Origin of the sequence: Actinomadura sp. 9N215, assembly GCF_044326345.1 — a bacterium.
In the GTDB taxonomy this organism is placed as follows: Bacteria; Actinomycetota; Actinomycetes; order Streptosporangiales; family Streptosporangiaceae; genus Spirillospora.
Map to the genome: position 1 here is coordinate 113,224 of NZ_JBIRBA010000010.1, position 54,449 is coordinate 167,672.

The following is a 54,449-nucleotide window of genomic DNA, read 5'->3' on the forward strand; positions in this document are numbered from 1 at the left end:
GGACTGGTATTCGGTGGAGGTCTGGCCCTCGCCTTTGCAAATGCGGTCGCGGAGCCTACGGAGCGCCGCGGAGGTCTTGACCGCGGCCTGGACGACCTGTTCGGACGCGATGAGCACCAGATGCTCCTGGGCCTGATTCACCCCGGCACTCCGAAAGGCCGCCCTTGCCGCGAGGTCCCGGGTCGTGTCGGGAGGAAAGTCGCCGAGCGAGACCGCTCGCATCGCCTGGTTCGCCTCGTGCAGCGCGTTCAGATAGCCCACATAGATCTCACGCCGGACGCCGAGCCATTGGCTGCTTTGCTCCCGCCGCCAGCGGACGCGGTCGCCGACAAGCGCCGAACCCAGACCGATAACGGCTCCGAGAACAGTGGACAGCACGGGGATCCACGACACAACGCGAAGTCTAGAGAAAGGTGTGGACGGCCCGGTGGGGTGTTGTCAGGTACACCCTGGGTTCGGGTTCTGGGCCCAATGCCGCCGATCCGGGCTGCCGGAAGAGTTGATCACGTCAGCGAACGATCTTCCGAGGAGGAATCTCATGGCCCGCACCCGCGCAGCAGCCGCGCTCTCCGCCGTCACCGCCGTCATCGCCGGGACGGCCCTGGTCACGACCGTCGCCGCCGGTGCGTCCAGCGCGAGCGCCGCCGCCGAACCGTCCCACGGCGGGCATGGCAGGCACGGCGGGCACGGCGGGCATGGCGGGCATGGCGGGCGCGGGCTCGACCAGAAGGTGCAGGAAGCGGCGGACCGGCTCGTCGCCGACGGCGCGCCCGGCGTGCTGGTGATGACCCGTCGCGGCGGCCGCGTTTCGCATGTGACGGCGGGCGTGTCCGACAAGGCGACGGGCGCGCCGATGGACCACCGGCTGCTGTTCCGGATCGCGAGCGTGACCAAGTCGTTCACCTCGACGGTCGTCCTGCAGCTGGACGCCGAGCGCCGGCTCTCCCTGGACGACACGGTGGAGAAATGGCTGCCCGGCGTCGTCCAGGGCAACGGCAACGACGGCTCGAAGATCACCATCCGGCAGCTGCTGGCGCAGACCAGCGGGCTGAACGAGTACGTCCAGGACCCGCGGATCATGGGCGACCCGGCCCGCGTCTGGACGCCCGCCGAACTCGTCGCGATCGCGATGGAGAAGCCGCCCGCGTACACCCCAGGCCAGGGGTGGAACTACTCCAACACCAACTACGTCCTCGCCGGGATGATCATCGAGAAGGCGACGGGGCGGACGGCCGGTACCGAGTTCCAGCGCCGGATCTTCTCGCCGCTGCGGCTCCGGCACACGTACTTCCCGACCACTTCCACCAGCTTCCCCGGCCCGTACGTGCACGGCTACTACGCCGAATATGGGGACGTCAGCACGCGGATCAGCCCGTCCAGCGCCCGGACCGCCGGAGGCATCGTGTCGATCGTGGACGACGTCGCGAGGTTCCACCGGGCCCTGTTCACGGGCCGGCTGCTGCCCGCCAAGCAGATGCGCGAGCTGCGGACCGTCCGTCCGGTGAACGACGCGGGCGTCGTGGAGGACTACGGCCTCGGCGTCGCGCGGATCAAGTTCTCCTGCGGGTACGCGTGGGGCCACGACGGCGGCTTCCCCGGCTACCGCACCTGGACGTACACCAGCGCGAACGGGCACCGCCAGGCCGTGATCACCTACAACGCGTCCGGGCTGGAGAGCGGCGAGAAGTTCCGCGCGGACCTCGGCAAGACGGCCGAGGCGGCCTTCTGCGGCTGAGACGACGCCCTTCTGCGGCTGAGGCGACGCCCTTCTGCCGCTGAGGCCACGCCCTTCTGCGGCTGTGGCGATGCCCTTCTGCGGCTGAATCGGCCATCCGAGCGAGCGCCGGGCGAGCACCCGAGGAGTCCCGGCCCCCCGCGTCAGCGCGGCGGGGCCGGGATTTTGCCTATGCCGAGGGTGTTCTGGGCGGGCATCAGGCCGGTCTCCAGGACCTTGACCAGGATCGGCATCGTGAGCTCCGCCAGGCGTTCGGACTTCGCGGCGCCGAGCGTCCGCCACGGCCCGTAGGCGAGGTCGTCGGTGGTCCGCTCGACGGAGTCGCGCAGCTCACGACCCTGGTCGGTGGCGGTGCCGTCCGCGTGGACGAGCCCGCGGGACGCGAGGCGGTCACGGGCGGCGGACCATTCGGCGCCCGTCCAGCCGCGGCTCGCGAACGTCTCCACGGACGCGGCGCCGACCGCGGCGAACGAGACGAGCGCCTCGACCGGGTCGAGTCCGGCGGTGAGCAGGGCGGCCACGTGTCCGTCGCCGCGCTGCTCGCGCAGGATGCCGACGGCGTGCCAGAGGACGAGGTGCGGCTCGTCCGGCCAGGGCAGGTCGGTGTTGGCGGCGGTGAGCGGACGTCCGGCGGTGCTCGCGGCCTCGGCGGCGGCGCGGGCCAGGTCGGCGGCCTCGGCGAGTCCGGGCGCGCGGACGCCGTCGTCGCCGAGCAGCGTCCGGTACATGCGGTCGACGGCGCGGGTGCGCGCCTCGACGACGCGGTCGGGCGCAGCGACGGTCCAGGCCGCGGGGACGTGCTCGGCGACCATCCGCGGGCTGAAGCTGTAGAAGGCGGACGCGACCCGCTCGGGCCCCGCCGGGCCGAGCGGTGCGGCACGCCAGGCGAAATAGCTCGGCCAGCGGTCGTCGACCTTGTAGCCGAGGGCCTCGGCTTCGGCGAACACTTCGGGCGAGTACCAGAACAGGGCGTGCACGGCTTCGAGCTGGTGCCACATCCGCCGCGCCAGGCCGGGATCGTCCGTCATCCGCTTCTCCATCCATCCGAATTCAATCTTGGCACTGTCAAGATTACACGATGAGGCAAGTTTTCCCGCCGGGCAGCATTTGAAGCCCGGGTATCCTGGTCCGACCATGGCGACGACCGGCGGACTCCGCGAGCGCAAGAAGGAGGCGACGCGACGCGCCCTGCACGACGCCGCGATGCGCCTGGCCGCCGAGCACGGCCTGGACGACGTCACCGTCGAGGCCATCGCCGACGCCGCGGGCGTCTCCCGCCGCACCTTCTCCAACTACTTCGGCGGCAAGGAGGAGGCGCTCCTCTACGGCGCCGAACGGCGGATGCGCGCCCTCCTGGAAGCCTTCGAGTCACGCCCGCGCGACGAACCGACCTGGACCGCCCTCCGCGCAGCCCTCACCGAGCAGGGCCACGACGCGCAATGCGCGACGCAGGCTCGTCTGGCGTGCGAGCATCCGTCCGTCATGGCCCAGTTGCTCGCCCACTACGCCGGGTTCGAGCGCGACTTCGCCGACCTGATCGCCGCCCGCGAGGGCCTGCCGCCCGGCGGCGTCCGTCCCCGCGTTCTCGCGGGCGCCTTCCTGACCGCCCTCCGGATCACCACGCTCGCCGAGATCGACGAGCTGCCCGTCCGTCCGCTGGCCGAGGCCGCCGACGAAACCCTCACGGAAATGGCCCGTCCCTTCGACTAGGCGGACAAGCCTGACGCTGGACCCGGACCGATTTCCGAATACCGCGAACCCGGACGGCATGATCACATCCCCGGACTGACCGCCGCGAGCTCGTTAGCGATCCTGTCGAGGGTTCCGGTCACGTCGGACGCGGGCGCGATGGCGCGGCCGTCGGACGCCCAGCAGAACCACCACCCGCCGTCGCGGAAGTCGCAGCCGATCTCGACCCTCCGGCGCGGGCCGCCGTACCGCACGACGCTCACCCAGCTCACACCACGCCGCTCGACCAGCCCGCCCGCCAACTCCCTGTGCGCCCGCACGCCCACATCCAGCGCGGACAGATACGCGCGCCGCTCGTTACGCGGCAGCGCGTCCACGGTCGCCGCATGCCGTCCCTTGTCGATGCTCATCGGTCACCTCACTTGTGTTCGGGTCCTGGTGTCGGTGGAAGGGGCGCGGGCGGTGCACCCGGGGGACGGATGTGCACCGACCGCGCCGCCTTCCACCTCCCCCCTCCGGGACCGCCGGGCCACCCCCACCAGCGGTCCCGCAACCGGCGACCAACGCGGAGCCTCCCTGGCCCTCCGCGCGCCACCGGAACCTCTAACGCCTGCGCTCGGCGCGCTCGGCCTCCTTGACCAGCGCCGCGCGCAATTCCCCGGCCGTCGGACACATGACGGTCGGATCGACACCCGCCGCCGGGTCATGCAGGCTCGCCACCCACTCCCCCAGCAACCCGTCCGACCGAACCGCACGCCAGATCCGATGCCCGGAGAAATCCGAGCGAAGTCGGGCAATTGCCCGATCGTCGAAATGCGTGAGCGGTGCGTTGCGGGCAATGTCGAGCGCGCTTCCCTCAGCGCGAATGGCGGCCATGTTGATCACCGTCCTTGCGGAATCGGATTTCGTCCTTCCGCCTACAAGAGTGGACGCTGAGCGATAGCTTCGCTACGTTCCGGAATGAACGGCAACATTCGAAGGGATTCGCGATCATGATTGACGACCTCAACCCGGACCGTTCACTGTGGCATCTCATAGCCGTTGAGGTGCGAAGGCAACGCGAACTGCACCATATGTCCGGAAATCAGCTCGCGGACCGGTTGGAGGTTGATCGTTCCACAGTTTCCAGGTGGGAGAACGGGCTCCGCAGGCTCGGTGACACCTACGCGAAGAAGCTCGACGCGCTGTGGCACACGAACGGTCTGTTCGAGCGCCTCGTGGGCTTCGCGACCGCCATCGACGTCGGGGACTGGATGACGGACCTCTCGGACTACCAGGCGCGGGCAACGCGGCACAGGATGTGGGAGACCGTCCTCGTACCGGGGTTGTTCCAGACTCCTGACTACGCACGCGCCGCCCTACGGGTCGGACTCACCAACGACTCCGAACGAGCCTTGGAGCAACGACTGACCCGACAGGCGGCGGTCCTCGACCAGCCGAAGATCCCGCACATGTCCGTTATCCTCAACTGGGTCGTGCTCGCCCAGCCCGTGGGCAACGCCGAGGTGATGCGCGGACAACTCGTCCGCCTCCTCGAAATCGCCGACCTCCCCAACGTCAGCGTGCGAGTGCTGGAGCGCGAGGCCAAAGAGCACTGCGGGCTCGACGGCCCGTTCCACCTCCTGACGGTGGATGATAAGGACATCGCCTTCGACGACGCTTCGATGCGTGGCCGACTCATGCTCGACCCGGCGGAAGTTCAGTACTTTGCAGTAAAGTACGACCGCATAAGCGATCTTGCTACCCCCGTCGGCCCGTCGCGGGCATTGATCGAACAAGCGATGGAGACCTACCAATGACCCAGTGGCGCAAGTCCAGCCACAGCAACACGAGCGGCGGCAACTGCGTGGAGGTCGCGGACCTCGCTGGAAACATCGGCGTCCGCGATTCCAAGGACCCGAACGGCCCCCAACTGACCCTCGACGCCACCACGTGGCGCACACTCACACACCGCATCAAGAACGGCGACCACAACCTGCTCTGATCGAAAGAGCGATGGTGACCTACCAATGACGAAGTGGCGCAAGTCCAGCCGTAGCACTTCCGCGCAGGACTCGAACTGCGTCGAAGTTGCGAGGCTGCAACGCAACATCGGCGTGCGGGACTCCAAAGACCCGAACGGCCCCAAGCTCACCCTCGACGCCGCCACATGGCGCACACTCACACACCGGATCAAGAACGGTGACCACAACCTGATCTGACCCCCTGCCAGCCCTGTCGAGCCCCTGCCCCACGTGGACAGGGGCTCTTTCTATGACGGTGTTGGCGATCACGGAACGGCGTATGTAGAGTACGAGCCATGGGCTATGTAGAGTTCGAGCGTCGCCGGAACGGATCGGGGCGATCCGGGGTGTTCATCGCCTGGGAGTTGCTGGCGTGGCTGGGGATCGGGGTGGCCGCGACCTTGGCCGCCGTGTTGGCGGTGCTGATGCCGGAGGTGGCGGGGCCGGTCGGGGTGGCGGCGGCCGTGGCCGGTCTGCTGCTGGCCGCGACGCGGGGAAGGGGGCCGCAGTGAGCCGGGGACCGCGAATGACGTTGCAGACCCAGATGGTGCTGCGCCAGGCGCTGCTGGAGCCGTGCCGTGAGTGGTACGGGCTGGAGATGGTCCAGGTCACCGAGCTGCCGACCGGGACGGTGTATCCGATCATCACGCGGTTGGAACAGGCGGGGTGGATCACCTCCCGCTGGGAAGAGCCCGCCGAGCAGCGCGACGCCGACGCCCTGGGCCGCCCGCGCCGCCGCTACTACCAGCTCACCCAAGAGGGCGCCGAGAACGCCCGGCTCGCCCTGGCCAAGGCCCACGCCAACCGCGCCACCACCCCCAAACCTTGGGAAACCCTCCGCCCGCACGCCCCGGGAGCCACCCCGTGAGCCGCCCCAAACCCTTCAACTACCGAGCCTGCCCCTTCTGCGGCGTTGAGATCAGCCCCAGCGAAACCCGCTGCGAATCCTGCGCGGCGGACCGGACATGGCCTCAACAACAGTCCATCGAAGGACAGGCGCTCCAGGCCGCATGCACCTACCTCGCCACACTCGTACTTCCCGCCGTCAATGCGGCAATGGACGCGGTGAATGCAGCGCGCGCAACAGCGGGTGTGGTGAACGCGGCAGCACGTGCAGCCGACGCGGCGAAGGCGTTATCAGGTGCAGCGGAAGCGACGAAAGCGGCGGCGCGTGCGGCGAACGCGGCGGACACAACGCACGCGGTGTGGGCGGCGGCGAACGCGGCGGCGGACGCAGCGAATACGGCGTACGCGGCGAATACGGCGGCGGACCTCTCGGCGATTGCGGCGGCGAAAGCGGCGCTGCGTGCCGCGAACGCGGTGCATGCAGCCGCGTACCCGGCGGACGCGGTGCGGGCGGCGGCGGACGCGGCGGAGCGGGCCCTGCGGGAAGCCGAGTGGGCTTTCACGCTGTTGGCCCGTGATCAACCCCAGTCTCGCGCGGTTGCCGGTGTGGCGCGGCCGCCGGGAGTGTTGACGCGGCGGGTGTTGGCGGTTGCGTGTGCGCTGCTGCCCGTCAGGGACCGGGGTCGTTACGCCGAGGAATGGCACAGCCTGCTCAGCGAGTTGCCCACCCGCCGGGCGCGGGCGCGTCAGGTGTTGTCCATCCTGCGCGGGGCGCCGCGGCAGGCGTGGACGTTGCGCCGTCCGCTCAAGGCCGTCCCTCCGGCCTGACCAGGCGTCTGCGAGCCCAGGCCGAGCAATTCCTCACCCGCCTTATCTACGAGGGGCGGTCAGTTGGTCGCCGAGGGGGGTTCGGCGGTAGAGGACGCGGCGTCCTTGGCGGGCGCTGGTGATCAGGCCCGCCGCGTGCAGGACGCGTAGGTGCTGGGATACGGCGCTTGGGGTCACCCTCAGGCGGTGGGCTAGTTCCACCGTTGCCAGTGGCTCTTCCAAGAGGCGGAGGAGTTTGGCCTTGGGTTCGCCGACCAGGGCGGCGAGAGCGGTCGCGTCGGGGGCGGGTGGTCGGGCCCATAGGGTCGCCACCGCGCGGCAGGGGTAGGCGAGTAGCGGCGGCTCGTCCGGGCTGACCGGGGTGCCGGTTGGTGCGCGAATACCGACGGGATCAGCAACAGACCCCGTCCGGACGATGCGACGCGGTGTTCGCCGATCGTCTTGTCGATGGTGAGCACTCCGTCCTGCCAGCGCAGGTTGGGGTGCATGTCGGAGAAGAGCAGGCGTGCGCCGCCCATGGCCAGGCGTCGTGCGCGGTACGTCATGTCCGCCTCCAGCACCAGCCGCATCTGCGGCCAGACCGGTTCGACGGCGGCCCGCCAGTAGCGGAGCAGCTGGTCGCAGAGCGCTTCGGCGAGCCGGGCCGCCGACGCGTCATCGCCGGTGGCCGCGTGCAGCGCCGCAGGCAGCGGGCCCGGTGCGTGGACGCCGATCAGGTCGCGGCGCACCACGTCGGGACGGCTGCGGCGGGCCGCGGCCAGTTCGTCCTCGAAGGCGGGGGCGAACACCGTCGGGGGCGGCGTCAGGAAGTCGGGGAGGGCGAGGCGGCGTCCGATCAGCGACATCAGCAACGTGGTGTCTAGGTCGCCGAGCCGGCCGAGCACCGACCTGCGCCACGGCAGGTGCAACGCGGACAGGCCGGGGTCGCGCAGCACCCGCAGGCTGAGCACGGCCTCCTGCAAGGGCGAGACGGCGAACCGGGCGTCGGCGAGGTCCTCGACCCCGAGCACGAAGCTGACCATTTAGCCACAAGCTACCTTTATTGGCAGCAGGCCACCGCCGTCGTGGACTGTCGGGATGACACACGACGCCGTTCACCCGGCCGGGCCGGTTCTGCCTCCCGGCGCGCAGGCCCAGCTCGACTCCTCGTCCTACATGGGCGTGCCGACGTTCGGGCTGCGCCCCCACCTGACCGAGCCGGAACAGCTGGACGAGTGGCGCCCCGACGTCGCCGTGATCGGCGCACCGTGGGACGACAACACCACCAACCGTCCCGGCGCCCGGTTCGGCCCCAGGGCGCTGCGCGCGAACGCCTACGACGCGGGCAGCTACCACCTCGACCTGGAGGTCGAGATCTTCGACCACCTCACCGTGGTCGACTACGGTGACGCGCTCGTCTCGCCCGGCATGTGGGAGCCGTCCCGCGCGGCGATCCACCGGCGGGTGCTGGACGTCGTGAGCCGCGGGATCGTCCCAGTGGTGATCGGGGGCGACCACTCGGTGACGTGGCCGAGCGGGACGGCGGTCGCCGACCACCACGGCCACGGCCGCATCGGGATGGTCCATTTCGATGCGCACGCCGACACGGCGGACGTCCTGCGCGGCAATCTCGCCAGCCACGGGACGCCGATGCGCCGCCTGATCGAGTCGGGCGCGATCGCGGGCCGGGACTTCGTGCAGGTGGGCCTGCGCGGCTACTGGCCCCCGGCCGACGTGCAGGCGTGGATGCGCGAGCAGGGCATGCGGCACCACACCATGCAGGAGATCTGGGAGCGCAGCATCAAGGCCGTGATGGACGACGTCATCACCGAGGCGTGCGACGGCACCGACGGGATCTACCTCTCGATCGACATCGACGTGCTCGACCCCGGTTTCGCCCCCGGAACCGGGACGCCCGAGCCCGGCGGTCTCGCCCCGGCCGACCTGCTCCGGGCCGTCCGGCAGGTCGCGTTGCAGACCAATGTGGTGGCGCTTGACGTCACCGAAGTCTGCCCCCCGTACGACCACGCCGACTTGACGGTCAACAACGCCCATCGCCTCATCTGGGAAACTCTCGCCGCTCTGGCCTACAAGCGATGCCATTGAGGCAAAGGTCAGGGCCTCGGGATATTGCGGAGATTGCTGCGCGCCAGATCGAGCATTTTCCCCACGCCGCCGGTAAGAACGGTCTTTCCGGCCGCGAGCGCGAAACCCCTCACCTGTTGCGGGGTGATGTGCGGCGGGATGGAGAGGGCGTTCGGGTCGGTGACGACGTCCAGGAGGTAGGGGCCCGGCGCGGCCAGTGCGCGTTCCATTACGGTGCGGACGTCGGCCGGACGTTCCACACGCGCCGATTCGATGCCGATGGCTTCGGCGATCGCCGCGTAATCGACCGGTTCGTGGTCGGTCTCGTAGGACGGGAGGCCGTCCACCAGCATTTCCAGGCGCACCATTCCCAGCGAGGCGTTGTTGAACACGATGATTTTCGCTGGGACGCGGTGCAGCCTGACCGTGAGGAGTTCGCCGAGCAGCATGCCCAGGCCGCCGTCGCCGGAGACGGAGATGACCTGCCGTCCGGGCGCGCCGAACTGAGCCCCGATCGCGTGCGGGAGTGCGTTCGCCATGGATCCGTGGACGAAGGACCCCATCACGCGGCGGCGTCCATTAGGCGTGATGTAGCGGGCCACCCAGACGTTGCACATACCGGTGTCGACGGTGAATATCGCGTCGTCGGCGGCGAGGTCGTCCAGGACGCTCGCGACGTATTCAGGGTGGATCGGGATGTGCTTCTCGATGTCGCGCGTGTAGGCGGAGACGACGCTCTCCAAGGCGCGGGCGTGGCGGTGCAGCATCTCGTCCAGGTATGACTGGTCGCGCTTCTGCTCGACCTTGTCCAGGACGAGCCGAAGCGTTTCGCCTATGTCCCCATGGACGGCCAAGTCCAGTGGCGTGCGGCGGCCCAGCTTGGACGGGTCGTCGTCGACCTGAATGGTGTTCTTACCCGGCAGGAACGGGTCGTAGGGGAAGTCGGTGCCGAGGAGGAGAACGAGGTCTGCCTCCTGCATCGCCTCGTAGCAGGCGCCGTAACCGAGCAACCCGCTCATGCCCACGTCGAACGGATTGTCGTACTGAATCCATTCCTTGCCGCGCAGGGCGTGCCCGACGGGAGAGAGCAGTTTGCGGGCGAGTTGCATCACTTCGGAGTGGGCGTCCTTGACTCCGGCCCCGCAGAAAAGCATGACCTTGCGCGCCCGGTTAAGCGCGCCCGCGAGCTGCGCCACCTGGTCGGACGGCGGCCGCACGATCCCCTTCCGCACGAGGAAATCGTGCTCCCCGGTCGGGTTCACGGCGTCCTTGCTGGCGATGTCGCCCGGCATGGTGAGGACGGCGACGCCGCCCAGCCCGACCGCGTGCTGGATCGCCGTCCGGACGATGCGCGGCATCTGCGCGGGCGTGCTGATCGCCTCGCAGTAATGGCTGCAATCGACGAAGACCCGTTCCGGATGCGTTTCCTGGAAATAGCCGCTGCCGACCTGCGTGCTCGGAATCTGCGACGCCAGCGCCAGAACGGGCGCACCCGAGCGGTGCGCGTCGTAAAGGCCCTGGATGAGATGGGTATTGCCAGGCCCGCAACTCCCGGCGCACACGGCGAGCCGTCCGGTGGTCTGGGCCTCCGCGGCGGCGGCGAACGCCCCGGCCTCCTCGTTGCGGACGTGCACCCAGTCGATGCCGTCCGTGCGGCGGACGGCGTCCACGACCGGGTTGAGGCTGTCGCCGACCACCCCGTAGATCCGCCGGACTCCGGCCTGCCGCAACACCTCGATGAACTGGTCGGCGACCGTCGCCATCGTCCCTCCCCAGCACGGTTCCTCTGGAGATTCCCGATGATCTCCGGCTGACACCCGGGCTTGGACTCCGGCTGACACCTGGGCTTGGACTCCGGCTGACACCCGGGCTTGGACCGGGTTAAATAGTCAAACCATGAATCACATCGAGGAGGCCCCGGGGGCGGACGGCGGCGAGCGGCACCTGGACTTCTGGTCGTTCGTCGACCTCGCCGGGCACCGGCTGTCCGACGAGTTCGGCTTCCCGCACCGGCTCGCGACCCGGCTGCTGCTGACGCTGAACCGGGCCTCGGCGATCGTCACCTACGACCTGGAGTCGACCGTGCACCGGCCGCGCGGGCACTCGTGGGCGGCGTTCCGGCTGCTGTTCGTCACCTGGCTGGCGGGCCCGCTGGAGCCCGGACGGGCCGCGACACTCGCCGGAATGAGCAGGGCCGCGGTGTCGAACCTGGCGAAGACACTGGTCGCCGACGGGATGCTGGCCCGCACGCCCGGCGAGCGCGACGGCCGTTCGGTGATCCTGTCGCTCACCGAGGACGGCCACCGCGCCATGCTGGAGATCTTCACCCTGCAGAACGAGCGTGAGCGGCAGTGGGCGGACGTGCTCACCGAGACCGAGCAGCAGATGCTGATCATGCTGCTGGACAAGCTCATCGCGGGCCGCGAGCACTTCGACGCCCGCGAGCGAAGCTAGCGGCGGAAACACCAGCGGGGCCGGCGCGGAGGGCGCGTCCCGCGTTAGACCCTTCCCTCGATCGGAGAAGAGTCGTAGTGTCGGCAGAAAATAGTTAACACCTTAATCATCGGAGGCGAGGACCATGGCCCACTACCGCCGGGTCGGCCACGTGCCGCCGAAACGCCACACCCAGCACAGGGACGGCGAGGAGCGGCTCTACTTCGAGGAACTGATGGGCGAGGAGGGGTTCTCGTCGGACTCGTCCCTCCTGTACCACCGGGAGATCCCGTCCGCGATCGTCGATTCGCAGGTCTGGGAGACCCCGGACGCGGTGACGACCCCCAACCATCCGCTCAAACCGCGCCATCTCAAGCTGCACGACCTGTTCCCCAAGGAGACGTGGGCCGAGACCGACGTCGTCACCGGACGCCGGGTGATCCTCGGCAACGGCGACGTCCGGCTGTCGTACGTCGTCGCCGCGGCCGACTCGCCGCTGTACCGCAACTCGACCGGCGACGAGATCGTCTACGTCGAGTCCGGCACCGCCACGGTCGAGACGATCTTCGGCTCGCTGGACGCGAAGCAGGGCGACTACGTCGTCATCCCGACGTCCACCACCCACCGCTGGCTGCCGACCGGCGACCAGCCGCTCCGCGCGTACGCCATCGAGGCCAGGGGCCACATCGCACCGCCGAAGCGCTACCTGTCGCGTTACGGGCAGTTCCTGGAGAACGCCCCCTACTGCGAACGCGACCTGCACGGGCCCGGCGAGCCGCTCCAGTCGGACGCGACCAACGTCGAGGTCCTCGTCAAGCACCGCGGCTCGCGCGGCATCACCGGCACCCGGATGACCTACGCGCGGCACCCGTTCGACGTCGTCGGCTGGGACGGCTGCCTGTACCCGTTCACGTTCAGCGTCCACGACTTCGAGCCGATCACCGGGCGCGTGCACCAGCCGCCGCCCGTCCACCAGGTGTTCGAGGGCCACAACTTCGTGGTGTGCAACTTCGTCCCGCGGAAGGTGGACTACCACCCGCTGTCGATCCCGGTGCCCTACTACCACTCCAACGTCGACTCCGACGAGATCATGTTCTACTGCGGCGGCGACTACGAGGCGCGGAAGGGCTCCGGCATCGGGCAGGGGTCCGTCTCCGTCCACCCGGGCGGGCTGGCGCACGGGCCGCAGCCGGGCGCGTACGAGCGCAGCATCGGCGCCGAGTTCTTCGACGAGCTCGCCGTCATGGTCGACACCTTCCACCCGCTCGAACTCGGTGAGGGCGGCCTGGCCTGCGAAGACGACGCGTACGCCTGGACGTGGGCGAGGCAGCGGTGACGACCTTCCCCGCCTTCGCCATCGGGCTCTGCGACGACGCGGCCGTGTTCCCGCCGGGCCTCGCACCGCTCGACGCCGCCGTCCCGGCCCACCGCGCCCACCGCGCCTCCGCCTACGCGGAACTCGTGGGCCCGCTCGTCCTCCCGGCGACCGCGCTCGACGACCTCGACCCGCTGCTCCGCGACACCGGAGGCGCGGCGCGCCCGCCGCTGGACCTGTCGATCACGGCGCCCGGCGGCCCGTGCGAGGCCGCGAAGGCCCTGGCCGCGGCCGCCGACCTGCCCGTCGACCTGCGCGGCCTTGAGGTCCCCGTCCCGGCCGGGATGGAGCCGGACGAGTTCTTCCGCCTGCTCGGCGCCGTCGACGTCCCCGTATACGTCGAGGTGCCGCGGGACGAGCGCCGCCCGTCGATCATCGCCGCCGTCGCCGCGCTCGGGCACCGCGCGAAGTTCCGCACCGGCGGCGTGAAGCCGCACCTGTACCCGAGCCCGGACGAACTCGCCGCCGCGATCAAGGCGGTGGTGGACGCCGGAGTCCCGTTCAAGGCGACCGCGGGCCTGCACCACCCGGTCCGCAACACCGACCCGGAGACCGGCTTCCACCAGCACGGATTCCTCAACCTTCTGCTCGCCGCCGACGCCGCCGCGGAAGGCCGCCCGGTGGAGGAACTGGCCGCCGTCCTGGCCGACCGGGACGCGCCGTCCATCGCGTCCCGCGTCGCGGGCCTCGGGGCGGAGCGGACGGCCGCCGCCCGCGCCCGCTTCCTGTCCTTCGGGACGTGCAGCATCACCGACCCGCTGACCGAACTCGCGGACCTGGGGCTCCTCACGTCCGTCCTCCAGGAGACCACCTGATGACCCGGATCGCGACACCGGAAGGCTCACTCTTCGGGCTCGCCAACCTCCCCTACGGCGTCTTCTCCACCCCGGGCACGGCCCCGCGTGTGGGCGTCCGCGTGGGCGAACACGTCGTCGACCTCACGCTCGTCGACGACGTGTTCGCCGCGCCGTCCCTGAACCCGTTCATGGCGCAGGGCCACGCGCGCTGGGTGCAGGTCCGCGAGCAGATCCGCACCCTGGTCTCAGGCGACGTGGACGACGCAGCCGTCCACCCTGCCGAGTCGGTGACGATGCACCTGCCGTTCGAGGTCGCCGACTATGTCGACTTCTATGCGTCCGAGCACCACGCGTCCAACCTCGGCCGGCTCTTCCGGCCCGACTCCGCGCCGCTCATGCCGAACTGGAAGCACCTCCCGGTCGGCTACCACGGCCGCGCCGGGACGGTCGTCGCATCCGGGACGGACATCGTCCGGCCCAGCGGTCAGCGCAAGGCGCCGTCCAACGGCTCACCCACCTTCGGGGCGAGCCGCCGCCTGGACATCGAGGCCGAGGTCGGCTTCGTCGTCGGCACCGGCTCACCGATCGGCACCCCCGTCGGCGCGGACGACTTCGACCAGCACGTCTTTGGTGTCGTCCTCGTCAACGACTGGTCGGCACGCGACATCCAGGCCTGGGAGTACGTGCCGCTGGGGCCGTTCCTAGGGAAGAGCTTCGCGACGTCCATCTCGCCTTGGGTCGTCCCACTCCTCGCCTTGGAATCGGCCCGCGTCGCCACCCCGCCCCAAGACCCGGAGCCTCTCCCGTACCTGCGCGAGAAGAACCCTTGGGGGCTGGACCTCGAACTGACCATCTCCTGGAACGGGCAGATCGTGTCCCGTCCGCCCTACCGGGAGATGTACTGGTCGCCCGCGCAGATGCTCGCGCACCTGACGGTGAACGGCGCGTCGTCCCGCACGGGCGACCTGTACGCGTCCGGGACGGTCTCCGGCCCCGCCAAGGACCAGCGCGGCGCGTTCATCGAACTCACCTGGGGCGGCAAGGAACCGGTCGAGGTCAACGGCGAACCACGCACCTTCCTGGAGGATGGCGACGAGGTCTCGATCACCGCCACCGCCCCGGGCCCGTCCGGCGCCCGCATCGGCTTCGGCGAGGTGACCGGCCGCGTCCTCCCCGCCCGCTGACGCGGGTCACCACCGCTCTCAGTGGGCGGCGGCGACCGGGTTACGGACGGTCACGTTGAGCCGGTTCCAGGCGTTGATCGCGGCGATCGCCATGACCAGGCCGGCGAGGGACTCCTCGTCGTAGTAGTCGGCGGCCGCGTCCCAGACGTCGTCCGGCACCCCGGCGGGATCGTCGGCGATCCGCGTCGCGGCCTCGGCCAGCGCCAGCGAGGCCCGCTCCTCGTCGGTGTAGAACGGCGCCTCGCGCCAGGCCGCCACCGACCAGATCCGCTCGTCGCTCTCGCCGGCCTTCTTGGCGTCGCGGGCGTGCATGTTCACGCAGTACGCGCAGCCGTTGACCTGGCTGACCCGCAACCTGACAAGGTCCAGCGTGCTGCGCGGGACGCCGCTGCCGTTGATGTACGACTCCAGCGCCAGCAGGGCCTGGTAGCCAGCCGCACCGGCCTTGACGACGTTCATCCGTGCCTGCACAGGAATCTCCTTAACCCAGACGTGAAATATCCAGAATCAATGGCCGAGCAGACGACCAAACCCAGGAGGCTGAATCAGGTCCGCAGGTTCGCGAACCGGTGGCGGGTGGCGCCGGGCGTCCCCGGAGACCGCTTCTCCACCGTCGCCTTGACGTCGGCGATGGACTGCCCGGCCAGCTCCCTGCGCCAGGCGAGCTCCGCCCGCCGCATGGACTGCGAGATGACGCACCCCTTCCGGTAGTCGACGCCCTCGTGGTCGCCGGGCGCCCGGCGGAGCACCTCCTCGCAGCGGAACGCGTCCTCGGCCCCCTCGATCGCGGTCACCACGTCCAGCAGCGTGATGTCCTCGGGGCGCCGCGCGAGCCGGAAACCGCCCCGCGGACCGGGCGCGGACGTGAGGATGCCCGCCCGCGCCAGCGCCTGGAGCTGCTTGTTCAGGTAGGCCGCGGGCAGCCGGTAGAACTCCGCGAGCCGGGCCGCCGGGACGGCCTCGTCCGGCTCCAGCCAGGTCAGGTTGACGCAGCTGTGGAGCGCCCACTCGACGGCCTCGCTCATCCGCATAATCCTGGATACTAAACATCCAGAATACAAACCGCAACACAACGGGCATTAGAGTCTGGCTCTGTGATGCCTGAGAACCCCGTCTTCCGTACGGCGACGCCGGCCGACGTCCCGGATCTCGTCGCCCTCATCGAGTCCGCCTACCGCGGCGAGGCCAGCCGCGCCGGCTGGACGACCGAGGCCGACATCCTCGGCGGCCAGCGCACGGACGCCGACATGGTCGCCGCGATGGTGAACGGCACGTCCGGCCGCATGCTCGTCGCCGAACAGGACGGCGTCCTGGCCGCGTGCTGCCAGCTGGAGAACCGCGGCGGCCACGCCTACTTCGGCACGTTCGCCGTGGACCCCGGCAGGCAGGGCGGCGGCCTCGGCAAGCAGGTGCTCACCGAGGCCGAACGCCTGGCCCGCGACGAGTGGGGCGCCGCGGAGATGCACATGACGGTGATCACCGCCCGCGAGGAGCTGATCGCCTGGTACGTCCGGCGCGGCTACGTCCGCACGGGCGAGCTGTCCCCGTTCCCCTACGGCGACGCCCGCTTCGGCCTCCCCAGACGCGACGACCTCCAGTTCGAACTCCTCACCAAGAAACTCCACTGATCACCAGGAAACTCCACTGGCCCCTGGACCAAGGGCTATTCGCCGGTGACGCCGTCGGTCTGTTCGCGGACGATGTCGAGCTGGCCGAGGTGGCGGGCGTATTCCTGCAGGACGTGGAACAGAATCCAGATCAGGGCCGGGTGGTGTTCCGGCGGGGTGAAGGCGCCGCCGGTGCGCGCCACGTCCTGGAGGTCGGCCGAGGCGACGATCTCGCGTGTGCGGGCGCACTCGTCCAGGAAGAGGGTCCTGATCTCGTCCGGCGACTCGTCGGGACGGACGTGCCAGACGCGCGTGTCCGGGTCCCGGTCGCTCCAGAGGTCGTCCACCTGCTCGGCGGCGAAGCCCCAGCGGAACCAGCGGTGCTCCACGAACGCCAGGTGTTTGAGCATGCCGAGCGGTGTCCAGCCGGACGGGACCCTGCTGGCGCGCAGGTCGTCCTCGGACAGGCCGTCCAGCTTCCGCAGCAGGGCGGCGCGGTAGTAGTCGAGGTAGGCGAGCAGTAGTTCGCGGGAGTCGGTCAGCGTGTCCGGCGGCTCTTCGATCATGCGCCGGACGGTAACCCGGCGCGCCCCGCCCCGACGACCGGTTTTCGAGCACCTTTGACGAGTCAACAGCCCGGCCGGACGCGGCAATGGCACGACCGAGACGCCCCTCCCTTCCTTTGAGACTCAACGCCACCCGTTTCCATATGGTGCGCGCCATCTCGGCCAGAAACCTTCAATGGGAACGTCAATGAAACAATTGAAGGGAGCCACATTGGGAGGTGGAGGACGTGAGGTTCGTCCTTGAAGTCGACATGACCGAAGGCGCCGTGGGCGGGGACACCGTCCGCGAGCTGGAGCGGATCCTGCGGTACTGGGGCGGGAACCTGCGCCACTTCGAGCTGAAGCCCGGCGACGGCTCGGCCATTTACGACTCCGGCTACAGCGAGGTCGGCGCGTGGCGCGTCATCTCCCCGGACGTCCCGGAGACGGCCCGGGAACGGGAGGGGAGGCCGGAATGAGGCGGAAGGCGATGAAGGCCGGGAGGCTCTCCAGTTTCGCGTGGTCGTCCGGATAGCGGTCCGCCATTTCGGGGACGGGACGAGGCTCCAGCAGCTCCTCGATCAGGAACCCGGCTTGACGGAATTCGGCGCAGATCGCGGTCAGCGGACGCCGCCAGGCCCGGATCGGCCAGTCCCGCTCGGGACTCAACGACTCCTCCACGGGCTCCTCGGTGAAATACGAGCCGCCGAGGCGCGTCCATTCCATCGTCGGGTGCTCGGTCGACAGGACGAGCGCGCCGGACGGCGCCAGAATGCGGCGGAACTCGCGGAGCAGGGCCACCCGGTCGTCGAGGTAATGCAGGGCCAGGGCGAACACGACGAGGTCGGCTGAGCCGTCCGGGACCCAGGCCAGCGGCTCGGACAGGTCGTGAACGCGCAGGTCGGCGCGGCCGCCGCAGCGGGTCCGGGCGAGGTCGACGAGGGTCGGGCTCACGTCGCAGCCGGTGACGCGGGCGCCGCGGTCCAGCAGCTCGCGGGCGTAGAGGCCGGGGCCGCAGGCCGCGTCGAACACGGCGAGACCGGCGACGTCGCCGGCGAGGCCCAGCAGGGCCGGACGATCGTAGAGGGCGTTGTAGGCGCTGTCCTCGGCATGGGCGGCGTATTCATGGGCGAAGCGCTCGTACATGCCCCCGATCGTTCCAGAAGCGTCAACCGAATTGGTCAGGTAGGCCGTCCAATCTCAGTCAGACTCACGGCGTCACGGGCTCACGGCTCGGCCACGGTCGCGCCGCCGTCGCCTGCCGCGGATTCGCGCTGGGCCTCGCGGTGCGCGTCGCGCGACTCCTCCGTGATCCGGCTGAGCTCCTCGACGTGCGCCTCGTCCCGCGTGAGGTTCGCCCCGGTGGACGGGTCGAAGATGTGCACCCTGGACGTGTCGATCCACAGCCCCGCCTCCCGTCCCGGCCTGATCTCGCTGGACGCGTCCAGCGCCACGACGGCCTGCGTGCGGAGCTGGTCGCTGTCGAGTTCGCGGGACAGGTCGCGGAGCTGCGCGGCCAGGTCGACGGGCGCCTCGTACGGGACGTACGCGTACTGCTCGTTGCCCAGCCATTCGGTCACGTCCACCCGCGCGCGGACGATGCTGCCCTTCGCCTTCTTCTCCTCGCCGACCAGCGACGCGTCCTCGAAATGCTCCGGCCGGATGCCGACGAGCACCACCTCGCGGTCGCCGACGGCCGCGATCTTCCGCTCGTCGTGCACCTCGAACCGTCCGAGCGGCGTTTCGAGGAACGAGCCGTCCACGGACGCGGGCAGGAAGTTCATCGACGGCGACCCGATGAATCCCGCCACGAACAGGTTCACGGGCTGCTCGTACAGCTCGCGCGGGCTCCCGACCTGCTGCAGGACGCCCTTGCGCAGCACCGCGACACGGTCGCCGAGCGTCATCGCCTCCGTCTGGTCGTGCGTGACGTACACGGTCGTGACGCCGAGACGCTTCTGCAGCCGGGCGATCTCGGTGCGCATCTGGCCGCGGAGCTTCGCGTCCAGGTTCGACAGCGGCTCGTCGAACAGGAACGCGTCCGCCTGCCGGACGATCGCGCGCCCCATCGCGACGCGCTGCCGCTGCCCGCCGGACAGGTGCGCCGGTTTGCGGTCGAGATGCTCGGTCAGCTCCAGCAGTTCGGCGGTGTCCCCGACGCGCCGCCGCACCTCCTCGTCCGGGGTCTTCGCGAGCCGCAGCGGGAACGCGATGTTCTCGAACACGGTGAGGTGCGGGTACAGCGCGTAGTTCTGGAAGACCATCGACAGGTTCCGCTCGCGCGGCGCGACCTTGTTGACGACCTTCTCGCCGATGAGCATGTCACCGGATGTGATGTCCTCCAGCCCGACGATCATCCGCAGCAGCGTCGACTTCCCGCAGCCGGACGGGCCGACCAGGATCATGAACTCGCCGTCCCGCACGTCCAGGGACACGTCGTTCACGGCCGGGAAGCCGTCGCCGTACTTCTTGACTATGTTCTTCATGCTGATGGCGGCCATTGCTCTCCTCCGACGGGCTCTCCCTGGGGCTCAGCCCTTGACGGCGCCGGACGTCAGCCCGGCCACGATGCGGCGCTGGAACGCCAGGACGACGATGACGACCGGGACCGTGACGACCACCGCGGCGGCGCAGATCGCGGTCGTGGGCTGCTCGAAGTAGGACTCCCCGGTGAAGAACGCCAGCGCGGCCGGCACGGGCCTGGCCCGGTCGGTCGAGGTCAGCGAGATACCGAAGACGAAGTCGTTCCAGCAGAAGAAGAAGGTCAGGATCGCGGCGGTGAACACCCCGGGCGCGGCCAGCGGCACGATCACCTTCCGGAACGCCTGCCAGGACGTGGCGCCGTCCACCTGCGCGGCCTGCTCCATCTCCCAGGGGATCTCGCGGAAGAACGCCGACAGCGTCCAGATCGCCAGCGGCAGCGCGAACGAGATGTACGGGATGATCAGGCCGGGCCAGGTGTCGTACAGGCCGATGTTGCGCCACAGGTCGAACAGCGGCCCGACCAGCGACACCACCGGGAACATCGCGATCGCCAGCGCGAACGACAGGATCAGCCTCTTCCCCGGGAATTCGAGCCGCGCGATCGCGTACGCCACCAGCGTCGCGAACACCACCCCGACGAACGTCGCGATCAGCGAGATGCCGATCGAGTTGATCAGCGCGGACGTGAACAGGTCGGTCTTGAAGACCGTCTCGTAGTTCTGCCACGTCCAGTCCTGCGGGAAGAAGCCCTGGACGTTGCCGATCTCGCTGGGCGTCTTGAACGACAGCATCACGATCCACAGGATTGGGAACGCCGTCCACACCAGGATCAGCAGCGACGCCACGATCCACAGCGTCTTCGAGCGCGCCGACTCCATCACCGATCACCTCTCACCTGGGAGAGATCCACCCGGAACCCCTTGATGAACACGGCCGCGATCAGCACCACCGACAGGAACAGCAGCACGCCGACCGCGTTGCCGAGGCCCAGCGCCGTCCGGGTGATGATCTGCTGGTAGGTCAGGAACGACAGCACCTGGGTCTTCTCCTGGCCCGCCGTCATGATGAACACGTTGTCGAAGATCCGCCACGCGTCCAGGGTGCGGAACAGCACCGCGACGAGGATGGCGGCCTTCATGTTCGGGATCGTGACGCGTTTCAGCCGCTGCCACGCCGTCGCGCCGTCCACCGTCGCCGCCTCCCCCAGGTCGCGCGGCACCTGCGCGAGCCCGGCGAGCAGCAGCAGCGACACGAACGGCGTCGTCTTCCAGATCTCCGACAGGACGATCACGAACAGCGCCGCCCAGCGGTCGGAGAACCACGCGTAGTCGCCGAGGCCGAACCACGAGTTCACGAACCCGGACTGGACGTCGAACGCGTACTTCCACGCGAACGCCGAGATGACCGTGACGATGCCGTACGGCAGCAGGATCGCGGTCCTGACCGTCCGGCGTCCGAACACGGCCCGGTGCATCACCATGGCCAGCCCGAAGCCGATCACCAGCTCCACGCCCACCGTGGCCACCGTGATGATCAGGGTGGTGACCACGGTCTGCCAGAACAGCGGGTCGGTCAGCGCGGTCGCGTAGTTGCCGAGGCCGACGAAGCGCCGGTCGTCCGGCGCGGTGATCCGGTAGCTGAACAGGGACTGGTAGAGGGCGCTGCCCAGCGGATACGCGGTGACCAGCAGCATCACGAGCACGGCCGGCGCGGACAGCAGCAGCCCCAGCCTGCGCTCGCCCCGCTCCCGGTCGGAGATCTCCGCGCGCGCTGCGGGCCGCCCGCTCTTGGGCGCCGTTTCGACGGACGTCATCCGAACACCTCCGTTAGAGCCGTTGGGGCCTTAGAGCAGGGCCTTGTCGCGCAGGACCTCGCGGATGAACGCGGCGGACTCGCGCGGCGTCGTGTTCGGGTTCACCGACGCCGGCGGATGCCAGCGGTTCTGGATGGCCCCGGAGACGTCCGCGTAGTACGGCGTGGCCGGACGGGGCGTCGAGGCGGCGATGGAGTCCCGCATCAGCGGCGCCATCGGGAACTCCTTGACGATGTCCGGATCGTCGAAGATCGCGGGACGGGCGGCGACGTTGCCCTCGTCGAGCATGTACTGCTTCATGCTCGCCGGGGACGTCATGCAGCGCACCGCCTCGACCGCCAGGTCATCGCGGTGCTTCCCGTACGCGCTGACCCCGATCTCGATGCCGCCGAACGGCGGCTTGCTCTCCTGCTGCGGGTTCACCCGCGGATACCGCGCCCACCCGAGATCGCCGACGATGTTCTTGTTGATCGCCCCCGCCTCGGCGTCGCCCTTCTCCGCCCGCCAGACGTAGCCCCAGTTGAGCAGGAAGCCGCCGCGCGGGCCGTTGATCGTCGCCCGGGACTGCTCCTCGATGTCGGTGGACAGCGTCGGGCCCGCCGCGCTCGACCTCGCCAGCTTGCCGATGATCCCCGCGGCCTGCCGGCCCGCCGGCGAGTCGATCTCGATGGTGGCCTCGTCGCCCCTCTCCGCGTCGCTGATGATCCGTCCGCCGGCGGACGCGACGAGCGCGTTGATCCACACCATGTAGCCCTCGTACCGGTTGCCCTGGACGCCGATCGTCGTGTTGGTGCGGACGGCCGCGTCGATCAGCTTGTCCCAGGTGAAGTCGGGCGCGTTCGGGTCGATGCCCGCCTTCTGCGCGACCGACTTGCGGTACCACAGCAGCTGCGTGTTCGCCCAGAACGGCGCCGCGTAGAGCTTGCCGTCCCACATCGAGCTCCGCACCGCGGAGTCGAACACGCCCTCGGTCAGCGGCGCGGCCTCGCTCCCGCTGAACGGACGGAGGAACCCGGCGCTCGCGGCCTCCGCGACGAAGACGGGGTCGAGGCTCATCAGATCGACACCGCTGTCCTTGGCCGCCAGCCGCCTGATCAGCTGCTCGCGCTGCCCGCTCGCGTCGCTGGGGAGCAGCGAGGTCTTGATCTTGTACTTGCCGCCCGCCGCCTTCGTGCACGCCGCGGCGATCTTCGCCTGCCCGCCGTTGTCCGGGTTGATGTACCAGTTCAGGGCCGGGACCCCGCCGCCGCCCCCGCAGGCCGTCAGCCCGCCGGCCAGCAGCGCCAGCGCGACCCCCGCCCGCACCGGCCCCGCCCGCCCGCGCGGACGCCGGGCCCGCGCCGACGCGTCCGGCTTCACTCGTTCGACTCGTCCGACCATCGGGCCTCCCGAAGCCTCCCACCAGGTGCGACACTTCGCCGGGCCGCGTCCGTGGCGGTTCGAACCCCATTCGATCACCGGATCCAGTAACTGTCGAGATCCAAAGAGTGATCTAACAAACCGGTGTCTCGCGCGTGACAACGGCTCCCAGTGGCCACGCAATGCGCTTGCGTCACCGGGCACACACTTGATCAACTTTGATCGAACCGTGACCCCATCGGGCCAAAGTGGGGGGTGGCTGCCTGTCAGACTGAAAGTGGCTGTAAGCTACAGAGCAGTTTGCAATGTGGCTTACAGCCGGTCGCATGTGATGTCATCTACGAGGGAGCTTCCGGTGCCAGCGGCGAACAGTCCTACGGTGCGTCAGCGGCGCCTGCGTGTCGAACTCCGCAAGGCCCGCGACCAGGCGTCCCTCACCCAGGAACAGGTCGCCGACAACCTCGAATGGTCGCTTTCCAAGGTGATCAGGATCGAGTCCGGTTCGGTCGGCGTCTCCACCACCGACCTCAAGGCCCTCCTGTCCCTCTACGGCGTTCCCACGGAACGGATCGCCGAACTCGTGGAGATCGCACGACTGGCCCGCGAGCGCGCCTGGTGGAGCGGCTACCGAAAGATCATTTCACAACAATACTATGACCGCATCGGGTACGAGTCCGCGGCCGCGACCATCCGCCAGTACGAGAACTTAATCGTACCCGGCCTTCTGCAGACGCAAGAGTACGCCCATGAATACATCTCCCGGCTTATTTCCGCGGACCGCGCCGCGAATGTGGAGATGCTTGTGGAGCTCCGCATGCGTCGGCAGGAGATCATTGAGGGCGACGACCCCCCACAGCTGTTCTTCATTTTCGACGAATCGGTTGTCCGGCGGCTGATCGGCGGTCCCCGGGTGATGCGGAACCAGTTGCGCCGCCTGATCGAGCTCGCCAATCAGCCGCACATCACCATCGAGGTCGTTCCGTTCACGGTCGGTGTCAACCCGGGCCTGAGCAGCTCGTTCACCATCCTGGAGTTCCCGTCCCCCGAGGACGACGACGTGCTGTACCTGGAGAATCCCAGCTCCACGCTAGTGACCCGGGACCGTCCGGACACGGTCGTGTCCTACCGGGAGGATTTCGAAGAACTGCGCAGCATGTCCATGCGCCCGGAAGGCACGGCCGTGCTCCTCAACCAGCTTGCGGAGCAACTTTCGTCCGACTGAATCGGGTATTTGTTGGCGCCCGAAAAGCGATTCGCATCTTGACTGGGTGCCCTCAACAACGTGGGATCCTGCCATGGCTTGGCCGCAACAGCCGGTTTACACTGTCGTCTGACTGACCGAGCAGGATCTCAAGCCATGCGCTGCCATGCCGGTTGCGAAGGCACCCTCCGCCAATGCCGCCGGAGAGTCTCCGAGGATCGGACGCCCATCCGATCGAAGGCGTTCCTCCACGCGCTGTTCTACGCAACCGGAAATGGCCCGCGCGCACGTGAAAGGAGACCGGACTTGCCGCACCCGATACCCCCGGACGTGCGATGGCGGAGAAGTTCTCACTCAAATCCAGATGGGGCCGACTGCGTCGAGGTCGCACGGCACAGAGGGGCGGTTTACATTCGTGATTCGAAGAATCGATCCGGTCCGATGATCACGCTGTCTCCCGGGAATTGGACCCACCTCGTCACCTCTCTTCGCGAACGTCGCTGACGCCGTTCCCGACCGGTCGGACAGAGATCCCTACGTCGCTCAGCAGATCGCTCGTTGCGCCCTTCGACGCGCCGGCTCCCCGGTCGGGGTCGTAGATGTGGCCCTGATAGGCGGCTCCCTTGATCGTGGTCCGGATCGGCTGGAAGTCGGTGGGCGGCAGCGCGCAGAATCCGCTGCAGACGACCTCGCGGAAGAGCGGGTCGGAGACGATCAACGCGACGTTCCGTTCCGGATGGACGGCCAGGTACCGGCGAAGCGGACGGGCGTCGCGTAACCGGCTCACGACCACCGGCGCGTCGCCGGCCGGCCCGAAGGACGCGGGCGGTCCCATGATCAGCGCACCGTGATGGAGCGCGAGCCGCACGCGGAGCCGGGGACCGGCGGCGGCCAGCTCCCGCCTCCGCGTGAGCGCGCGTTCGAGGGCCGGGGCGAACAGGCCGACGACGGTGACGATGTCGGCGTCACCGGGCAGCACCGCCAGCTCGCCGTCGCCGCTGACCTGCTGGAGCCACCGTCCGCGATCGAGGTCCGCGTCCTTGGCGGCCGTCTCCATGGCCTCCAGCAGATCCGACTGCGCCTGCAGCTGCGAGCGGGCCGTCCGGGCGCTGTAGCCCTGGATGTCCACCGCGAGCAGCGGCCGGAAGAGCAGGCGGACGGACGGGTCGGACTCCTCCGCCGCCAACGGAATGATCGTCATGATGCCCTCGCCCCGATTGGGCCGGCGGATTGGTCCACGGCCCGGCTGGCTTGACTTCAGGATTGCACTTCAGCGGGTGGATGGTAAGCCACCTGGACGCCTGAAGGGGGCAAAGTGACACATAGCACATCGCCATACGGCCGTCCGTCATGGTGCAACATGACTGCATTGTCCCAGCCTGTCAGCGAATCGGCAGGTAAGAACCTCGCCGATTCCGGCCACCTGACAGAGTGCTACCTAGCAGAACGCCACGTACTGTCAGCTATCTGTCCGGCTATGTTTTTATTATCGTGCGCCTGGGCTCGCGGGTCCAGAGAGGCGGGCTCGGACATGCAGGAAGGCGCGGAGGAATCGCGGACCCCGACCGACCCGCGAGCCCTCCGCGCCTTCGCCTGTGGGGGCGGTTATGGCGCGATGGGTCTAGTAGCCTCCGCCGGCTCCGTAACCGCCGTTGCCGTTGCCGGTGCCGTAGCCACCGCCGCCATTGCCGTTGCCATTGCCGTTGTTGCCGTTGCCGGTGCCTGAGCCGGTGCCTGAGCCGGTGATGGCGGCTCGCTTGCCCGCCGGGCTCGTGGCCCACCAGACGCCGCCGACGCCCTGGCCCTTCACGTCACCGGGCTGCTCGTCCTTCTCGTAGTAGTACATGGGCCAGCCGTTGATGGTGAGCTGGCACTTGCCGTCGTCCTTGCGCTCGATGAAGTCGACCAGCTTCCGGTCGACGCCTTCGAGCTTGAGCTTCTTCCAGCTCCTGAAGACGACCGGCGGCCATGCCTTCTTGCACGCGCCGAAGCAGTTCGTGGTCGGCGGCTTGGGGGTGTCCTTGTCGAAGCGGTACATCGTGCGGCCCTTGCCGTCCGTCAGGATCATGCCGAGCTTCGGGTCGTTCCGGGCCTTGACGATCGTCCAGCCCTTCCAGCGGTCGCCGGTCTCCGTCTGCTTCGGGGCGGCGGCCTTCTTGCCGGTCGGGGACGCGGCGTACCAGGTGCCGCCCACGCCCTGCCCCTTCACGTCGCCGGGACTCTTGTCCTTGGCGAACCGGTACAGCGGCCATCCGCCGAGCGTGACCTGCCACTTGCCGTCCGGACGCTTGACCTTGCCGACCAGCGACTGCTCGACGCCGTCGACCTCCGTCCCCGCCTCACTGGCCGACACCGGCGGCCACGCCTTGGCGCAGGCGTCCGCGCAGGTGGACGCGGGCGGACGGGCCGTGTCGTTGTCGAAGCGGTAGAGCGTCCGGCCGTCCCCGTCGGTGACGACCTTGCCGAGCTTCGTGACGTTGGCGACCTCCAGCGCGGTGGGCTCGGGGACCGGTGCCGCGGACGGTTCGGCCGAGGGGTCGGCCTGCGCCTGGGTACCGGCGGCGTTCTGCTGTTTCCCGCCGCTCTCCTGCCCGCATGCGGTGAGCACCAGCCCAGACGCGGTCAGGGCGGCTGCGGCGGGAATCGCCCAACGTGGGATCTTCATTGTCGTGTGTCCTCCGTGTCGTCTGGGACTCGGCTCCGGTTCCAGGTCCCGTACGCCGATCGGGGTCGAGCTGCCGCACCGCTCTCCCGTGATCGAGGAGCAGTACGGTGTTCGCCACGGAACGGGTTCAACCACCCGGAACCGACCGCCCGTGGGCCGGGTCAGATGCACTGTTGGTTCCATCGACGTTTCGCGAGGCAGGCAGCAGTGAGCACCGGCGACGAACCCCCCGCGGGCGCCCCGTTCAACCTGAGCAAGGAACCCCCAGGACAGTTGCCACCACCGGCCAAGCCTGGGCCGATCCGGCAAGGCCCGGGCCCGGCGGCATCACCGACACCGCCAGCCGAACCGGGACCGATCCGGCCAGGCCCAGGACCGGCGGGACCGGCGGGATCGGCGGGATCGGCGGGATCGGCGGACAAGCCGAGGCCGTTCCGGCCGGGACCGGCGGACGGGCCGGGGCTGTTCCGGCAAACGCCGGAGTCGGGGTCGGAGTCGGCGCGGCTCGGGCCGGCGTGGATCGTCATCCCGGCGCGGGTGATCGCGCTGATCGTGGTGGTGCCGCTACGGCTCGTCCACGACCTGGTCGTGCTGACCGCGCGGGCCGTCCGGGCGGTGTGGAACGGGCTGATGCGGGCGCCCGGGTGGGTCGGACGCCTCATCGGCCGGATGCTGCGCCGGTTCGGGCTCACGCTCTACCGCTACCTGCTCGCCCCGTTCGGACGGCTGCTCGCCGCCATCGCACGCGGCATCGGCGCGCTCCTCGAACTCCTCGTCGTCCGGCCGCTGCGGTGGCTCGCCGTCGTCGTGATCCTCGGCTTCCTGCGCTGGCTCGGCCACGGCGCCGCGCACATGGCCCGCTGGATCCACCGCATGCTGATCGCCCCGGTCGGACGGTTCCTCGCCCTGATCGGACGCGGCCTGGCGTGGCTCCTGAACCTGGTCGTGCTCAAGCCGCTGAAGGCGCTCGGCCGTGGCCTGATCTGGCTGCTGTCCATCATCGGACACGGCCTGGGCAGGCTCGCGTCCCTCATCGGCCAGGGGCTCGTCCTGCTGTTCAAGGGCATCGGGCTGCTGATCGCCGTGCTCGTGATCATGCCGGTCGTGCTGCTGTGGCGGTACGTCCTGCGGCCGCCGCTCGTGGTTCTCGCCTGGCTGGCGCGGGCCGTCTGGGGCGGGCTCGCCTGGCTGGGACGCGGCGCGCTCTCCATCCTCGGCGCGCTCGGCGGCCTGCTCGCGGCCGGGTGGCGTGCGTTCGCCGCGGGCCTCGTGTGGTCATGGCGGCTGATCGGGCGGTGCCTGGTCTGGCTGGCGCGCATCCTGATCGTCCTGCCCGCACGGGCGGTGTGGCGGTACGTCCTCGCGCCGGTCGTCGCGGGGGTCGTGGGGACGTGGCGGCTCGCGGCCCGCGTCGTGCGGTGGCTCTGGCGGGCGCTCGTCGTCGTCCCGACCCGGGTCCTGATCGTCGCGCCCGCGCGCTGGGTCAGGGCGAGCGTTCTGCGGCCGGTCGGACGTGGCGTCCGCGAGACGTGGCGGGTTTCCGTACGGGAGCCGGTCCGGGCCGCCCGGCGGACCATGCGCGAAGCGGGCCGGGACGTCCGCCTCACGCTCCGCCGCACCTTCCGCGGACACTGACCGCCGCCGCCCCGCGTCCGGCTGAGATACTTGCGGACGATGTATCGACTCCTGTTCGCACTGGTCATCGTCCGGGTTCCGGCGGAGACCGTCCATCACCTCACGTTGCGCGGGCTCCGCGCGATCCAGTCCGTGCCCGGGGCCGCGCGGCTGCTGCGCCGCCTGCTCGCGCCCCGCGACCCGGCGCTGGCCGTGCGCGCGCTAGGGCTGGACTTCCCGTCCCCGCTCGGCCTCGCCGCCGGATTCGACAAGGACGCCGTCGCCTACGAGGCGCTCGGCGCGTTCGGGTTCGGCCACGTCGAGATCGGCACGGTGACGGGACGGCCGCAGCCCGGCAACCCGCGCCCGCGGCTGTTCCGTCTCGTCCCCGACCGGGCGGTCATCAACCGGATGGGCTTCAACAACGAGGGCTCGGAGGCGGCGGCGCACCGGCTGCGCGGTCGTCCGGGCGGCGCCGACCGGACGATCGTCGGGGTCAACATCGGCAAGACCAAGACCGTCCCGGAGGCCGCGGCGGCCGCCGACTACGTGGCGAGCACCGAGCGGCTCGCCCCGCACGCCGACTACCTCGTCGTCAACGTCAGCTCCCCCAACACCCCCGGTCTGCGGAACCTCCAGGCCGTCGAACACCTCCGCCCGCTCCTGACGGCCGTGCGCGAGGCCGCCGACCGGTCGTCGCCCGCGCGCCGCGTCCCGCTGCTCGTCAAGATCGCGCCGGACCTGGCGGACGGCGACATCGACGCCGTCGCCGACCTCGCCGTCGACCTCGGCCTGGACGGCATCATCGCGACCAACACCACCATCGCCCGCGACGCCCTGCACAGCCCGCCCGCCCTGGTGAAGGAGACCGGCGGCCTGTCCGGCGCGCCGCTGAAGGACCGCTCCCTGGACGTCCTGCGCCGCCTCCGCGCCCGCACCAGCGACCGTCTCGTACTGATCTCGGTCGGCGGCGTCGAGACCGCCGACGACGTGTGGGAACGCATCCGCGCGGGCGCCACCCTCGTCCAGGCGTACACCGGCATGATCTACGGCGGCCCGTTTTGGGCGCACCGCGTCAACCGCGCCCTCTCCCACCGCCTTCGCGAAAGCACCTTCCAAACCCTCCCCGAAGCCCACCACTAACCCACCCACCAAACACTCAAGCCAGCCGCTCACGCGGTCGGTCGGGCGGGGGTTTTGGGGTCAGGTGAAGAAGCCGTCGGCGATCAGGGCGGGCAGGACGGTGTCCGCGTGTGCGCGGACCTGGGTCGGGTCCATTCCGGTTAGCTGTGCGATGGCGTCGAGCAGCGGGGCGAGGGGCAGCGAGCCGTCGCAGACGCCCGCGAGTCCGGCCTCTACCGTCCCGACACCGGCGGCGCGGCGGAGCCGTCCCGTCTGGCGGAGGACGAGCCGCTCGGGGTCCTCGGCTCCGGGAGGGCCGATCTGTTCCTGGACGAGACCCGGCGCGGCCCGCAACGCCTGTCCACAGGCTGTGGAAAACTCCTCGGCCCGAGCGAAGCCGTCCAGGACGTCATCCACGTAGGCGCCGACCGGCTGATCGACGGCGTGCCGCAGCTCCTCGATCCGGACGCCGGCCCGCCCACCCCGCCTCAGCGTGATCCACCCGAACCCGATGCCGGTGACGCCGAGCCGCGCGAAATGATCGAGCCACGCCTCGTACCGGGCGCGGTACTCCGGCGTCCCCGCCTCGCAGGAATCCCGTAGCCACAACTCAGCGTATTCCGAGGGATCCTGGACGTCCCGCTGGACGATCCACGCGTCGCACCCGTCCACCCACGAGCCGACACGCTCCTCCCACGGAACGCCCTCGACATGGAGCCAATTCGCCAGGAGCTGGCAATATCCGCCCTCGGCGAGGTGCGCCGGAGCGTCCGCGACGAGGCGGCGGCAGAAGTCGTCGCCCGGAAGGCCGGACTCCCGGTACGTGAATCGACGCCCCTCGGACGGCGCGACGACGAACGGCGGATTGGACACGATCAGGTCGTACCGGCGCCCCCGAACGGGCTCCAGCAGCGAACCTTCGAGAAGCTCGATCTCGCCCGCTTCCCGCGCCGGATCTCCGGAGAGCGCGAAGCTCATCGCGGCGAGTTCGAGGGCGCGCGGATTGACGTCCGTGGCGGTGATGCGAGCGTCCGGATTCCGGCCGGCCAGGTGCACCGCCTGGACGCCGCAGCCCGTCCCAACATCGAGCATGTTATCCACAGGCCTGTGGATAACCAGCCGCGCCAGGCTCGCGGACGCACCGCCCGCACCCACCACATGATCCGCCGCCGGAACGGCCCCCGCGCCCGGCCGCACCTTGAGATCGGACACGACATATCCGGCATGCCCACCCCCGATTCCGCCCCCGCTCCCTCCGACTCCGCTCCGCCCGTCCCCGCTGTCGCCGCCCCCGCTCCGCCCGTCCCCGCTCCCGCCGCCGCCGTTGCTGTTGCCGCTCCAGCCGACCGTTTCCAGCGGTTCGACGCGCAGCCGGGCCCGTACCTCTCCCCCGGACACCTCGGCCAAGCCCGCGGCGACGAGATCGTCCGTCCGGATCGAGGCCGCGTCCACGGGAACCTGCAGCCAGAACAGCCGCGTCAGGACCTCCAGCGGCGAGCCGCCGCCGGTCGCCCGCAGCGCCGGGACGATCTCGTCCCGCGCGAGCGCACCGCCCGCGACGGGCCCGAGCAGTTCCCGTACACCGTCGACCGTGTATCCGGCACCGATCAGGAGTTCACGAACACGAGAAAGATCAGCCACCCGCCCATCCTGCCGCGTCCAAGCACGGCCGCGTCCAAGCACGGCCGCGTCCAAGCACCGCCGCGTCCAAGCACCGCCGCGTCCAGGCGTTGCGGCGTTCAAGCACTGCCGCGGTTCCTTGGCGGGGGCGAAGCGGAGCTGGGCGCTGCCCGGCGAGCTCGGCCAGGTCAGGTCAGGTAGGTCTCGATGCCCTTGGCCAGGGACTCGGCTATGCGCTGGCGGAACGGGGCGCTGGACAGCTTGGCCGCGTCCCCCTTGTTCCGCATGTTGCCGCACTCGATGAACACCTTCGGCACCGTCGACAGGTTGAGGCCGCCGAGGTCATTGCGCCGGTCGATGGCGTTGTCCCCGAGGTAGTTGGAGTACGGGATGCCGGTGCCCGCGCGGTAGGAGTCGCGCAGCGCCTTGCCCAGCTCGGCGGATCGCGGCACCATCCCGGAGTTCCGCCCGACGGCGATCGGCTCGATGATGTGGAACCCGTGTCCGGACGCGGACGAGCCGTCCGCGTGGATCGACACCGCCGCGTCGGCCTTGAGCCGATTGCCGATCGCGGCGCGCTCGGTGATGCAGGGGCCGACGCCCTTGTCGTTCTTGCGCGTCAACGTGACCTTGGCGCCCCCGGCACGCAGGAGCTTCGCGAGCCGGTTGGAGACGTCCCAGGTGAAGGCGTGCTCGCCGTAGCCGTCGTTGGTGCTGGTGCCGGTCGTGTCGCACGCCTTGGTGCCGTTGCCGATCTTGACCTGCTTGTTGATCTCGGACGGGTGGGCGGCGTTCCCGCCGTTGTGCCCGGGATCGATGACGATCACCTTGCCGTCCAGCGCGGACGAGCCGCCGGACGCCGGGTCCTTCCCGTCCTCCTCCGGGGCGCCCGAAGCCTGCCCGCCCGCGGTCGGCGGGTTCACCGTCCCGCCGTCGCCGCCGGACGGTTCCGCGGAGGCGTTGCACGCGATGAGCGCGCCAAGGCACAGCGCCAGACCGGCGGCCGCGGGGCCGCCTCGATTAATGCGCACCGGCCGATTCCTCCGTGATGACTTCGTTACCGACCCTGACAGTCTGCACACCGGTGGAGGTTCGTCAAACGAAGTCCGGAAAACCCGGCGAATCCCGTCGAACGGACGCGGGCGCGGACACGTTCGCGGACGCGAGCGCGCTCGGCCCAGAGCACCCGGCCCCGGAACGCCCGGCCCAGCGGCGTCAGCTCAGCGGGGTCAGCTGAGCGGGTCGTCCTTGCCGAGTAGGGCGGCCAGGGCGCGGGCCTCGTCGGCGTCCAGGCCCAGGACCACGCGGGGACGGCCCCACGGGTGGTCGATCGAATGGGCGACGTAGCTGGCCACGGACTCCGAGACCTGCTCGGCCAGCCCCCGCGCGTGCCGCCACTCCGACCACGCGCGTTCCAATTCGTTCGCCGCGCGCTGCGCGCACGACACCAGTTCCGGATCACGCACGAGCTGAACCCCCTAGTGGACTTTCCCGTGTCCGTCCGGCGGGGTCCCCGTCCGGGCGGCCTCCCCCGAGGCCACCCGGACCCACCCGCCGAACGGTGAGTCCCATTAACCCGCCGGCGGTGGGTCTCGGGCCGGCGATTGCGGGAGTCTTGGCCGGCCCCTTACCCCTTGCACACCGGTTCTTACCCGGCGCGCACGGACGCGCCGAACCAGCGAAACGACCGATATACGCGGAGCCGGCGGAACCGACAGGACGGCCGGCCGCCGTCGTGCCGGGCGCATGGCCGGGTACGGCCATGGCGGCTATGACGGCCGCCGCGGCCGTTGCGGTGTGTCGGACCTTGGGAGCGTGTCGAGGCGGGGGGACTGTCCCTGTGACCGGGGCTCACAGGGAGGGAGCGGGTCCCGTCGTCGAACGGACCACCAGGTGCGGGACGACCAGGTTCTGCCTGGCCACGCGGGACGGGTCGCCGATGCGCGCGGTCAGCATCTCGGCGGCGACCCGTCCCATGTCCCTGCGGGGCTGGTCGACGCTGGTCAGCGAGATGTGCCGGATCGCCGCGAGGTGCGTGTTGTCGTAGCCGACGATCGACAGCTGCGTCGGGACCCGCATCTCCAGTTCGTCCGCCGCCGACAGCGCACCGGTCGCGACTAGGTCGTTCGGCGCGAAGATGGCGGTGGGACGCGGGTCGCGGCGCAGCAGCGCGCGGGCGGCGCGGTAGCCGCCGTCCTCGGTGAAGTCGCCGGGCTCGACGACGATCTCGGCGGCAAGCCCGTGCCGGTGCATCGCCTTCTCGTACCCGTCGCGCCGGTAACGCGCCGTGGTGGAGCGCGCCCCCTCGATGTGCGCGATCCGGCGGTGGCCGAGCTCGACGAGATGGTCGACGGCGAGGCTGGCGCCGAGTTCGTCGTCGTCCACGACGATGTCGACGCCGACGACGTCGCGTTCACCGACGACCACGACCGGGACGCTGGCCGCGGCCTCCTTGAGCGACTCGGGGACGACGCTGAGCAGCACCAGGCCGTCCACCCGCATCTCCAGGAACGCCTCGACCGCCTCGGCCTCGAACAGCGGGTCCCAGCGGCCGCTGCCGACGAGCATCCGCAGGCCCGCGCCGTGCAGGCTCTCCTGGAGCCCGTCGAGGAACTCGGCGAAGAACGGGTTGTGCAGGTCGGCGACGATCGCGCCGATCAGCCTGGTGCGTCCTTCGACGAGGCTGCGCGCCACGGCGTTCGGGCGGTAGCCGAGCTCGCGGGCCGCCTGCAGGACGGCCTGTCTCCGCCGTTCGCTCACGTGCGGTGACCCTCGCATCACGAGGGAGACGAGTGATTTGGAGACTCCGGCGCGTTCGGCGACGTTGCGGATCGTCGGCTTCGGGGCGGGGACGGCCCTTCCCTCGTCGCGTCTGGTGGGCGACGGTTCGGTGCGCGGCCTGGGCACCGCGCTCTCTTCCCGCATGTTGTGCGAGGAGTTCGCTTGATCAGCTGACATGGCACTCCGTCCAGGGGGACCTGTGGGACCTGCCTCGACGGCGCGCGGCGGGGTCTGGAACGCGCCGTCCTCCACTCGAGGGGGATTGCCATGATGCCGCGCCTTCCCCCCAAACCGCCGCAACAGTGAGTAACGGGCATCCGACAATGGTGGTTCGGGCCTGTGGTGTTCCGGATCACAGCCCCGCCGGACGTGATCAAGGGGTGGTGAAAAGCCCGTTCCGTCCCTTATCGAGGGGGCCTGCCGCCGTCCGGGCTCGGATACGCTGCCCACGTGGGAGATCGCGCGGTGGCCGGCAAGGCGCGAAGCCGGCAGGGCGGCGGCCGTGGCCGTCGCAGGCTCAGCGTCGACGAACGCCGGGACGAACTGATCGACGCGGCGCTGCAATTGTTCAGCACGCGTTCGCCGGAGGACGTCTCGATCGACGACGTCGCGGCCAAGGCGGGCGCCTCCCGCGCGCTGGTCTACCACTACTTCGGCGGCAAGAACGAGCTGTACATGGCGGCGCTCGGCAGCGCGGCGAGGCAGCTGTCGGTGCTGCTTGAGCCGCCGACCGAGGGCAAGCCGCTGGAGCGGCTGCGGATCTCGCTGCGCCGCTACTTCGACTTCGTGGAGAGCCACGCGGCCGGTTACACCGCGTTGCTGCGGGGTGGCCCGGCCGATCGTTCGGGTGAGGCCGGCGAGATCGTCGACGGCATCCGCCAGTTGCTGCTGGACCGGATCCTGCATTCGCTGGACGTCGAGACGCCGCAGCCGATCCTGCGGATCACGCTTCGCGCCTGGATGGCCGCGGTCGAGACGGCGGGCCTGGACTGGCTGGAGAACCGCGACGTGCCCCGTCCCCAGCTGGAGGGCCTGCTGATCGACCACCTGGTGGTCATGTTCCACGCTGCGGGACGCCACGACCCGGGCACCGGCAAGCTGTTCGACCGCCTGGCCCAGGAAGAGATGGGCTGAAACCCCTCGTCGGAGCGTTTCCCCCGCCCACCTCTACCGCCCGCGACATCCACGCTTTTGGACGCTTTACCCAAGAGTGACGGACAACGTCCCAAATGGAGACTCTGTCCTCATGTGGACAAAAAGTCACCCATGTCCCAAATTCCTCGCACGTCAGCGCCACCTTCGGCCGTCGAGTCGGCACCCGCTCGCCCTTGGGCCGGGCACTGGGAGCGCCCGGGCCCCAAGGGCAACGCGGGTGAACACGACTACAACGGCCTTCCCCCCAAGCCATGGCCGATCCCGGCCGCCGGCATCGGCCGACGGCGGCATCGACCATCGCGATCGCGTGCGAAGCCGGACTCGCGCGGGGCGAGAACCCGATCGCACGCCACGGCGGCGAGCCGCCCCTTACTCCGAGCGCTGCTGCGGGATGCCCGCGAGCAGTGCCCGCACCTCCGCCTCGCGGTAGCGGCGGTGCCCCCCGAGCGTCCGGATGGACGTGAGCTTCCCCGCCTTCGCCCACCGCGTGACGGTCTTGGGGTCGACGCGGAACATCGTCGCCACCTCCGCCGGCGTCAGCAGGGGCTCGGCCTCTGGCGTACGTGCTGACATGTTTGCGGCCTCTCCTCCGTGGACCGATGACAGCGATCCTGCGATTGATCCTCGCGTGGTCACTGATGTCCCCTATGGCCCAAGTTGGGTCACTATGACATCACAACGTGTAACCTTGCCACCACTCAGCGCTACAAGCAAGTTCCTGGCGGTAGTTGCGTGCAAACATCCCCGCGAGTGCGGGGAGCGGCGCGTATCCGATGGCCAGCGGGTCACGCTGCGTGATTCTAGCGATACGTATAGTCGTATCGCGCGCGGATTCGGGAAATTTGTTTTAGTTCGCCGCCTCAAGCGCCCGTACGGGCCTCCAGCGGGCGAGGAGACGCTTGTACATCGCCACGGTCAGCTCGACCTCACCGCGCTCCATCCCGGTGAGCGCCACGGTCATCTCGGCCACGGACTCGTCCAGGCTTAGCGTCCGGTCGTCCAGCAGATGGACTAGCCCTCCGTAGTCGAGCTCGACGAGCGCGCGCGGGTGGAAGCCGTCCAGCCAGCGGCCGAGCGTCTCCAGCCGTCCGGCGGACAGCAGGTAGACCTCGCCCGTGCCGTCACCGAGGTTCTCCCGCACGACCGGGAGCGCGTCCGCCACCCGCCGGCGCGCGTCGCGCATCGAGGTGACGTAGATGAGCGTACGCGCGGGCGCTGCCGTCGCCGGGCTCTGACCGGGCGCGGGCGGTTCGGCGTGTTCCTCGGACGCGTCGTCCGACTTGCGGTACCCCGTTCCAGGGGTGCCGAGCATCAGGCACCGCTCACCGCGCGTGAACGGCACGAACCAGTCGAGCGGGATGTGCCAGGTGCTCGTGAGGATGTGCGGGCGCAAAGGCTTGCCCGACCGCTTCCACTGCTCGAAGTCGCCCGTCACCCGCTCCGACAGCGGCGGCGGGACGAACGCGGCCGCGACACCGGCCGCGTGCTGGTTCCGGAAGCGCTCGAAGGCCAGCCATGAGCGCAGCCGCGTCTCCCACGGGCAGACGTAGATCATGTCGTCCAGGCGGCGGACGTAGGCGTCCCTGCTCTCCCGTTCCGGCACCACCTCGGGCAGTGTGCCGGTCAGCCTGAGCGTGGCGGCGCGGTGCTCCACGCCCAGCGCGTGGATCCGGCGCGGACGCCGGCGGGAGTCGGCGTAGACCGTCCACAGGGTCCGTGCGGGCTCCGGGAAGGCGGTCACCGGTTCATAAACCCGTAGGTACGCGGCGTACGGAAGCACCACCGCATCGTGACATGAGATTCGCCCGGGCGCGGTGGCATCGCGCGCCCTAGGCTGATCTTAGAGACAGAGAGGAGGGCACTACCGTGCCTAATGTCTTCGGGGCGCCCCACAAGGGCACCGAACCCCGTCACGAGCAGGTCGTCTTCTGCCAGGACGAGGCCAGCGGCCTGCGCGCCATCATCGCGATCTATTCCACCGCGCTAGGCCCGTCCCTGGGAGGCACCCGCTTCTATCCCTACGGGACCGAGGAAGAGGCCCTCGCCGACGTGCTGAACCTGTCCCGCGGCATGGCGTACAAGAACGCCTTGGCCGGGCTGGATCTCGGCGGCGGCAAGGCCGTCATCATCGGCGACCCGTCCATCGACAAGTCCGAGGCGATGCTGCGGGCTTACGGACGGTTCGTCCAATCGCTGAACGGCCGCTACTACACGGCGTGCGACGTCGGCACGTTCAGCGAGGACATGGACATCGTGGCGCGGGAGAGCCAGTACGTCACCGGCAGGACGGTGGCGCACGGCGGTGCGGGAGACTCGTCCATCCTCACCGCGTTCGGTGTGTTCCAGGGCATGCGCGCCGCGGCCAAGACCGTGTGGGGGGCACCCACACTCCGCGGCAGGCGTGTCGGGGTCGAAGGCGTCGGGAAGGTCGGTCACCGGCTGGTGGAGCACCTTCTCGAAGACGGCGCGGACGTAGTGATCTGCGACGTGAACCAGGCCGCCGTCGACCGGGTCCGGTCGTCGCACCCCGAGGTCGAGGTCGTCGCAGATACCGACACCATGGTCCGCACCGAACTGGATGTGTACGCGCCGTGCGCGCTCGGTGGCTCCCTGAACGACGACACCGTGCCCGTACTGGCGTCCAAGGTGGTGTGCGGGGCCGCGAACAACCAGCTCGCCCACGGCGGCGTGGAGAAGAGCCTCGCCGACCACGGCGTCCTGTACGCGCCCGACTACGTGGTGAACTCCGGCGGTGTGATCCAGGTCGCGGACGAGATCGGCGGCTTCGACTTCGACCGCGCCAAGGCCCGCGCCACCGGAATCTACGAGACCACCTTGAAGATCTTCGCGCTGGCCGCCGACGAGGGCGTGCCGCCGGCCGTGGCCGCCGACCGCCTCGCCGAACGCCGGATGTCCGAGGTCGGAAGGCTGCGCGGCATCCTGCTCTGAAAACCGGCCGCATCCTGCACTGAAATCCGTCTCCGAACCCGCCGAACCCCGCCAATCCGTCGAATCCGCAGAACCCGTCGAAGGCCGCCGTAGGACGCTGCAGGCCCGTCCCACGGCGGCCTCAGCGTGTACGCGTGACCACCGGATACACTGTTGTTATCAGCAACAGAAGCGCCGCCACGTACCGTCGATGTACCGAGCCGGGCGCAAAACGGGTACGGTTGTACCCGTGACTGACGCATGGCTCATCAGGCACCGGTTCGTGTGGTACACGCGCGCGTTGATGGGCCCACGAAAGCCCTGACCATCGAGGGGGTCGAGCCAATGGGTCGCGGCCGAGCCAAGGCCAAGCAGGTGAAGGTTGCCCGACAGCTCAAGTACAACAGCGGCAACACGGACCTCGACCGCCTGAAGAGCGAGCTGGGAGTAGACGAGGCGGGGGACGACTCCTACGACGAGCTCGCCGAGAAGTACGCCGACTACGCCGATGACTACGGCACGGAGGACCGCAAGGACGGCACCTCCGGTTGACCGGCTGACAATGCGCCACTGCCCGTTGCCGCGGGCAGTGGCGTTTGTCATACCGGTCGGGCGTCGAGTGCCGTACCTGCCGGCCGTCGGGAGTCGGAGTCGGGTCCGGCGCCGGACCTGCGGGATGCCTGAGCGGGCCCACAAGGGCCGTTCGACGTCCGGCACCACTCCTGTGGCTCCTGGTGCCGGAGAGGCGCTCAGGGGGGCTTTCACGCCCGTTCGCGGGGCCGCAGAGGCCGGACACGGAGCGTGGCGAGCACCCCGCCGCTCGGTGCGGCTCGCGACGTGGGTCAGGTCGGCAGAATCGCGTTGCCGGTGCCTTCGATGATCTCGCCGAGGCGCCAGGCGGGGACGCCGCGGGAGGTCAGGAGGCTGAGGGCCGCGTCGGCGGCGTCCGGGGCCACGATGGCGGCCATGCCGACGCCCAGGTTGAACGTCCTGTCCATGTCGGGCTGGGAGACGTCCCCATGGGCCTGCAGGACGCGGAACAGGGCCGGTACCTCCCAGGACGAGCGGTTCAACACCGCGTCCACGGTCGGCGGCAGTGAACGGGACAGGTTCGCGGCCAGGCCGCCGCCCGTCACGTGAGCGAACGCACGGACGCCGCCGGTGCGCGCCAGGGCCAGGCAGTCTTTGGCGTAGATGCGCGTCGGTGTGAGTAGTGCCTCACCGAGGGGACGGTCAAGGTCCGCGGGGTGGGATTCAAGGGTCAGGTCGGTCGTGGCCAGGATGCGGCGGACGAGCGAGTACCCATTGGAATGGATGCCGGACGACGCCATGGCCAGCACGGCGTCCCCCACTCGGACACGTTCGGGGCCTAGGACGTCGTCCGCTTCGACGACTCCCGTCCCGGCGCCCGCCAGGTCGAACTCGTCCGCCTCCAGGAGACCGGGATGTTCGGCGGTCTCGCCGCCGACGAGGGCGCAGCCCGCCAGGGCGCAGGCGTCCGCGACACCGCCGACGATGTCGGCGATCCGTTCCGGGAGGACCTTTCCGCAGGCGATGTAGTCCGTCATGAACAGCGGTTCGGCGCCGCATACGGCGAGGTCGTCGACGACCATGCCGACCAGGTCGTGACCGATCGTGTCGTAGACGCCGAGACGGCGTGCCAGGTCGACCTTGGTTCCGACGCCGTCCGTGGACGTGGCCAGCAAAGGACGCTTGTAGCGCTGGAGAGCGGAGGCGTCGAAGAGGCCCGCGAAACCGCTGACGTCGTCGACGACCTCTGGACGCCGCGAACGCGCCACCCGGGACTTCATCAGCTCGACGGCGCGTTCGCCCGCCGCGATGTCGACCCCGGCGTCCTTGTAGGACGTCATCGAGTGACTTCCAGGAGATGCTTGCCGCGAGCGTCCTGATCGACCGGGATGGGGTAGACGCCGTCGAAGCACGCCCGGCACAGGTTCTCCTTGGCGACGTGCGACGCGGAGATGAGCTCGTCCAAGGAGATGTAGCCGAGCGAGTCGGCGCCGATGGAGTCGCGGATCTCCTCCACCGAGAGGTTCCCGGCGATCAGCTCGGCGCGGGTGGCGAAGTCGATGCCGTAGAAGCACGGCCAGGACACGGGCGGGCTGGAGATCCGCACATGGACCTCGGCGGCGCCCGCGTCCCGCAGCATCGCGACGATCGCGCGCTGGGTGTTGCCGCGCACGATCGAGTCGTCCACCACGATCAGCCGCTTGCCCTCGATCGCCTCGCGCAGCGGATTCAGCTTGAGGCGGATGCCGAGCTGGCGGATCGCCTGGGACGGCTGGATGAACGTCCGGCCGACGTAGGAGTTCTTCACCAGGCCCTGGCCGTAGGGGATGCCGGACGCCTCGGCGTAGCCGATCGCGGCCGGGGTGCCCGATTCCGGCGTCGGAATGACCATGTCGGCCTCGACGGGGTGCTCGCGGGCCAGCCGCCGTCCGACCTCGACGCGGGTGGCCTGGACGCTGCGCCCGGCGATCGACGTGTCTGGCCGCGCCAGGTAGACGTACTCGAACAGGCAGCCCTTCGGCCGCGCCTCCGCGAACCGCTCGGACCGGACGCCGCCGCCGTCGATCGCGACCAGTTCGCCCGGCTCGATCTCGCGGACGAAGCGCGCGCCGACGATGTCGAGCCCGGCCGTCTCGGACGCCACGACCCAGCCGCCGTCCTCCAGCACGCCGAGGACGAGCGGGTGGACGCCCTCCGGGTCGCGGGCGGCGTACAGGGTGCCCTCGTCCATGAAGACCAGGCAGTACGCGCCGCGGACGGCGGGCAGGATCTCCCGGGCCGCGGCCAGCGCGCCGCCCTCGCCGCGGTGGGCGATCAGGGCCGACAGGACCTCGGTGTCGGTCGTCGCGGTCAGCTCACCGGGCGCCAGCCGCTCGGCCAGCTCCAGCGTGTTGATCAGGTTGCCGTTGTGGACGAGCGCCAGCCCGCCCGCGTCCGACGACCGGAAGGTGGGCTGCGCGTTCTCCCACGTGGGTGAGCCCGTCGTCGAGTAACGGCAGTGACCGACGGCGATGTGGCCGCGCAGGGTGTTCAGCACCGACTCGTCGAAGACCTGGGCTACGAGACCCATGTCCTTGAACACGACGATGCGGGAGCCGTCGCTGACGGCGATGCCCGCAGACTCCTGCCCACGGTGCTGGAGCGCGTACAGGCCGTAGTAGGTGAGCTTGCTCACCTCAGCCCGGGGCGCCTGGTCAGCGGGCACCCAGACGCCGAAGACCCCGCAAGCGTCCTGCGGGGGGCGGTCGGTGGGATCGATGTCGTGGCTCAGACGTCCGTCACGGAGAGGCACGCTCATCAGTCTAGATGCCGGATTCACCTGCTCCGATCGGCGGTATCTCCTTAACGGACCTTTACCCCGCGGAACCACGGGCATCAGGTGACGCGGGGGAATCTGGTGACCGACACGTGGAGGATCGCATGACGCTGCCCGGGTACCAGACGTATTCGCCGCCCGCCCCGCCCAAGCGGAGCACCTTGGCGAGGGCTTCTCAGGTGCTCGGAATCGTGGGCCTGGTGGGGCTCGTCCTGTGTCTGGCGGGTGTGATCCCGGCGCTCGTCGGGGTCGTCCTGGGGACGGTGTCCCTCGTGCGGCGCGACGCCGACCGCCGTCCTGCGATCGTGGGCGTCGTCTGCTCGTCGCTTGCGCTCCTCATCGGCGCCGGGATGCTTTTCGTGCTGCTGAGCAAGGCGGCGCAGTGCGGCGACGAGGCGCGGTACCCGGACGACATGTCGCGGCGGAGCTGCGTCGAACGCGAGTTCCCCTTCGCCCAAGCCGACAGAACCCCGTAACCCCCGAGGACCCCAGGGTTAGCCGGGTTCGGTGACCTCTCCGGCGGCGGGCTGGTCGATGGGCAGTGGGAGATGCTCGGACAAGTCCGCGCGCGCGCCGCTGGCGCGGGCCCGTCCGTCCGCTATGGCGTCGTCCCAGGCCAACCGGCCCGTGGCCAGACCGATCCAGGCGGCGGCGTCCATCTCCACCACATTCGGGGGTGTTCCACGGGTATGGTGCGGGCCGTCGATGCATTGAACGGCGGCATAAGGAGGAACACGAACCTCCACCGAACGGCCGGGCGCGAGCTCGGCGAGCCGGTCCAGCAGAAACCGCACCGCTCCCATCACGACCGGCCGGGACGGTTCGGCGCCTCCTGCCTCGATACCGGCCAGGACGGTGTCCAGCGCCGCGCGCCGCAGCTCGGCCGGTTCGTCGGCGCCGGTGTACGGCGGCAGGCCGAGCGCGCCGCGCTGGTCGTTCAGGACGGCGAGGGTAAGCGGTTTCCGCGGCATCGCCACCGACGCTACCGGGTCGCGGCGAGATGGACCGCTCCGGCCGGCGATGGCGCCGCGGCGCCGCGCAGACGGTAAAAAGGACCCGGTGCCAGGCCAGGGCGTGGCCGCGGGGGTGAAGGAACGGGGAGGCCGGGGACGCGGTCCCCGGAGGACACGGAGGTTCGTCAGATGCCCGAGGCGCTGCCCCTGCAGCCGGGTGACCCGCGAAGACTCGGCGCGTTCGAGATCACGGGACGGCTCGGCGTCGGCGAGCAGGGCGCCGTCTTCCTCGGCAGGGACCCGGTCGGCGGCCTCGTCGCCGTGAAGGTCCTGCATGTGCGGCTCAGCGGCGAGCCCGTGGCCAGGACGCGGTTCGCCAACGCATTCTCCTCTGCCCGAAAGGTTTCCGGCTTCTGCACGGCGGCGATCCTCAGCGCCGATGTGGAAGGCGACCGTCCGTACGTGGTGAGCCAGTGGGTGGACGGGCCGTCCCTCCAGCAGCTCGTGGACGAGGAAGGCCTGCGCGGCGGCGCCGTCGTCGAACGCCTGGCCGTCGGTACGGCGATAGCACTCGCGGCCGTCCACCGGGCTGGTGCGCTCCACCACAACATGAAGCCTGGGAACGTTCTCTTGGGCCGGGATGGGCCGCGGCTGAGCGACTTCGGTATCGCCCATGCGTTGGAGGCCGTGAACGCGTCTTTCAGCGGGCACATCACCGAAGACCCGTCCTACAAGTCGCCCGAGCAGCTGAGCGGCACGGGCATCGGCCCGGCCGCGGACGTTTTCGCCTGGGCGTCGACCATTCTGTTCGCCGCCACGGCTGAGCCGCCGTTCGGGGACGGTTCGCCGTCCGAGGTAATGCAGCGGATCGTCTACGACGAAGCGGACCTGTCGAGCGTCCCCGATTCGCTGCGGGACATCTTGGCCGACGCCCTGGCCAAGGACCCTGCCAACCGTCCGACGGCCAAGGACCTCCTCCAACGCCTCCTGGACGAGGACGGCCCGCTGGTCGGCCACATGCCGTCGTCCATGGTGGACGAGGGCCGCGCACTGGCCTTCGGGGCGCCCCTACAGCAGCCCGCACCGCCCGCTGGGCCAACGCCTCCACCGAACCCCTCACCCCCTGCGCCGCCGCAGATGCCGCCACGGACGCCCATGGGAGCGCCACCCCGTCCAATGGGAGCGCCACCACGTCCCATGGCCGCCGGGCCCTCCGCCCCCACCGCGTTCACATCCAGCCCAGCAGGCCCTTCCGGGCCTCCGCCGCCGGGCGTTCCGCCAGGGTCGGCTCAGGAAGCCCCTTCGCCGTCGCTCCCGCTGCTCGGAAAGCTCTCGCGCATGCGCCGGTCGCGCCCGGGACCCAGACCCGAGCCGCCCGCACCCGAGCCCCCGTCACCGGAGCTGGACCCGTCCGCCTTCGACGAGACCACGTCCTTCAAGGCCTTCGCCTCCGATGACCCGTCCCAGACCACCCGGACGGACCAGCCGCGCGTGCCGGACCCTCCTCCAGCCCCCGCCCACCACCAATCAAGCGACGAGCCCCGCTCGGCGGACCGTCCTCAAGGCCCCGACCGTCCTCAAGGCCCCCAACCGGCGGAACAGACGGCGGCGTTCGGCACGGTCGGCCCCGACCCGACCGCCACGTTCGACGCCGTCGACATGGAACAGCCCCCGGACGGCACCGAACCGACCCCCCACCTCATCCCCGGACTGGGGCACGCCGGTGACAACGGCGGACGGAGTTCGTCGCCGTTCGCGGCCCTCATGCGGATGCGCCGCCCCAGCAACCATGTGCTCGGCGTAGCGCTGTCGCTGTTCATCGGCGTCGGCGTCGGCATCGCCATCATCACGCTGGTGCTGTGGCCCCAGCTCAAGGCGGACGACGACGGGCGGCAGCCCGACAGCACGAACGCGTCCAACAACCGTCCGGTGACAACGATCCCGTCATCGTTCGCAGGGACGTGGAAGGGCACGATGGTCAACACCAACCGCAACGTCTCCTTCCCACTGGAGGTCACGTTCCAATCCGGTGGGACGACCGGGCGCGTGTTCTATCCGAAGGAGAAATGCACCGGCACGGTCGCACTGACGAGAGGCACGGAAAGCGCGCTGAAAATGTCCCTGTCGGTCGGAAAGCCGTGCACGTCCGGGGTCGTCCAGATCACCCGCCAGCCGGACGGGACGCTCCAGTACACGTGGAGCCGACCAGGCACGGCACTCGGCTACGGCGGCCGTCTGAACCGCGGCTGACCCCCGCGCCGTACCCGGAGAAGTGGCTGGCCGTACCTGGAGAAGTGGCTGTGAGTCGTGTCACGTAAGATAGCTCGGCCCCCAGCAAGCGAGCAGGGCTTATCGCGCTTCGCTCCGCCTCACCCATCCCTGGGGTCTAACCTTGGCGAGCACAGACGGCACTTTAAGGTCCATTGACCTACGGCCAGGACGAGAGGAGAACACGTGGAGACCCCCGCCTCCGCACGCGGGCGCGGTAAAAGGCGCGCCGCCGTGGCTCTCATGGCCTTCACCGCCGCACTGCCGCTGGTCGGCACCGCCACGCCGTCCGCCGCGGCCCCGCCCGCTCTGGCCGCGCTCAACGCGTACGCCGCCGATCCCGGCGACAGCAAGAAGTTCGCCAAACTGAACCAGCAGATCGAGAAGCTCGACAAGGAGTACGGCGGCGACCTGGCCAAGCTGAAGGACGTCCAGTACGCCGCGGAGAAGTCGCTCAAGAAGGCCAAGGACCTCCAGCAGGACCTCGTCGAGGCCCGCAACCTCGTGGCCCAGCTCGCCGCCACCCAGTACATGATGAACGGCGAGGACCCCACGGTCACGTTCGTGACCGACGCCAACCCGAGCGACCTTCTCAGCAACGCCACGCTGGTCAGCCACCTCTCCCAGAACAAGGCCGCGAAGGTCGGGCAGATCCAGAAGCTCGTCAACGACCAGCTCCAGGCCCGCAAGCAGGCCACGGCGAAGATGGCGGAGCTGAAGAAGGAGATCAAGGACCTGCTCGGCCGGAAGGCCAAGATCCAGTCCTTGGTCAAGAGGTACAAGCCCGAGTCGCCGAGCATCGGGATGGGCGGCATCACCCCCCGCATGCTCAAGGTCAAGAACACCATCGACCTGGAGACCGGCCCGTTCCCCGTGATCGGCTGCACGCGTCCCGGCGACCCGCAGGACCACGGCACCGGCCGCGCCTGCGACTTCATGGTGACGACCGGCGGCGCGATGGCCAGCGGCAGCGCGCAGGCCCAGGGCGACCAGGCCGCCCAGTACGCGATCTCCCACGCGAGCGCCCTCGGCATCAAGTACGTCATCTGGCGCCAGCGCATCTACGACATGCGCAGCCCCGGCTGGCGCATGATGGAGAACCGCGGCGGCACGACCGCCAACCACTACGACCACGTCCACATCTCCGTCTTCTGATCGGTCTTCCGATCCGTCTTCTGGGCGGGAGATCCACATCCGGAGTGGTGTGGTGCGTGTCACATTTGCGGGGTGTCACGTCCTGGTGGGGCTGTTTGTCCCATAGGCGTCACCGGCACCGAGACCCGAACCGGTGACCCGACCATGGGGAGTGTGACGCGATGAAGAACCACCACCGCATCGTGGTGCTCGGCGCCGGCTACACGGGCATGATGGCCGCGATCCGGCTGGCCCGCAGGACCCGCCGCACCGGCGTTGAGATCACGCTGGTCAACCCGTCGGCGCGGTTCACCGAGCGGCTGCGGATGCACCAGATCGCCGCCGGGCAGCGGCTGGCCGACCACCGGATCCCCGATCTGCTCGCCGGGACCGGCATCACCTTCGTGCTGGGCGCGGCCACCGCCATCGACCCCGAGAGCCGCACGGTCACGGTCGACGACGGCGCGACGAGTCTGGAGTACGACACCCTCGTGTACGCCCTGGGCAGTTCGACCGACACCAGCCGCGTTCCAGGCGCCGACGTCCACGCCTTCGCGCTCAACAGCCCGCAGGAGGCCGCCCGCTTCGCCACCCGTCTCGACGAGGTCGCCGCGGCCGGCGGCACGGTCACCGTCTGCGGCGCCGGCGCGACCGGCATCGAGGCGGCGACCGAGATCGCCGAGGCCCACCCCGGCCTCAACGTCACGCTGGTCGGCACCGGCGAGCCCGGCGCGATGATGGGCGCCAAGGCCCGCGCCCATCTGGGACGGTCGCTGGACCGGCTGGGCGTCACCGTCAAGGTGGGCGCGCGCGTCACGAAGGTGCTGCCCGACGCCGTCGAGCTGGAGACCGGCGAGGTCGTCCCCGCGAGCGTCTGCCTATGGACGACGGGTGTCAGCGTCTCGCCGCTGGCCGCCGACGCCGGGTTCGCCGTGGACGACCGCGGTCTGATCCTGGTCGACGCGACACTGCGGTCGGTGTCGCACCCCGACGTCCACGCCGTCGGGGACGCCGCCGCGGTCCGGCTGGCCTGGGGGCAGATCCACGGCACCTGCCAGAGCGGCATGCCCACCGCCCAGTACACCGCCGACGCGATCGCCCGGCGACTGCGCGGCAAGACGGTCAAGCCGTTCCGGTTCGGCTACTTCCACCAGCCGATCAGCCTCGGCCGCCGCGACGCCGTCATCCAGTTCACCCACGCGGACGACACCCCGCGCCGGGCCTACCTCAAGGGCCGCGCCGCCGTCCTCTACAAGGAGACCGTCAGCGGCGGCCCCGTCAAGCTTTACCGGCTCGGCAAGCGGATGAACGTCAGCGCCACCATCTCCAAGGGCGGCCGCGCCACCCGCAAGCCTGCCGATCCGTACAGGTCAGCGCACTGAAAGCATGGGCCGATGAGCGACACCGCACCCCAATCCGACGCCTATCTCGAACATCGGCGGCTGTTGTTCGGCACCGCCTACCGCATGCTCGGCAGCGTCACCGACGCCGAGGACGTGCTCCAGGACACCTGGCTGGCCTGGAACTCGGCCGACCGGGACGCGATCCGCCATCCGAAGGCCTACCTGGTGCGGACGGTGACGAACCTGTCGCTGAACCGGCTCACCTCCGCCCGGGCGACGCGCGAGACCTACGTCGGCCCCTGGCTGCCCGAGCCGCTGCTCACCTCCCCCGACGCCGCCCTGGAGACCGAGATGGCCGACACCGTCTCCACCGCGATGATGGTGGTGCTGGAGACCCTCAGCCCGGTCGAGCGCGCGGTGTTCCTGCTCCGCGAGGTCTTCGGCTACTCCCACGCGGAGATCGCCGACGCCCTCGACCGGCCTGAGCCGACCGTCCGGCAGATCGCGCACCGCGCGCGCGAGCACGTCCAGGCCCGGCGGCCCCGCTTCGACACCGACCAGGCCGAGCGCGAGAAGATCACCGAGCAGTTCATCGCGGCCTGCTCGGGCGGCGACCTGAACGCGGTCATGGAACTGCTCGCCCCGCAGGTGACCTGCTGGTCGGACGGCGGAGGCAAGATCACCGCCGCCCGCCGCCCGCTGCACGGGCCCGACCACGTCGCCCGCTGGCTGCTCGGCGTGCTGGCCAAGCCCGTCTCGACCGGAGTCACCCTGGTGCCCGCCACCATCAACGGCGAGCTCGGCGTCCTGTTCACGATCGAGGGCACGCCCGTCGGCGCGCTGACCTACGACCTGGTCGCCGGACGCCTCCAGAACGTGCGGTTCCAGGTCAACCCCGACAAGCTCAAGGGCCTGCGCCCCGGCGACGGCCCCACCATCCCCTGAAGGGCCGGGAGCCTCGCGGGCGCGTTAGTCGGCGTAGCTGGGGAGCATGTGCTCGTGGGCCTCGCGTAGCTCGTGCAGAGGGATGCTGAACAGCTCCTGCTGGTCGCCTTCCGTGCCCCGTCCCGTGACGGTCAGGGCGTCGCCGCCCGCCACGCCCAGCTGCGCGACGGGCACGCCCGCCGACTCGCACAGGGCCGCCAGGCGCGCCTCGGCGCCCGGCGTGACGACGGCCATGGCGCGGGCGACCGACTCGCTGAACAGCGCCACGAACGGATCGCCCGGCAGCGTGATCTTGGCGCCCAGGCCGCCGCGCAGGCACGACTCCACCAGCGTCTGCGACAGGCCGCCGTCCGACAGGTCGTGGACGGCGGTGACCAGCCCGTCCCGGACAGCGCTGACCAGCACCGACGCCAGCGCGGCCTCCGCCTTCAGGTCGACCAGCGGCGGCAGGCCGCCCAGGTGCCCGTAGACGACGTGCGCCCATTCCGACCCGCCGAACTCCTCCCGCGTCTCGCCGAGCAGCGCGATCGTCGCGCCGTCGGTGGTGAGCGACATTTTCACGCGGCGGCGGACGTCGTCATGGACGCCCAGGACGCCCACGACCGGCGTCGGGTTGATGGGCGTGCTGCCGGTCTGGTTGTAGAAGCTGACGTTGCCGCCGGTGACCGGGATGCCGAGGTACTGGCAGCCGTCCGCGAGGCCCTCGACCGCGCGGGCGAACTGCCACATGACGCCCGGGTCTTCCGGGGAGCCGAAATTGAGGCAGTTGGTGACGGCCAGCGGCCGGGCGCCGGTGGCGGCGACGTTACGGAACGCCTCTGACAGTGCGAGCTGAGCGCCCGCGTACGGGTCGAGACGGCTGTAGCGGCCGTTCCCGTCCAGCGACAGCGCGATGCCCAGCCCGGACTCGTCGTCGATGCGCACCACGCCCGCGTTCTCCGGCATGGCCATCACGGTGTTGCCCATAACGTAGCGGTCGTACTGGGACGTCACCCACGTCTTGCCCGCGAGGTTCGGCGACCCCGCCAGCCACAGGACGGTACGGCGCAGCTCGTCGCCATTGGACGGACGAGTGAGCCGCCCTGGCGTGTCGGACTGCATGGCCCCGAGGTCCTTCGGCGGCTCCAGCGGACGCTGGTACACCGGGCCCTCGTCGGCGGCGGTGACCGGCGGGATGTCGACGATCGTCTCGCCCCGCCACGTCATGACCAGCCGTCCCGTGTCGGTGACCGTGCCGATCACGGTCGCCGGGATCTCCCAGCGGGCGCAGATCTCCATGAAGCGGTCGGCCTTGCCTGGCTCGACCACCGCCATCATCCGCTCCTGCGACTCGCTCATGAGGATCTCCTCCGGGAGGAGCGTCTCGTCGCGGAGCGGGACGGAGTCGAGGTCGACGTGCATGCCGCCGGTGCCGGCCGCGGCCAGCTCCGTCGTCGCGCAGGACACCCCGGCCGCGCCGAGGTCCTGGATGCCGACGACGAGGTCCTCGCCGAACAGCTCCAGACAGCACTCGATCAGCAGCTTCTCCATGAACGGGTCGCCGACCTGGACGGACGGCCGCTTGCGATGCGACTCCTCGTCGAACGTCGCCGACGCGAGGACGGACGCGCCGCCGATGCCGTCCGGGCCCGTCAGCGCGCCGAAGAGGATCACCTTGTTGCCGGGGCCGGGGGCCACCGCGCGCTTGATGTCCTCGTGCTTCATCACGCCGACGCAGAGCGCGTTCACCAGCGGGTTCTGCTCGTAGCACGCGTCGAAGGACGTCTCACCGCCGATGTTGGGCAGGCCGAGCGAGTTGCCGTAGCCGCCGATGCCCGCCACCACGCCGGGCAGGACGCGCTGGGTGTCGGGGGCGTCCGCCGGGCCGAAGCGCAGCGAGTCCATGACCGCGATCGGCCGCGCGCCCATCGAGATGATGTCGCGGACGATCCCGCCCACGCCGGTCGCGGCGCCCTGGTACGGCTCCACGTACGACGGATGGTTGTGCGACTCGACCTTGAACGTCACCGCCCAGCCCTGGCCGATGTCGACCACACCGGCGTTCTCGCCCATGCCGACCAGCAGCTTGTCGGTCTTCGGCGCCTTCTCGCCGAACTGGCGCAGGTGCACCTTGGAACTCTTGTACGAGCAGTGCTCGCTCCACATCACCGAGTAGATCGCCAGCTCGGACGACGTCGGACGCCGTCCCAGGATGTTGCGGACGCGCTTGTACTCGTCCTCGTTCATCCCCAGCTCGGCGAACGGCTGCGGCCGCTCGGGGGACGCGGCGGCGATGGCGACCGTGTCCGTCCCGGGATAGGCGGGCGCCGGAGCCTCAATGGCCGGTTGCGGTCCCGTGCCTGGCCCCACGGCAGGCTGCGGTCCGGTCCCGCGGCCGCGGCCTGGGCCGATCGCGGGCTGCGGGCCGGTGCCGGGCCCGACGGCGGCCAGCGGGCCCGTGCCCGCCCCAACGGCAGGTTGCGGCCCGGTACCAGGACCAACGGCAGGTTGCGGGCCCGTTCCGAGCCCAACGGCCGGTTGCGGGCCGGTGCCCGTCCCAACGGCAGGCTGAGGCCCAGTCCCAGGCCCAACGGCGGGCTGCGGCCCGGTGCCGGGGCCGCCGATGGCGGGTTGCGGTCCAGTGCCCGGACGAACGGCGGGCTGCGGGCCCGTCCCCGTGCCAACGGCGGGCTGCGGGCCCGTCCCCGTCCCCACGGCGGGCTGCGGGCCCGTCCCTGTGCCTATGGCGGGTTGGGGGCCGGTGCCAGTGCCAACGGCAGGCTGTGGGCCCGTTCCCGTCCCGACAGAGGGCTGAGGGCCCGTGTTCCGGCCGACGGCGGGCTGCGGGCCGGTGCCCGTCCCTACGGCGGGCTGTGGGCCTGTGCCGGTGCCTATGGACGGTTGTGGGCCGGTTCCCGTTCCGGCCGCGGGTTGGGGGGCGGTGCCGGGGGCGGTGGGGTCCGCCGGTGGGGCGGGGGTCGTGAATTCGCTCACATCCGGGGTGGTGAGCGTCGGGTCCGCGAGGGTGGACGAAGGGTCGCTGGAGGCGCGTTCCTCAGCCAGGGCGCGGGCGAACTCCTGCTCAGGCCCCTGGAGGGGGGCGGCGGCGGGAGGAGCGGTCTGGGCCGCGCTGAACGCCGCCTGCACGGCCGGGTCGACCTGGATGGCCGGCCCCGGACGGACGGCCGGTTCCGGCTGGATCGGAATCCCGGACGGGTCAGCGGGCTTGGCCTCTTCGAGCATCGCCTCGAACGCCTGGGTCACCGAGGGGTCGACCGGCTGGAGCTCGGGGTCGTCGGCGTCGGACTTGAGCTCGCCGAGCCACTCCATCGAGGGCTCGTCCGAGGACTCCCGGGTCGCTCGCCCGGCGGGGGGCTGGGGCCGTTGCTCGCTCATGCGCTGACCAAACTCTTGACGATCGAGGTGAAGAAGCCGAGCCCGTCGGTGGACGGGCCGGTCAGGGACTCCACGGCGTGCTCGGGGTGGGGCATGAGCCCGACGACGTTGCCGGCCTCGTTGCAGATTCCGGCGATGTCGTCGAGGGAGCCGTTGGGGTTCAGGTCGACGTAGCGGGCGACGATCCGGCCGGAGTCGGCCAGTTCGGTCAGGGTCTCGCGGTCGGCGGTGTAGCGGCCGTCGCGGTTCTTGACCGGGATCACCAGCTCCTGCCCTTCCCGGTACTCGGTGGTCCATGCGGTGTCGGCGTTCTCGACGCGGAGCCGCTGGTCACGGCACACGAAGTGCAGGCCGGCGTTCGGCAGCAGCGCCCCTGGGAGCAGGTGCGACTCGCACAGCACCTGGAAGCCGTTGCAGATGCCGAGGACCGGGAGGCCCGCGCCCGCGGCGGCGACCAGTTCGGTCATCAGCGGGGCGAACCGCGCGATCGCTCCGGCTCGCAGGTAGTCCCCGTAGGAGAACCCGCCGGGGAGGACGACGGCGTCGACCCCCCGCAGGTCGTGGTCGCCGTGCCACAGGGCGACCGGCTCGGCGCCGGAAAGCCGCACGGCACGTGCGGCGTCCTTGTCGTCGAGCGAACCTGGGAAGGTGATGATCCCGACCCGGGCAGCGTCCATCTCTTCTGTTCCTCCGAAATGAGGGGCGGCCGGGACGGGCGGGTCGTACCGCCGATCACCCCGATGCGCGTCGATTCCCCCGCGCGCGTACCAATCTACCCGGCGCTGTGCATGAGCCTGCGGTCGAGGCGGCGGACCAGGGCCCCGTCATTCCAGGTCAGCCGCTTCCGCAGGTGGACGACGGTGCCCCTGTCGGGCGTGGAGTCGATGTCCAGATCGTCCACCAGCGCACGCATGATCTTAATGCCGCGTCCGGATTCGCTCAAAACCCCCCGCTCCTCGGGGGCCGGCCGGGGTCCGCGGCCCCGGTCCGTGATCGTGAGGGCGCAGACGCCCTCGTCCACCCTTCCGGCGACCTCGTAGTCCCCGGTCGCGCGGGCGTGCTGGACGACGTTCGTGCACGCCTCGGAGGTGGCGACAAGAACGTCGTCTACACAGTCTTCGGAAACGCCCAGCCCCCGCAGTGCGTCTCCTACGACCCGCCGGACCACCGGGATGGTCAGCGCCTCGCGCGGCAGCGAGAACGAGAACCTCATATCCACCCGGACACCTCGTGTCCGCTCCGGGCTTGCAGACCGTCCCCCGGTCCCGGAGCGTGCTCGACGACTCGACGCAGCTAACACTTCCCCGGTGGAATCTCTCGTAATCGCTACAGTCCCGGGTCTTTCAGGGGCATCTCGTTGGCACGTTCTAAGGCCGGGACCGTCTGGAACGCACCAATACCTTCCGGGGATCGAACGGCATTCCCGCCATTCTCGCCCTGAAAGGCGGGCGGTCTGAAGGGCCTGGCCTGAAGGGCCGGGCGGTCAGAGGACGCGGAGCTCGTAGGTCTCGATGACGGGGTTCGCGAGCAGCGTCTCGGCGATCTTGCCGACCCGCTCCAGCGCCGCCTCGTCGGCCTCGCCCTCCAGCTCCACCTCGAACCGCTTGCCCTGCCGGACGGCGACGACCCCGTCGAACCCCAGCTGCGGCAGTTTCCGGGCGATGGCCTGCCCTTGCGGGTCGAGGATCTCCGGCTTGAGCATGACGTCGACGACGACACGCGCCACGGTCGCCCCCTCACTGATCAGCACTTTTCCTTACGATCCTGAAGCGTACGGCACCATGGCCCATCACAGCCCACCCACATTCCGTCCTCCTCCCCCACCCGCACCCCCCGGAGCCGCCCGATGAACATCGAGGACCTGACACCGACGGAGCGTCGCCTCTGGGAGGCCTTCCCCAAGGGCGAGTCCGTCGACCTGTCGTCCGGCGACGCCGCGTACGACGACATCGGGCAGGCGGACCGCTGGGGGCACGAGCGGGTGGTCAGGGCGGAGGTGCTCGTCGCGCTGCTCGTCGGGGCGGTGGAGGCGGAGCCGGGGCAGGTCGCGGCCGTCCGGCTCGCGGGCGCCCGCGTCACCGGCTCGCTGAACCTCGGGCACGCGGACGTCAGCGTCCCGCTGGCGCTCACGAGCTGCTCGTTCGACGAGGCGCCGCATCTGTACTGGGCGAGCATGAACAGCGTCCATCTGATGCGCTGCCGCCTGCCGGGGCTGATCGCGTCCGGGACCCGGGTGGACGGGCATCTGTGGCTGGAGGGCAGCCGGATCACCGGCGGCCTGTGGCTGGACGGCGCGAACATCACCGGCATCCTGAACATGTCGGGCGTCCAGCTGAGCAATCCCGGCGGGGACGCGCTGCTCGCCGACCGGCTCACGGTCGAGGCGAACGTCTACTGCGACCAGGGGTTCACGTCGAACGGCGAGGTCCGGCTGCCAGGCGCCCGGATCGGCGGCCAGCTCATCCTGCGCGGGGCGCGGTTGCAGAACCCGTCCGGTCCCGCGCTGTACGCGAGCCGCCTGGACGTGGCCGCGAACGTCTTCTGCGACGGCGGGTTCACCGCCGAAGGCGAGGTCAGGCTGCGTGGTGCGAGCGTCGGCGGCTATCTGTCGTTCGTCGGCGCGCGGCTGTCCGCGCCGGGACGGACCGCGCTGAACGCCGACGACCTGACCGTCGAGACCGACATCTACTGCTCGGACGGCTTCACCGCCACCGGCGCCGTCAGCTTCTCAGGCGCCCGCGTCACCGGCCAGCTCAGCCTGCGCGACGCCCGGCTGCGGCACGACCAGGGGACGGCCCTCAGCCTGCAACGCGTCCAGGCGGAGGAGCTGCTGCTGCGCACCGCCGAGCCGATCCAGGGCACGGCCGACCTGTCCTACGCCCGCATCAACCTGCTGCGGGACGACGCCGCGTCCTGGCCGGAGCGCCTCCAGCTCGACGGCCTCCAGTACGAGACGCTCGAACCGCCGCTGACCGCCCGCCAGCGCCTCGACTGGCTGCGCCGCGACACCGACGGCTACGCCCCGCAGCCGTACGAGCGCCTCGCCCAGACCTACCGGTCGCTGGGCCTGGACGCCGACGGCCGCTCCGTCCTGCTCGCCAAGGCCCGCGACCGGCGCAAGACGCAGGGCCTCTCCCGCAAGATCATCGGCTTGATGCAGGACGGCCTGGTCGGCTACGGCTACCGTCCGTTCCGGGCGGCGAGCTGGCTGATCGGCCTGCTCGCGTTCGGGACGAT

General features: G+C 70.1%; 58 protein-coding genes (2 of these 58 only partly in view). 28 read left to right on the forward strand and 30 right to left on the reverse strand.

Annotated features, from left to right (window positions below):
- Positions 1–393, reverse strand: partial view of a hypothetical protein gene (locus tag ACH34T_RS18520; RefSeq protein WP_395993393.1) — the 5' portion only. The gene continues 96 nt to the left of window position 1, outside the view; only the first 393 of its 489 coding nucleotides appear in the window; it begins with the start codon at positions 391–393; its stop codon lies beyond the left edge, outside the window.
- 145 nt (positions 394–538) lie between these two features.
- Between ACH34T_RS18520 and ACH34T_RS18525 the strand changes: the two genes are divergently transcribed.
- Positions 539–1,735, forward strand: coding sequence for a serine hydrolase domain-containing protein (locus ACH34T_RS18525; RefSeq protein WP_395993394.1), 1,197 nt, complete (start codon positions 539–541; stop codon positions 1,733–1,735).
- Between the two features lie 143 nt (positions 1,736–1,878).
- Here the strand turns inward: ACH34T_RS18525 and ACH34T_RS18530 are convergent, their stop codons facing one another.
- A complete protein-coding gene (locus tag ACH34T_RS18530; protein WP_395993395.1) occupies positions 1,879–2,763 on the reverse strand; it encodes a hypothetical protein in 885 nt (294 codons plus the stop codon).
- 106 nt (positions 2,764–2,869) lie between these two features.
- Between ACH34T_RS18530 and ACH34T_RS18535 the strand changes: the two genes are divergently transcribed.
- A complete protein-coding gene (locus tag ACH34T_RS18535) occupies positions 2,870–3,445 on the forward strand; it encodes a TetR/AcrR family transcriptional regulator (protein WP_395993396.1) in 576 nt (191 codons plus the stop codon).
- A 62-nt stretch (positions 3,446–3,507) separates the two neighbouring features.
- On the opposite strand, the gene ACH34T_RS18540 is transcribed toward ACH34T_RS18535, so the two are convergent.
- Both ACH34T_RS18540 and ACH34T_RS18545 read right to left on the reverse strand, forming a co-directional pair.
- The gene (locus ACH34T_RS18540; RefSeq protein WP_395993397.1) at positions 3,508–3,834 is read right to left on the reverse strand and encodes a hypothetical protein; all 327 of its coding nucleotides are present in this window, start codon (positions 3,832–3,834) and stop codon (positions 3,508–3,510) included.
- 193 nt (positions 3,835–4,027) lie between these two features.
- Positions 4,028–4,309 (reverse strand): hypothetical protein, encoded by a 282-nt coding sequence (locus ACH34T_RS18545; protein ID WP_395993398.1) that lies wholly within the window; start codon positions 4,307–4,309, stop codon positions 4,028–4,030.
- Between the two features lie 107 nt (positions 4,310–4,416).
- Between ACH34T_RS18545 and ACH34T_RS18550 the strand changes: the two genes are divergently transcribed.
- From ACH34T_RS18550 to ACH34T_RS18575, 6 genes are all read left to right on the forward strand, one after another.
- Complete coding sequence (locus ACH34T_RS18550) at positions 4,417–5,223, forward strand: helix-turn-helix domain-containing protein (RefSeq protein ID WP_395993399.1); 807 nt, start codon at positions 4,417–4,419, stop codon at positions 5,221–5,223.
- A complete protein-coding gene (locus ACH34T_RS18555; protein WP_395993400.1) occupies positions 5,220–5,408 on the forward strand; it encodes a DUF397 domain-containing protein in 189 nt (62 codons plus the stop codon). The genes ACH34T_RS18550 and ACH34T_RS18555 overlap by 4 nt, the downstream gene beginning before the upstream one ends.
- 25 nt (positions 5,409–5,433) lie before the next feature.
- A complete protein-coding gene (locus ACH34T_RS18560) occupies positions 5,434–5,625 on the forward strand; it encodes a DUF397 domain-containing protein (protein ID WP_395993401.1) in 192 nt (63 codons plus the stop codon).
- 98 nt (positions 5,626–5,723) lie between these two features.
- Positions 5,724–5,939, forward strand: a complete 216-nt coding sequence (locus ACH34T_RS18565; protein ID WP_395993402.1) for a hypothetical protein — start codon at positions 5,724–5,726, stop codon at positions 5,937–5,939.
- A gap of 14 nt (positions 5,940–5,953) precedes the next feature.
- A complete protein-coding gene (locus tag ACH34T_RS18570) occupies positions 5,954–6,295 on the forward strand; it encodes a PadR family transcriptional regulator (RefSeq protein WP_395993403.1) in 342 nt (113 codons plus the stop codon).
- Positions 6,292–7,101 (forward strand): hypothetical protein, encoded by an 810-nt coding sequence (locus ACH34T_RS18575; protein WP_395993404.1) that lies wholly within the window; start codon positions 6,292–6,294, stop codon positions 7,099–7,101. The genes ACH34T_RS18570 and ACH34T_RS18575 overlap by 4 nt, the downstream gene beginning before the upstream one ends.
- Before the next feature lie 42 nt (positions 7,102–7,143).
- Here the strand turns inward: ACH34T_RS18575 and ACH34T_RS18580 are convergent, their stop codons facing one another.
- Complete coding sequence (locus ACH34T_RS18580) at positions 7,144–7,302, reverse strand: ArsR/SmtB family transcription factor (protein ID WP_395993405.1); 159 nt, start codon at positions 7,300–7,302, stop codon at positions 7,144–7,146.
- Positions 7,293–8,123: a transcriptional regulator gene (locus ACH34T_RS18585; protein ID WP_395993406.1), complete on the reverse strand. Its 831-nt coding sequence runs from the start codon at positions 8,121–8,123 to the stop codon at positions 7,293–7,295. The genes ACH34T_RS18580 and ACH34T_RS18585 overlap by 10 nt, the downstream gene beginning before the upstream one ends.
- 55 nt (positions 8,124–8,178) lie before the next feature.
- On the opposite strand from ACH34T_RS18585, the gene speB reads away from it, so the two are divergent.
- The gene (gene speB, locus ACH34T_RS18590; protein ID WP_395993407.1) at positions 8,179–9,186 is read left to right on the forward strand and encodes an agmatinase; all 1,008 of its coding nucleotides are present in this window, start codon (positions 8,179–8,181) and stop codon (positions 9,184–9,186) included.
- Positions 9,187–9,194: 8 nt separating this feature from the next.
- On the opposite strand, the gene ACH34T_RS18595 is transcribed toward speB, so the two are convergent.
- The gene (locus tag ACH34T_RS18595; RefSeq protein WP_395993408.1) at positions 9,195–10,928 is read right to left on the reverse strand and encodes a pyruvate dehydrogenase; all 1,734 of its coding nucleotides are present in this window, start codon (positions 10,926–10,928) and stop codon (positions 9,195–9,197) included.
- A gap of 133 nt (positions 10,929–11,061) precedes the next feature.
- Here ACH34T_RS18595 and ACH34T_RS18600 point away from each other — a divergent pair, with 133 nt between their 5' ends.
- The 4 genes from ACH34T_RS18600 to fahA all read left to right on the forward strand — a co-directional run bounded on the left by ACH34T_RS18600 (position 11,062) and on the right by fahA (position 14,954).
- Positions 11,062–11,619 carry a MarR family winged helix-turn-helix transcriptional regulator gene (locus ACH34T_RS18600; protein WP_395993409.1) on the forward strand — a complete coding sequence of 186 codons (558 nt, stop codon included), beginning with the start codon at positions 11,062–11,064 and terminating at the stop codon, positions 11,617–11,619.
- A 124-nt stretch (positions 11,620–11,743) separates the two neighbouring features.
- A complete protein-coding gene (locus ACH34T_RS18605; protein ID WP_395993411.1) occupies positions 11,744–12,934 on the forward strand; it encodes a homogentisate 1,2-dioxygenase in 1,191 nt (396 codons plus the stop codon).
- Positions 12,931–13,788 (forward strand): hypothetical protein, encoded by an 858-nt coding sequence (locus ACH34T_RS18610; protein WP_395993412.1) that lies wholly within the window; start codon positions 12,931–12,933, stop codon positions 13,786–13,788. Before ACH34T_RS18605 ends, ACH34T_RS18610 begins: the two co-directional genes overlap by 4 nt.
- Positions 13,788–14,954 carry a fumarylacetoacetase gene (fahA, locus tag ACH34T_RS18615; protein WP_395993413.1) on the forward strand — a complete coding sequence of 389 codons (1,167 nt, stop codon included), beginning with the start codon at positions 13,788–13,790 and terminating at the stop codon, positions 14,952–14,954. The genes ACH34T_RS18610 and fahA overlap by 1 nt, the downstream gene beginning before the upstream one ends.
- Positions 14,955–14,972: 18 nt before the next feature.
- On the opposite strand, the gene ACH34T_RS18620 is transcribed toward fahA, so the two are convergent.
- A complete protein-coding gene (locus ACH34T_RS18620) occupies positions 14,973–15,425 on the reverse strand; it encodes a carboxymuconolactone decarboxylase family protein (RefSeq protein WP_395993414.1) in 453 nt (150 codons plus the stop codon).
- A 74-nt stretch (positions 15,426–15,499) separates the two neighbouring features.
- On the reverse strand, positions 15,500–15,979 hold the full coding sequence (locus ACH34T_RS18625; RefSeq protein WP_395993415.1) for an RrF2 family transcriptional regulator: 480 nt from the start codon (positions 15,977–15,979) through the stop codon (positions 15,500–15,502).
- A 72-nt stretch (positions 15,980–16,051) separates the two neighbouring features.
- Here ACH34T_RS18625 and ACH34T_RS18630 point away from each other — a divergent pair, with 72 nt between their 5' ends.
- Positions 16,052–16,582, forward strand: coding sequence for a GNAT family N-acetyltransferase (locus ACH34T_RS18630; RefSeq protein WP_395993416.1), 531 nt, complete (start codon positions 16,052–16,054; stop codon positions 16,580–16,582).
- A 35-nt stretch (positions 16,583–16,617) separates the two neighbouring features.
- On the opposite strand, the gene ACH34T_RS18635 is transcribed toward ACH34T_RS18630, so the two are convergent.
- Positions 16,618–17,127, reverse strand: a complete 510-nt coding sequence (locus ACH34T_RS18635; protein ID WP_395993417.1) for a DinB family protein — start codon at positions 17,125–17,127, stop codon at positions 16,618–16,620.
- 227 nt (positions 17,128–17,354) lie between these two features.
- On the opposite strand from ACH34T_RS18635, the gene ACH34T_RS18640 reads away from it, so the two are divergent.
- Positions 17,355–17,585, forward strand: a complete 231-nt coding sequence (locus ACH34T_RS18640) for a hypothetical protein (protein ID WP_395993418.1) — start codon at positions 17,355–17,357, stop codon at positions 17,583–17,585.
- Here the strand turns inward: ACH34T_RS18640 and ACH34T_RS18645 are convergent.
- From ACH34T_RS18645 to ACH34T_RS18665, 5 genes are all read right to left on the reverse strand, one after another.
- On the reverse strand, positions 17,530–18,252 hold the full coding sequence (locus tag ACH34T_RS18645) for a class I SAM-dependent methyltransferase (RefSeq protein WP_395993419.1): 723 nt from the start codon (positions 18,250–18,252) through the stop codon (positions 17,530–17,532). The two genes, ACH34T_RS18640 and ACH34T_RS18645, sit on opposite strands and share 56 nt — an antisense overlap.
- 80 nt (positions 18,253–18,332) lie before the next feature.
- A complete protein-coding gene (locus ACH34T_RS18650; RefSeq protein ID WP_395993420.1) occupies positions 18,333–19,607 on the reverse strand; it encodes an ABC transporter ATP-binding protein in 1,275 nt (424 codons plus the stop codon).
- A 30-nt stretch (positions 19,608–19,637) separates the two neighbouring features.
- Positions 19,638–20,468, reverse strand: a complete 831-nt coding sequence (locus tag ACH34T_RS18655) for a carbohydrate ABC transporter permease (protein WP_395993421.1) — start codon at positions 20,466–20,468, stop codon at positions 19,638–19,640.
- Positions 20,468–21,403 carry a carbohydrate ABC transporter permease gene (locus ACH34T_RS18660; protein ID WP_395993422.1) on the reverse strand — a complete coding sequence of 312 codons (936 nt, stop codon included), beginning with the start codon at positions 21,401–21,403 and terminating at the stop codon, positions 20,468–20,470. The genes ACH34T_RS18655 and ACH34T_RS18660 overlap by 1 nt, the downstream gene beginning before the upstream one ends.
- 30 nt (positions 21,404–21,433) lie before the next feature.
- Positions 21,434–22,783: an extracellular solute-binding protein gene (locus ACH34T_RS18665; protein ID WP_395993423.1), complete on the reverse strand. Its 1,350-nt coding sequence runs from the start codon at positions 22,781–22,783 to the stop codon at positions 21,434–21,436.
- Between the two features lie 334 nt (positions 22,784–23,117).
- Here ACH34T_RS18665 and ACH34T_RS18670 point away from each other — a divergent pair, with 334 nt between their 5' ends.
- Together ACH34T_RS18670 and ACH34T_RS18675 are read left to right on the forward strand one after the other, a co-directional pair.
- On the forward strand, positions 23,118–23,984 hold the full coding sequence (locus ACH34T_RS18670; RefSeq protein WP_395993424.1) for a helix-turn-helix domain-containing protein: 867 nt from the start codon (positions 23,118–23,120) through the stop codon (positions 23,982–23,984).
- Between the two features lie 135 nt (positions 23,985–24,119).
- On the forward strand, positions 24,120–24,467 hold the full coding sequence (locus tag ACH34T_RS18675; RefSeq protein WP_395993425.1) for a DUF397 domain-containing protein: 348 nt from the start codon (positions 24,120–24,122) through the stop codon (positions 24,465–24,467).
- Here the strand turns inward: ACH34T_RS18675 and ACH34T_RS18680 are convergent.
- Both ACH34T_RS18680 and ACH34T_RS18685 read right to left on the reverse strand, forming a co-directional pair.
- A complete protein-coding gene (locus ACH34T_RS18680; protein WP_395993426.1) occupies positions 24,442–25,164 on the reverse strand; it encodes a hypothetical protein in 723 nt (240 codons plus the stop codon). The two genes, ACH34T_RS18675 and ACH34T_RS18680, sit on opposite strands and share 26 nt — an antisense overlap.
- Before the next feature lie 420 nt (positions 25,165–25,584).
- Entirely contained in the window at positions 25,585–26,628 is a 1,044-nt protein-coding gene (locus ACH34T_RS18685; RefSeq protein WP_395993427.1) for a hypothetical protein, read from the reverse strand.
- A 537-nt stretch (positions 26,629–27,165) separates the two neighbouring features.
- Between ACH34T_RS18685 and ACH34T_RS18690 the strand changes: the two genes are divergently transcribed.
- Positions 27,166–28,263 (forward strand): hypothetical protein, encoded by a 1,098-nt coding sequence (locus ACH34T_RS18690; protein WP_395993428.1) that lies wholly within the window; start codon positions 27,166–27,168, stop codon positions 28,261–28,263.
- 39 nt (positions 28,264–28,302) lie between these two features.
- Positions 28,303–29,385: a quinone-dependent dihydroorotate dehydrogenase gene (locus ACH34T_RS18695; protein WP_395993429.1), complete on the forward strand. Its 1,083-nt coding sequence runs from the start codon at positions 28,303–28,305 to the stop codon at positions 29,383–29,385.
- A gap of 60 nt (positions 29,386–29,445) precedes the next feature.
- Here the strand turns inward: ACH34T_RS18695 and ACH34T_RS18700 are convergent, their stop codons facing one another.
- From ACH34T_RS18700 to ACH34T_RS18715, 4 genes are all read right to left on the reverse strand, one after another.
- The gene (locus ACH34T_RS18700; RefSeq protein WP_395993430.1) at positions 29,446–31,005 is read right to left on the reverse strand and encodes a methyltransferase; all 1,560 of its coding nucleotides are present in this window, start codon (positions 31,003–31,005) and stop codon (positions 29,446–29,448) included.
- A 167-nt stretch (positions 31,006–31,172) separates the two neighbouring features.
- Positions 31,173–32,015, reverse strand: a complete 843-nt coding sequence (locus ACH34T_RS18705) for an N-acetylmuramoyl-L-alanine amidase (RefSeq protein WP_395993431.1) — start codon at positions 32,013–32,015, stop codon at positions 31,173–31,175.
- Between the two features lie 198 nt (positions 32,016–32,213).
- Positions 32,214–32,450, reverse strand: a complete 237-nt coding sequence (locus ACH34T_RS18710) for a hypothetical protein (RefSeq protein WP_395993432.1) — start codon at positions 32,448–32,450, stop codon at positions 32,214–32,216.
- Between the two features lie 385 nt (positions 32,451–32,835).
- The gene (locus tag ACH34T_RS18715) at positions 32,836–33,942 is read right to left on the reverse strand and encodes a LacI family DNA-binding transcriptional regulator (protein ID WP_395993433.1); all 1,107 of its coding nucleotides are present in this window, start codon (positions 33,940–33,942) and stop codon (positions 32,836–32,838) included.
- 273 nt (positions 33,943–34,215) lie between these two features.
- On the opposite strand from ACH34T_RS18715, the gene ACH34T_RS18720 reads away from it, so the two are divergent.
- A complete protein-coding gene (locus tag ACH34T_RS18720; RefSeq protein WP_395993434.1) occupies positions 34,216–34,899 on the forward strand; it encodes a TetR/AcrR family transcriptional regulator in 684 nt (227 codons plus the stop codon).
- Positions 34,900–35,289: 390 nt separating this feature from the next.
- Here the strand turns inward: ACH34T_RS18720 and bldC are convergent, their stop codons facing one another.
- Positions 35,290–35,493 (reverse strand): developmental transcriptional regulator BldC, encoded by a 204-nt coding sequence (gene bldC / locus ACH34T_RS18725; RefSeq protein ID WP_012850682.1) that lies wholly within the window; start codon positions 35,491–35,493, stop codon positions 35,290–35,292.
- A gap of 274 nt (positions 35,494–35,767) precedes the next feature.
- Positions 35,768–36,700, reverse strand: coding sequence for a hypothetical protein (locus ACH34T_RS18730; RefSeq protein ID WP_395993435.1), 933 nt, complete (start codon positions 36,698–36,700; stop codon positions 35,768–35,770).
- Between the two features lie 86 nt (positions 36,701–36,786).
- Here ACH34T_RS18730 and ACH34T_RS18735 point away from each other — a divergent pair, with 86 nt between their 5' ends.
- Entirely contained in the window at positions 36,787–37,869 is a 1,083-nt protein-coding gene (locus tag ACH34T_RS18735) for a Leu/Phe/Val dehydrogenase (RefSeq protein WP_395993436.1), read from the forward strand.
- A 324-nt stretch (positions 37,870–38,193) separates the two neighbouring features.
- A complete protein-coding gene (locus ACH34T_RS18740; protein WP_395993437.1) occupies positions 38,194–38,400 on the forward strand; it encodes a DUF3073 domain-containing protein in 207 nt (68 codons plus the stop codon).
- A 290-nt stretch (positions 38,401–38,690) separates the two neighbouring features.
- On the opposite strand, the gene purM is transcribed toward ACH34T_RS18740, so the two are convergent.
- Together purM and purF are read right to left on the reverse strand one after the other, a co-directional pair.
- Positions 38,691–39,719, reverse strand: a complete 1,029-nt coding sequence (gene purM / locus ACH34T_RS18745) for a phosphoribosylformylglycinamidine cyclo-ligase (protein ID WP_395993438.1) — start codon at positions 39,717–39,719, stop codon at positions 38,691–38,693.
- Positions 39,716–41,176 (reverse strand): amidophosphoribosyltransferase, encoded by a 1,461-nt coding sequence (purF, locus tag ACH34T_RS18750; protein ID WP_395993439.1) that lies wholly within the window; start codon positions 41,174–41,176, stop codon positions 39,716–39,718. The genes purM and purF overlap by 4 nt, the downstream gene beginning before the upstream one ends.
- Before the next feature lie 122 nt (positions 41,177–41,298).
- On the opposite strand from purF, the gene ACH34T_RS18755 reads away from it, so the two are divergent.
- Positions 41,299–41,670, forward strand: coding sequence for a hypothetical protein (locus ACH34T_RS18755; protein ID WP_395993440.1), 372 nt, complete (start codon positions 41,299–41,301; stop codon positions 41,668–41,670).
- 18 nt (positions 41,671–41,688) lie between these two features.
- Here ACH34T_RS18755 and ACH34T_RS18760 read toward each other — a convergent pair whose 3' ends face one another.
- On the reverse strand, positions 41,689–42,165 hold the full coding sequence (locus ACH34T_RS18760) for a sterol carrier family protein (protein ID WP_395993441.1): 477 nt from the start codon (positions 42,163–42,165) through the stop codon (positions 41,689–41,691).
- A 171-nt stretch (positions 42,166–42,336) separates the two neighbouring features.
- Here ACH34T_RS18760 and ACH34T_RS18765 point away from each other — a divergent pair, with 171 nt between their 5' ends.
- The 4 genes from ACH34T_RS18765 to ACH34T_RS18780 all read left to right on the forward strand — a co-directional run bounded on the left by ACH34T_RS18765 (position 42,337) and on the right by ACH34T_RS18780 (position 47,837).
- The gene (locus ACH34T_RS18765) at positions 42,337–44,397 is read left to right on the forward strand and encodes a serine/threonine protein kinase (RefSeq protein WP_395993442.1); all 2,061 of its coding nucleotides are present in this window, start codon (positions 42,337–42,339) and stop codon (positions 44,395–44,397) included.
- A 204-nt stretch (positions 44,398–44,601) separates the two neighbouring features.
- A complete protein-coding gene (locus ACH34T_RS18770) occupies positions 44,602–45,570 on the forward strand; it encodes a coiled-coil domain-containing protein (protein WP_395993443.1) in 969 nt (322 codons plus the stop codon).
- A gap of 161 nt (positions 45,571–45,731) precedes the next feature.
- A complete protein-coding gene (locus tag ACH34T_RS18775; protein WP_395993444.1) occupies positions 45,732–46,931 on the forward strand; it encodes an NAD(P)/FAD-dependent oxidoreductase in 1,200 nt (399 codons plus the stop codon).
- 12 nt (positions 46,932–46,943) lie between these two features.
- On the forward strand, positions 46,944–47,837 hold the full coding sequence (locus ACH34T_RS18780) for an RNA polymerase sigma-70 factor (RefSeq protein ID WP_395993445.1): 894 nt from the start codon (positions 46,944–46,946) through the stop codon (positions 47,835–47,837).
- A gap of 24 nt (positions 47,838–47,861) precedes the next feature.
- Here ACH34T_RS18780 and purL read toward each other — a convergent pair whose 3' ends face one another.
- The 4 genes from purL to purS form a co-directional block, all read right to left on the reverse strand.
- A complete protein-coding gene (gene purL / locus ACH34T_RS18785) occupies positions 47,862–50,156 on the reverse strand; it encodes a phosphoribosylformylglycinamidine synthase subunit PurL (protein WP_395993564.1) in 2,295 nt (764 codons plus the stop codon).
- Positions 50,157–51,208: 1,052 nt separating this feature from the next.
- On the reverse strand, positions 51,209–51,889 hold the full coding sequence (purQ, locus tag ACH34T_RS18790; protein ID WP_395993446.1) for a phosphoribosylformylglycinamidine synthase subunit PurQ: 681 nt from the start codon (positions 51,887–51,889) through the stop codon (positions 51,209–51,211).
- A gap of 95 nt (positions 51,890–51,984) precedes the next feature.
- Positions 51,985–52,425, reverse strand: a complete 441-nt coding sequence (locus ACH34T_RS18795) for an ATP-binding protein (protein WP_395993447.1) — start codon at positions 52,423–52,425, stop codon at positions 51,985–51,987.
- A gap of 270 nt (positions 52,426–52,695) precedes the next feature.
- Positions 52,696–52,938 (reverse strand): phosphoribosylformylglycinamidine synthase subunit PurS, encoded by a 243-nt coding sequence (purS, locus tag ACH34T_RS18800; RefSeq protein WP_395993565.1) that lies wholly within the window; start codon positions 52,936–52,938, stop codon positions 52,696–52,698.
- Between the two features lie 120 nt (positions 52,939–53,058).
- Between purS and ACH34T_RS18805 the strand changes: the two genes are divergently transcribed.
- Positions 53,059–54,449: the 5' portion of a hypothetical protein gene (locus ACH34T_RS18805; RefSeq protein ID WP_395993448.1), read on the forward strand. It continues 229 nt past the right edge of the window; 1,391 of the gene's 1,620 nt are visible here — the first part of the coding sequence; it begins with the start codon at positions 53,059–53,061; its stop codon lies beyond the right edge, outside the window.

What these genes read in the sequence shown, in the direction of transcription:
- ACH34T_RS18525 (WP_395993394.1), top strand. Translation starts at nt 539, where the DNA reads ATGGCCCGCACCCGCGCAGCAGCCGCGCTCTCCGCCGTCACCGCCGTC.
- ACH34T_RS18530 (WP_395993395.1), bottom strand. Translation starts at nt 2,763, where the DNA reads ATGACGGACGATCCCGGCCTGGCGCGGCGGATGTGGCACCAGCTCGAA.
- ACH34T_RS18535 (WP_395993396.1), top strand. Translation starts at nt 2,870, where the DNA reads ATGGCGACGACCGGCGGACTCCGCGAGCGCAAGAAGGAGGCGACGCGA.
- ACH34T_RS18540 (WP_395993397.1), bottom strand. Translation starts at nt 3,834, where the DNA reads ATGAGCATCGACAAGGGACGGCATGCGGCGACCGTGGACGCGCTGCCG.
- ACH34T_RS18550 (WP_395993399.1), top strand. Translation starts at nt 4,417, where the DNA reads ATGATTGACGACCTCAACCCGGACCGTTCACTGTGGCATCTCATAGCC.
- ACH34T_RS18555 (WP_395993400.1), top strand. Translation starts at nt 5,220, where the DNA reads ATGACCCAGTGGCGCAAGTCCAGCCACAGCAACACGAGCGGCGGCAAC.
- ACH34T_RS18560 (WP_395993401.1), top strand. Translation starts at nt 5,434, where the DNA reads ATGACGAAGTGGCGCAAGTCCAGCCGTAGCACTTCCGCGCAGGACTCG.
- ACH34T_RS18565 (WP_395993402.1), top strand. Translation starts at nt 5,724, where the DNA reads ATGGGCTATGTAGAGTTCGAGCGTCGCCGGAACGGATCGGGGCGATCC.
- ACH34T_RS18570 (WP_395993403.1), top strand. Translation starts at nt 5,954, where the DNA reads ATGACGTTGCAGACCCAGATGGTGCTGCGCCAGGCGCTGCTGGAGCCG.
- ACH34T_RS18585 (WP_395993406.1), bottom strand. Translation starts at nt 8,123, where the DNA reads ATGGTCAGCTTCGTGCTCGGGGTCGAGGACCTCGCCGACGCCCGGTTC.
- speB (WP_395993407.1), top strand. Translation starts at nt 8,179, where the DNA reads ATGACACACGACGCCGTTCACCCGGCCGGGCCGGTTCTGCCTCCCGGC.
- ACH34T_RS18595 (WP_395993408.1), bottom strand. Translation starts at nt 10,928, where the DNA reads ATGGCGACGGTCGCCGACCAGTTCATCGAGGTGTTGCGGCAGGCCGGA.
- ACH34T_RS18600 (WP_395993409.1), top strand. Translation starts at nt 11,062, where the DNA reads ATGAATCACATCGAGGAGGCCCCGGGGGCGGACGGCGGCGAGCGGCAC.
- ACH34T_RS18605 (WP_395993411.1), top strand. Translation starts at nt 11,744, where the DNA reads ATGGCCCACTACCGCCGGGTCGGCCACGTGCCGCCGAAACGCCACACC.
- fahA (WP_395993413.1), top strand. Translation starts at nt 13,788, where the DNA reads ATGACCCGGATCGCGACACCGGAAGGCTCACTCTTCGGGCTCGCCAAC.
- ACH34T_RS18625 (WP_395993415.1), bottom strand. Translation starts at nt 15,979, where the DNA reads ATGAGCGAGGCCGTCGAGTGGGCGCTCCACAGCTGCGTCAACCTGACC.
- ACH34T_RS18630 (WP_395993416.1), top strand. Translation starts at nt 16,052, where the DNA reads ATGCCTGAGAACCCCGTCTTCCGTACGGCGACGCCGGCCGACGTCCCG.
- ACH34T_RS18635 (WP_395993417.1), bottom strand. Translation starts at nt 17,127, where the DNA reads ATGATCGAAGAGCCGCCGGACACGCTGACCGACTCCCGCGAACTACTG.
- ACH34T_RS18645 (WP_395993419.1), bottom strand. Translation starts at nt 18,252, where the DNA reads ATGTACGAGCGCTTCGCCCATGAATACGCCGCCCATGCCGAGGACAGC.
- ACH34T_RS18650 (WP_395993420.1), bottom strand. Translation starts at nt 19,607, where the DNA reads ATGGCCGCCATCAGCATGAAGAACATAGTCAAGAAGTACGGCGACGGC.
- ACH34T_RS18655 (WP_395993421.1), bottom strand. Translation starts at nt 20,468, where the DNA reads ATGGAGTCGGCGCGCTCGAAGACGCTGTGGATCGTGGCGTCGCTGCTG.
- ACH34T_RS18660 (WP_395993422.1), bottom strand. Translation starts at nt 21,403, where the DNA reads ATGACGTCCGTCGAAACGGCGCCCAAGAGCGGGCGGCCCGCAGCGCGC.
- ACH34T_RS18665 (WP_395993423.1), bottom strand. Translation starts at nt 22,783, where the DNA reads ATGGTCGGACGAGTCGAACGAGTGAAGCCGGACGCGTCGGCGCGGGCC.
- ACH34T_RS18675 (WP_395993425.1), top strand. Translation starts at nt 24,120, where the DNA reads ATGCGCTGCCATGCCGGTTGCGAAGGCACCCTCCGCCAATGCCGCCGG.
- ACH34T_RS18680 (WP_395993426.1), bottom strand. Translation starts at nt 25,164, where the DNA reads ATGACGATCATTCCGTTGGCGGCGGAGGAGTCCGACCCGTCCGTCCGC.
- ACH34T_RS18685 (WP_395993427.1), bottom strand. Translation starts at nt 26,628, where the DNA reads ATGAAGATCCCACGTTGGGCGATTCCCGCCGCAGCCGCCCTGACCGCG.
- ACH34T_RS18695 (WP_395993429.1), top strand. Translation starts at nt 28,303, where the DNA reads ATGTATCGACTCCTGTTCGCACTGGTCATCGTCCGGGTTCCGGCGGAG.
- ACH34T_RS18715 (WP_395993433.1), bottom strand. Translation starts at nt 33,942, where the DNA reads ATGTCAGCTGATCAAGCGAACTCCTCGCACAACATGCGGGAAGAGAGC.
- bldC (WP_012850682.1), bottom strand. Translation starts at nt 35,493, where the DNA reads ATGTCAGCACGTACGCCAGAGGCCGAGCCCCTGCTGACGCCGGCGGAG.
- ACH34T_RS18740 (WP_395993437.1), top strand. Translation starts at nt 38,194, where the DNA reads ATGGGTCGCGGCCGAGCCAAGGCCAAGCAGGTGAAGGTTGCCCGACAG.
- purM (WP_395993438.1), bottom strand. Translation starts at nt 39,719, where the DNA reads ATGACGTCCTACAAGGACGCCGGGGTCGACATCGCGGCGGGCGAACGC.
- purF (WP_395993439.1), bottom strand. Translation starts at nt 41,176, where the DNA reads ATGAGCGTGCCTCTCCGTGACGGACGTCTGAGCCACGACATCGATCCC.
- ACH34T_RS18755 (WP_395993440.1), top strand. Translation starts at nt 41,299, where the DNA reads ATGACGCTGCCCGGGTACCAGACGTATTCGCCGCCCGCCCCGCCCAAG.
- ACH34T_RS18760 (WP_395993441.1), bottom strand. Translation starts at nt 42,165, where the DNA reads ATGCCGCGGAAACCGCTTACCCTCGCCGTCCTGAACGACCAGCGCGGC.
- ACH34T_RS18765 (WP_395993442.1), top strand. Translation starts at nt 42,337, where the DNA reads ATGCCCGAGGCGCTGCCCCTGCAGCCGGGTGACCCGCGAAGACTCGGC.
- ACH34T_RS18775 (WP_395993444.1), top strand. Translation starts at nt 45,732, where the DNA reads ATGAAGAACCACCACCGCATCGTGGTGCTCGGCGCCGGCTACACGGGC.
- ACH34T_RS18780 (WP_395993445.1), top strand. Translation starts at nt 46,944, where the DNA reads ATGAGCGACACCGCACCCCAATCCGACGCCTATCTCGAACATCGGCGG.
- purQ (WP_395993446.1), bottom strand. Translation starts at nt 51,889, where the DNA reads ATGGACGCTGCCCGGGTCGGGATCATCACCTTCCCAGGTTCGCTCGAC.
- ACH34T_RS18795 (WP_395993447.1), bottom strand. Translation starts at nt 52,425, where the DNA reads ATGAGGTTCTCGTTCTCGCTGCCGCGCGAGGCGCTGACCATCCCGGTG.